Origin of the sequence: Rhizobium sp. AP16 (assembly GCF_000281735.1) — a bacterium.
In the GTDB taxonomy this organism is placed as follows: Bacteria; Pseudomonadota; Alphaproteobacteria; order Rhizobiales; family Rhizobiaceae; genus Rhizobium; species Rhizobium rhizogenes.
This window is the reverse complement of record NZ_AJVM01000084.1, coordinates 1-55,068: the sequence shown is the minus strand read 5'-3', so window position 1 is coordinate 55,068 and position 55,068 is coordinate 1. Positions and strand designations below refer to the sequence as shown.

General features: G+C 60.7%; 51 protein-coding genes. 30 read left to right on the top strand and 21 right to left on the bottom strand.

Features of this window, described 5'->3' with window-relative positions; genetic code table 11:
* From PMI03_RS28880 to PMI03_RS28870, 3 genes are all read left to right on the top strand, one after another.
* Positions 1–543 (top strand): HRDC domain-containing protein (locus tag PMI03_RS28880; RefSeq protein ID WP_007702654.1); only part of this gene is annotated, 543 nt, incomplete at its 5' end.
* A gap of 148 nt (positions 544–691) precedes the next feature.
* The gene (locus PMI03_RS28875) at positions 692–1,744 is read left to right on the top strand and encodes an adenylate/guanylate cyclase domain-containing protein (RefSeq protein ID WP_007702645.1); all 1,053 of its coding nucleotides are present in this window, start codon (positions 692–694) and stop codon (positions 1,742–1,744) included.
* A gap of 142 nt (positions 1,745–1,886) precedes the next feature.
* On the top strand, positions 1,887–3,245 hold the full coding sequence (locus tag PMI03_RS28870) for an esterase-like activity of phytase family protein (protein ID WP_007702637.1): 1,359 nt from the start codon (positions 1,887–1,889) through the stop codon (positions 3,243–3,245).
* Positions 3,246–3,279: 34 nt separating this feature from the next.
* Here the strand turns inward: PMI03_RS28870 and ppx are convergent, their stop codons facing one another.
* The 4 genes from ppx to PMI03_RS28850 all read right to left on the bottom strand — a co-directional run bounded on the left by ppx (position 3,280) and on the right by PMI03_RS28850 (position 8,934).
* On the bottom strand, positions 3,280–4,800 hold the full coding sequence (ppx, locus tag PMI03_RS28865; RefSeq protein WP_007702635.1) for an exopolyphosphatase: 1,521 nt from the start codon (positions 4,798–4,800) through the stop codon (positions 3,280–3,282).
* A 10-nt stretch (positions 4,801–4,810) separates the two neighbouring features.
* The gene (locus PMI03_RS28860; RefSeq protein WP_007702632.1) at positions 4,811–7,012 is read right to left on the bottom strand and encodes an RNA degradosome polyphosphate kinase; all 2,202 of its coding nucleotides are present in this window, start codon (positions 7,010–7,012) and stop codon (positions 4,811–4,813) included.
* A 75-nt stretch (positions 7,013–7,087) separates the two neighbouring features.
* Positions 7,088–7,801: a DnaA regulatory inactivator HdaA gene (gene hdaA / locus PMI03_RS28855; protein WP_007702629.1), complete on the bottom strand. Its 714-nt coding sequence runs from the start codon at positions 7,799–7,801 to the stop codon at positions 7,088–7,090.
* A gap of 2 nt (positions 7,802–7,803) precedes the next feature.
* Positions 7,804–8,934, bottom strand: coding sequence for an AI-2E family transporter (locus PMI03_RS28850; RefSeq protein WP_007702627.1), 1,131 nt, complete (start codon positions 8,932–8,934; stop codon positions 7,804–7,806).
* A 223-nt stretch (positions 8,935–9,157) separates the two neighbouring features.
* Between PMI03_RS28850 and purM the strand changes: the two genes are divergently transcribed.
* Positions 9,158–10,231, top strand: a complete 1,074-nt coding sequence (gene purM, locus PMI03_RS28845; protein WP_007702626.1) for a phosphoribosylformylglycinamidine cyclo-ligase — start codon at positions 9,158–9,160, stop codon at positions 10,229–10,231.
* A complete protein-coding gene (gene purN / locus PMI03_RS28840) occupies positions 10,228–10,905 on the top strand; it encodes a phosphoribosylglycinamide formyltransferase (RefSeq protein ID WP_007702625.1) in 678 nt (225 codons plus the stop codon). The genes purM and purN overlap by 4 nt, the downstream gene beginning before the upstream one ends.
* A gap of 12 nt (positions 10,906–10,917) precedes the next feature.
* On the opposite strand, the gene PMI03_RS28835 is transcribed toward purN, so the two are convergent.
* The 3 genes from PMI03_RS28835 to PMI03_RS28825 all read right to left on the bottom strand — a co-directional run bounded on the left by PMI03_RS28835 (position 10,918) and on the right by PMI03_RS28825 (position 14,951).
* Positions 10,918–12,087 (bottom strand): alpha-D-ribose 1-methylphosphonate 5-triphosphate diphosphatase, encoded by a 1,170-nt coding sequence (locus PMI03_RS28835; RefSeq protein ID WP_007702624.1) that lies wholly within the window; start codon positions 12,085–12,087, stop codon positions 10,918–10,920.
* Between the two features lie 150 nt (positions 12,088–12,237).
* The gene (locus PMI03_RS28830) at positions 12,238–12,831 is read right to left on the bottom strand and encodes an NUDIX domain-containing protein (protein ID WP_007702622.1); all 594 of its coding nucleotides are present in this window, start codon (positions 12,829–12,831) and stop codon (positions 12,238–12,240) included.
* Complete coding sequence (locus PMI03_RS28825; protein ID WP_012651200.1) at positions 12,828–14,951, bottom strand: molybdopterin-dependent oxidoreductase; 2,124 nt, start codon at positions 14,949–14,951, stop codon at positions 12,828–12,830. Before PMI03_RS28825 ends, PMI03_RS28830 begins: the two co-directional genes overlap by 4 nt.
* A gap of 81 nt (positions 14,952–15,032) precedes the next feature.
* Here PMI03_RS28825 and PMI03_RS28820 point away from each other — a divergent pair, with 81 nt between their 5' ends.
* Both PMI03_RS28820 and PMI03_RS28815 read left to right on the top strand, forming a co-directional pair.
* Complete coding sequence (locus PMI03_RS28820) at positions 15,033–15,884, top strand: 23S rRNA (adenine(2030)-N(6))-methyltransferase RlmJ (protein ID WP_007702617.1); 852 nt, start codon at positions 15,033–15,035, stop codon at positions 15,882–15,884.
* Between the two features lie 30 nt (positions 15,885–15,914).
* Positions 15,915–16,511: a glutathione S-transferase gene (locus PMI03_RS28815; RefSeq protein ID WP_007702615.1), complete on the top strand. Its 597-nt coding sequence runs from the start codon at positions 15,915–15,917 to the stop codon at positions 16,509–16,511.
* 109 nt (positions 16,512–16,620) lie between these two features.
* Here the strand turns inward: PMI03_RS28815 and PMI03_RS28810 are convergent, their stop codons facing one another.
* Positions 16,621–17,253 carry an outer membrane protein gene (locus tag PMI03_RS28810; RefSeq protein WP_007702612.1) on the bottom strand — a complete coding sequence of 211 codons (633 nt, stop codon included), beginning with the start codon at positions 17,251–17,253 and terminating at the stop codon, positions 16,621–16,623.
* A gap of 364 nt (positions 17,254–17,617) precedes the next feature.
* Between PMI03_RS28810 and PMI03_RS28805 the strand changes: the two genes are divergently transcribed.
* The 5 genes from PMI03_RS28805 (at position 17,618) to PMI03_RS28785 (ending at position 22,071) form a co-directional block, all read left to right on the top strand.
* Positions 17,618–18,385 (top strand): SDR family oxidoreductase, encoded by a 768-nt coding sequence (locus PMI03_RS28805; RefSeq protein ID WP_012651199.1) that lies wholly within the window; start codon positions 17,618–17,620, stop codon positions 18,383–18,385.
* Positions 18,382–20,424 carry an excinuclease ABC subunit UvrC gene (uvrC, locus tag PMI03_RS28800; RefSeq protein WP_007702602.1) on the top strand — a complete coding sequence of 681 codons (2,043 nt, stop codon included), beginning with the start codon at positions 18,382–18,384 and terminating at the stop codon, positions 20,422–20,424. The genes PMI03_RS28805 and uvrC overlap by 4 nt, the downstream gene beginning before the upstream one ends.
* A 213-nt stretch (positions 20,425–20,637) precedes the next feature.
* Positions 20,638–21,225, top strand: a complete 588-nt coding sequence (gene pgsA / locus PMI03_RS28795; protein ID WP_007702600.1) for a CDP-diacylglycerol--glycerol-3-phosphate 3-phosphatidyltransferase — start codon at positions 20,638–20,640, stop codon at positions 21,223–21,225.
* Complete coding sequence (moaD, locus tag PMI03_RS28790; RefSeq protein ID WP_007702597.1) at positions 21,225–21,479, top strand: molybdopterin converting factor subunit 1; 255 nt, start codon at positions 21,225–21,227, stop codon at positions 21,477–21,479. Before pgsA ends, moaD begins: the two co-directional genes overlap by 1 nt.
* A 124-nt stretch (positions 21,480–21,603) precedes the next feature.
* Positions 21,604–22,071 (top strand): molybdenum cofactor biosynthesis protein MoaE, encoded by a 468-nt coding sequence (locus tag PMI03_RS28785; protein ID WP_007702590.1) that lies wholly within the window; start codon positions 21,604–21,606, stop codon positions 22,069–22,071.
* A 4-nt stretch (positions 22,072–22,075) separates the two neighbouring features.
* On the opposite strand, the gene PMI03_RS28780 is transcribed toward PMI03_RS28785, so the two are convergent.
* On the bottom strand, positions 22,076–22,972 hold the full coding sequence (locus tag PMI03_RS28780) for a branched-chain amino acid ABC transporter permease (RefSeq protein ID WP_007702588.1): 897 nt from the start codon (positions 22,970–22,972) through the stop codon (positions 22,076–22,078).
* A gap of 64 nt (positions 22,973–23,036) precedes the next feature.
* On the opposite strand from PMI03_RS28780, the gene PMI03_RS28775 reads away from it, so the two are divergent.
* Entirely contained in the window at positions 23,037–23,588 is a 552-nt protein-coding gene (locus PMI03_RS28775; protein ID WP_007702585.1) for a CGNR zinc finger domain-containing protein, read from the top strand.
* A complete protein-coding gene (locus PMI03_RS28770; RefSeq protein WP_007702583.1) occupies positions 23,585–24,094 on the top strand; it encodes a hypothetical protein in 510 nt (169 codons plus the stop codon). Before PMI03_RS28775 ends, PMI03_RS28770 begins: the two co-directional genes overlap by 4 nt.
* 74 nt (positions 24,095–24,168) lie before the next feature.
* On the opposite strand, the gene ndk is transcribed toward PMI03_RS28770, so the two are convergent.
* A complete protein-coding gene (gene ndk / locus PMI03_RS28765) occupies positions 24,169–24,591 on the bottom strand; it encodes a nucleoside-diphosphate kinase (protein ID WP_007702574.1) in 423 nt (140 codons plus the stop codon).
* 228 nt (positions 24,592–24,819) lie between these two features.
* Between ndk and PMI03_RS28760 the strand changes: the two genes are divergently transcribed.
* The 6 genes from PMI03_RS28760 (at position 24,820) to PMI03_RS28735 (ending at position 32,365) form a co-directional block, all read left to right on the top strand.
* A complete protein-coding gene (locus PMI03_RS28760; RefSeq protein ID WP_007702571.1) occupies positions 24,820–25,329 on the top strand; it encodes a DinB family protein in 510 nt (169 codons plus the stop codon).
* Positions 25,330–25,492: 163 nt separating this feature from the next.
* Positions 25,493–25,999 carry a hypothetical protein gene (locus PMI03_RS28755; protein ID WP_007702568.1) on the top strand — a complete coding sequence of 169 codons (507 nt, stop codon included), beginning with the start codon at positions 25,493–25,495 and terminating at the stop codon, positions 25,997–25,999.
* Positions 26,000–26,048: 49 nt separating this feature from the next.
* Positions 26,049–27,938 (top strand): ABC-F family ATP-binding cassette domain-containing protein, encoded by a 1,890-nt coding sequence (locus PMI03_RS28750; protein ID WP_007702566.1) that lies wholly within the window; start codon positions 26,049–26,051, stop codon positions 27,936–27,938.
* Positions 27,939–28,041: 103 nt separating this feature from the next.
* Positions 28,042–28,932 carry a polysaccharide deacetylase family protein gene (locus PMI03_RS28745; RefSeq protein WP_007702563.1) on the top strand — a complete coding sequence of 297 codons (891 nt, stop codon included), beginning with the start codon at positions 28,042–28,044 and terminating at the stop codon, positions 28,930–28,932.
* A 121-nt stretch (positions 28,933–29,053) separates the two neighbouring features.
* Positions 29,054–31,114, top strand: a complete 2,061-nt coding sequence (locus PMI03_RS28740; protein WP_007702554.1) for a prolyl oligopeptidase family serine peptidase — start codon at positions 29,054–29,056, stop codon at positions 31,112–31,114.
* A gap of 144 nt (positions 31,115–31,258) precedes the next feature.
* Entirely contained in the window at positions 31,259–32,365 is a 1,107-nt protein-coding gene (locus PMI03_RS28735) for a TRAP transporter substrate-binding protein (protein ID WP_007702551.1), read from the top strand.
* Positions 32,366–32,450: 85 nt separating this feature from the next.
* On the opposite strand, the gene PMI03_RS28730 is transcribed toward PMI03_RS28735, so the two are convergent.
* Complete coding sequence (locus PMI03_RS28730) at positions 32,451–34,217, bottom strand: TRAP transporter large permease subunit (RefSeq protein ID WP_007702548.1); 1,767 nt, start codon at positions 34,215–34,217, stop codon at positions 32,451–32,453.
* On the bottom strand, positions 34,217–34,792 hold the full coding sequence (locus PMI03_RS28725; protein ID WP_007702545.1) for a TRAP transporter small permease subunit: 576 nt from the start codon (positions 34,790–34,792) through the stop codon (positions 34,217–34,219). The genes PMI03_RS28730 and PMI03_RS28725 overlap by 1 nt, the downstream gene beginning before the upstream one ends.
* 230 nt (positions 34,793–35,022) lie before the next feature.
* On the opposite strand from PMI03_RS28725, the gene PMI03_RS28720 reads away from it, so the two are divergent.
* Both PMI03_RS28720 and PMI03_RS28715 read left to right on the top strand, forming a co-directional pair.
* On the top strand, positions 35,023–35,946 hold the full coding sequence (locus PMI03_RS28720) for a Gfo/Idh/MocA family protein (protein WP_007702542.1): 924 nt from the start codon (positions 35,023–35,025) through the stop codon (positions 35,944–35,946).
* A gap of 72 nt (positions 35,947–36,018) precedes the next feature.
* The gene (locus PMI03_RS28715; RefSeq protein ID WP_007702539.1) at positions 36,019–36,567 is read left to right on the top strand and encodes a GrpB family protein; all 549 of its coding nucleotides are present in this window, start codon (positions 36,019–36,021) and stop codon (positions 36,565–36,567) included.
* Between the two features lie 36 nt (positions 36,568–36,603).
* On the opposite strand, the gene PMI03_RS28710 is transcribed toward PMI03_RS28715, so the two are convergent.
* Positions 36,604–37,053, bottom strand: a complete 450-nt coding sequence (locus PMI03_RS28710) for a DNA polymerase III subunit chi (protein ID WP_007702536.1) — start codon at positions 37,051–37,053, stop codon at positions 36,604–36,606.
* A 32-nt stretch (positions 37,054–37,085) separates the two neighbouring features.
* Positions 37,086–38,582 (bottom strand): leucyl aminopeptidase, encoded by a 1,497-nt coding sequence (locus PMI03_RS28705; RefSeq protein WP_007702533.1) that lies wholly within the window; start codon positions 38,580–38,582, stop codon positions 37,086–37,088.
* A gap of 211 nt (positions 38,583–38,793) precedes the next feature.
* Between PMI03_RS28705 and PMI03_RS28700 the strand changes: the two genes are divergently transcribed.
* From PMI03_RS28700 to rsmA, 7 genes are all read left to right on the top strand, one after another.
* Positions 38,794–39,576, top strand: a complete 783-nt coding sequence (locus tag PMI03_RS28700) for a phosphatase PAP2 family protein (RefSeq protein WP_007702530.1) — start codon at positions 38,794–38,796, stop codon at positions 39,574–39,576.
* Positions 39,577–39,679: 103 nt separating this feature from the next.
* The gene (locus PMI03_RS28695) at positions 39,680–40,855 is read left to right on the top strand and encodes an LptF/LptG family permease (protein WP_007702527.1); all 1,176 of its coding nucleotides are present in this window, start codon (positions 39,680–39,682) and stop codon (positions 40,853–40,855) included.
* Positions 40,852–41,937, top strand: a complete 1,086-nt coding sequence (gene lptG, locus PMI03_RS28690; RefSeq protein ID WP_007702524.1) for an LPS export ABC transporter permease LptG — start codon at positions 40,852–40,854, stop codon at positions 41,935–41,937. The genes PMI03_RS28695 and lptG overlap by 4 nt, the downstream gene beginning before the upstream one ends.
* Positions 41,938–42,011: 74 nt before the next feature.
* The gene (locus PMI03_RS28685) at positions 42,012–44,312 is read left to right on the top strand and encodes an LPS-assembly protein LptD (RefSeq protein WP_178128595.1); all 2,301 of its coding nucleotides are present in this window, start codon (positions 42,012–42,014) and stop codon (positions 44,310–44,312) included.
* Positions 44,313–44,521: 209 nt separating this feature from the next.
* Positions 44,522–45,472 (top strand): peptidylprolyl isomerase, encoded by a 951-nt coding sequence (locus PMI03_RS28680; protein WP_007702518.1) that lies wholly within the window; start codon positions 44,522–44,524, stop codon positions 45,470–45,472.
* Positions 45,473–45,480: 8 nt separating this feature from the next.
* Positions 45,481–46,506, top strand: a complete 1,026-nt coding sequence (gene pdxA, locus PMI03_RS28675) for a 4-hydroxythreonine-4-phosphate dehydrogenase PdxA (protein ID WP_007702517.1) — start codon at positions 45,481–45,483, stop codon at positions 46,504–46,506.
* Positions 46,506–47,333 (top strand): 16S rRNA (adenine(1518)-N(6)/adenine(1519)-N(6))-dimethyltransferase RsmA, encoded by an 828-nt coding sequence (gene rsmA / locus PMI03_RS28670; protein WP_007702516.1) that lies wholly within the window; start codon positions 46,506–46,508, stop codon positions 47,331–47,333. The genes pdxA and rsmA overlap by 1 nt, the downstream gene beginning before the upstream one ends.
* A 24-nt stretch (positions 47,334–47,357) precedes the next feature.
* On the opposite strand, the gene gmk is transcribed toward rsmA, so the two are convergent.
* The 7 genes from gmk to fabD form a co-directional block, all read right to left on the bottom strand.
* Complete coding sequence (gene gmk / locus PMI03_RS28665) at positions 47,358–48,020, bottom strand: guanylate kinase (RefSeq protein WP_007702513.1); 663 nt, start codon at positions 48,018–48,020, stop codon at positions 47,358–47,360.
* A 3-nt stretch (positions 48,021–48,023) separates the two neighbouring features.
* A complete protein-coding gene (locus PMI03_RS28660; protein WP_007702508.1) occupies positions 48,024–48,911 on the bottom strand; it encodes a YicC/YloC family endoribonuclease in 888 nt (295 codons plus the stop codon).
* A gap of 111 nt (positions 48,912–49,022) precedes the next feature.
* Complete coding sequence (gene mltG / locus PMI03_RS28655; RefSeq protein WP_012651191.1) at positions 49,023–50,240, bottom strand: endolytic transglycosylase MltG; 1,218 nt, start codon at positions 50,238–50,240, stop codon at positions 49,023–49,025.
* A gap of 220 nt (positions 50,241–50,460) precedes the next feature.
* Positions 50,461–51,723: a beta-ketoacyl-ACP synthase II gene (fabF, locus tag PMI03_RS28650; protein WP_007702501.1), complete on the bottom strand. Its 1,263-nt coding sequence runs from the start codon at positions 51,721–51,723 to the stop codon at positions 50,461–50,463.
* 111 nt (positions 51,724–51,834) lie between these two features.
* Positions 51,835–52,071, bottom strand: coding sequence for an acyl carrier protein (locus tag PMI03_RS28645; RefSeq protein ID WP_003502080.1), 237 nt, complete (start codon positions 52,069–52,071; stop codon positions 51,835–51,837).
* 290 nt (positions 52,072–52,361) lie between these two features.
* Entirely contained in the window at positions 52,362–53,099 is a 738-nt protein-coding gene (fabG, locus tag PMI03_RS28640) for a 3-oxoacyl-[acyl-carrier-protein] reductase (protein ID WP_007702484.1), read from the bottom strand.
* A 26-nt stretch (positions 53,100–53,125) separates the two neighbouring features.
* Entirely contained in the window at positions 53,126–54,067 is a 942-nt protein-coding gene (gene fabD, locus PMI03_RS28635; protein WP_007702482.1) for an ACP S-malonyltransferase, read from the bottom strand.
* 195 nt (positions 54,068–54,262) lie between these two features.
* On the opposite strand from fabD, the gene PMI03_RS28630 reads away from it, so the two are divergent.
* Positions 54,263–55,068: aldo/keto reductase (locus tag PMI03_RS28630; protein ID WP_007702480.1), on the top strand; the 806-nt coding region annotated here is incomplete at its 3' end.

Here is a 55,068-nt window from a genome sequence, read left to right as displayed (position 1 = left end):
ATGCGGCTGCGAAAGCCGCAGGAACTGGCCGTGCTGAAATATGTCGCCGCCTGGCGCGAACGCGAGGCACGCGCCCGCAACGTGCCGCGTGCACGCGTGCTGAAGGATGACGCCATCTACGAAATCGCCCAGCAGCAGCCGAAGGACACGGAAGCGCTCGCCCGCCTGCGCACCATCCCCAAGGGCTGGGAGCGTTCCGCCTCGGGTGCCGCCGTGCTCGAAGCGATCAACCAGGCCCTTGCACTACCGAAAGCCGACATGCCGCATGCACCGCGTCACCAGCAGGCCCCGGAGGGCACTGCCGCCGCTGCCGAACTGCTGAAGGTTCTGCTGAAGCTCACCGCCGAAAAGCATGGTGTCGCCCCAAAGGTCATCGCCAACAGTGAAGACCTCGACAAGATTGCCGCCGAAGGCGAGAAGGCCGAGGTAGCCGCCCTCACCGGCTGGCGGCGCGATCTCTTCGGCGAGACGGCGCTGCAGCTCATCCAAGGCCAAGTCGCATTGCGCTTCGTCGGCAAACGGGTCGAGACGGTCGCCCTCTAGCCGCGCGCTCTTTTCCGGCCGCAACCACGAATGTGCCGTAAATCTCTTGGAATGAACGCTTGGCGTTATCATATGTTTGGTGACGCATAGTCTTTGCCGAAACGCTCCGCTTTTGGCAATATGCGTCATCTCTGGGTGGGCCGACCGAATGGGAACGTTCCCTTCAATACGTAACTGGATCCTAACGCTACTCTTCGTCGCAGGAAGCGGCGTTGCCTATGGTAAGATGTTTTTCCCGGAATCGCCGATGTATATCGGCGCAGTCTTCGCAGTGTTCACCGGCATGCCGCTGTTGGCCTTCGAGCGCCGCATGATCCTGCCACGCCTGAACCACTGGATGCATCGCCTGCCCACGCCAGCCTTCATCGCCTCCGCGCTTATTGTCGATTTCGCCCTGATCGCCACCGGTTTTGCGATCGCCGGTAGCCTGATGAAATCCGCGGGGCTGATAAATGGCTCCTGGGCCGACGTGACGCTGCTGCAGATCAACGTCTATCTCTACGCCGTGGCGGTGACCGCCATCGTCATCTTCATTGGACGCGTCCGGGAGCTGCTTGGCCGCGACGTCTTCCTCAGCCTGTTGACCGGCCGTTATCGCAATCCGGTGCAGGAAGAGCGCGTGTTTCTGTTCATCGACCTTGTCGGCTCCACGGCGTTTGCCGAAGAGCATGGCGACCTCAAGGCGCAGGAATTCCTTGGCTCGCTGTTCAGCGCATTCGCAGAGCCGGTGCGGCGACACAAGGGCGCGATCGACGACTATATCGGCGACGCCGCCATCATCACCTGGCCGCTCGCACGCGGCGTGAAGGATGCCCGCTGCGTGCGCTGCGTTTTCGACATTCTTGCCGACATCGAAGCGAATGCAGAGAAATGGCTGAAATCCTATGGCCGCGTGCCGCGCCTTCGGGCAGCGCTGCATGGCGGCAATATCGTCACCGCCGAAATCGGTGTCGATCATCACAAGATCGCCTATTTCGGCGACACGGTGAACACCACCGCGAGGCTGGAATCCTTCTGCAAGACACTGGAGCGTCAGGTGCTGATCTCGACCGATCTCGCAAGGCAATTGGAGCTTCCCGATGGGATCGTCAAGGAAGATCTCGGCGACCATGCCGTTCGCGGTCGCGACCAGACGCTCGGCGTCATCGCGCTACATATGCAGAGGCGAGTAGTGCCGCAGGCCATCAGCGGCGCGCAGTAGGTAGGTCTTCATCGGGCACCGACGGTGCTACAGCCCATGAGTTGTGCACAGTCATCAAAGCTTCACTCAAGCGTTAATTCGCCGACATAGCTCGCCTGTTAAGCGGGGTTGTCTTGCCAACCCAAGCCAACAAGGTGACATGATGACCCGAATTCTTTTCGCTTTCACGGCACTTTTTGTTCTGATGGCCGCCTCGGTTCAGGCCGATGAGCAGCAGTTTCCCGCCAAGCTCGCCGCGCAGGCCATTCTTCCGGCCAATACCATGGTCGCAGCCCCTGCCGATGCACCCGACTTCCTGAAGACCTCCGGCAAGTTCACCACGCCGGACCGCAAGCGCACCGAAGCGCTCGGCACGGTGCCGGGCAAGGACGGCGCCCGTGTGACCGACCTGAAGCTGCCTTTCGACGGCCAGCCAATCCAGGGCTTCTCCGGCATCAAGGCGATGCCCGACGGCAGCTTCTGGACGCTGTCGGACAACGGCTTCGGCTCCAAGCAGAATTCCAGCGACTCCATGCTGTTCCTCCACCAGCTCAAGTTCGATTGGGACAATGGCAAGGTGGACGTCGTCAAGAACCTGTTCCTCTCCGATCCGAACAAGAAGGCTCCCTTCCCGATCGTTCTTGAAGGCTCGAATACGCGGTATCTGACGGGCGCCGATTTCGACATCGAATCGATCCAGCCCGTCGCCGACGGCTTCTGGATCGGCGATGAATTCGGCCCCTATCTTCTGAAATTCGACACATCGGGCCAGCTGACCGACGTGTTCCCGACCACGCTCGACGGCAAGCCGGTGATGTCTCCCGACAACGCCCTGCTGCAGCTTCCGGGTAACCCGACGCTGAAGATGCCGGCCTTCAACCTGAAGCGCTCCGGCGGCTTCGAAGGTCTCGCTTTGTCCAAGGACGGCTCCAAGCTTTATGGCCTGCTGGAAGGCGCACTCTACAAGGACGACGGTCAGATGGAGAGCGTCGACGGCCACACCGCCATCCACGTCATCGAATTCGACACCGCGTCGAAAAGCTGGACCGGCCGCAGCTGGCTCTATCCGTTCGCTGACAAGGGCGTATCGATCGGCGATTTCAACATGCTGGACGACAAGACCGCCCTGGTGATCGAGCGCGACAACGGCGCCGGCACCAAGGACAAGGCCTGCGCCGACCCCAAGCAGCCGAAGCCGGATTGCTTCGAGGCGCCGGCCGAACTGAAGCGCGTCTACAAGATCGAATTCAGCGACGCCAATGTCGGCAAGGCCGTGCGCAAGATCGGCTATATTGACCTGCTGCATATCGAAGATCCGGACCACAAGCGCCGCCAGGGCGGTGGTGACGGCTTCTACGACATGCCGTTCGTCACTATCGAAAATGTCGACCGTGTCGATGCCACCCACATCATCATCGGCAACGACAACAACCTGCCCTTCTCAGCCGGTCGTGCCGTCAACAAGGCCGACGACAACGAGTTCAGCATTCTCGAAGTCGGTGATTTCCTGAACGCGAAGTAAGAAACCTGCCTTCTCCCCCCGGGGAGAAGGCTTTCTATTCGAACCGGAACGCCAACCGCCGGTTCGTCAGCTTTGCGAGCTGCTGCAAGCGCCCATCCAGTCGCTCGCCGGCGAAATCGTGATATTCGGCCGGGACGACGAATTCGAGGTCCAGATCCGGGCTCGACGAGCGACGGATCGACAGATTGCGCACGATGCCCGGCATCGAGGCCGAAAACAGATAGACGACGCGCAAAAGGCCGCCGAGCAGCTTGGCACGCTCGATGAGCTGAGGCGTGGCGATGGTTGCCAGGGGCTCGGTCGCGCCGTCGTCGTGCAGGCCTTCGAAACGATAGTAATTGGCAAGCGCGATGAAGGCGCGGCCGGCATGGGTGATGCCGACGAAGGACGTGTGAGCGATGATGTTCAGCGCCTGCAGGCCGCGATAATCGGGATGGGCACGCCAGCTGATATCGGCAAGCAGGCACGCGGCCTGGCGATAGCGGCTCTCCTCCTCCGTCTCGGTGATGCCGAAGAAGGGCATCATCCGGCCGGTCCATTCGGCAAGCTCGCGGGCATGCTCCGGCGAGCGGGCACGCAGAATGGCAAGTTCGCCGGCGGCCGTCAGCAGCGGATCGCTGTTGCGCTCGGCTTCGGTCAGCAACGAATAAAGATAGCCTTCGCGCACGCCCTGGGCCGAGAATGTCACGACGGATGGCTTCATGGCCGCCAGCACTTCCCGCATCGCCACCGCACCGAAGGGCAGCAGCGAGCGACGGTGCTTGGAAATCGATAGGAATGCCGGATCCCTAGTTTCCTTGGCTTCGCCGATCTGATCGAGGAAGCGCATCATCTCGTCGAGAGGCACTTCATAACCCTGCATCATGTGCAGCGGATATTTGCGGATTTCCATGTGCAGCTTAGCGATATTTCGCCAGGTGCCGCCGACCGCGTAGAAAGTACGCCCCTCGCCCTGGCCGAGCAGCTTTGCGGTCTTCACATGCTTGCGGGCAAAGCTGCGGGCTTTCTCGATCGAGCCATTGGCATATTCCGACAATCTCAGGCCGCCGAGCGGCAAGGTAATGCCCTTGCCGATCTCCCGGTCCTTGATGTCGATCAACTCCAGCGAACCGCCGCCGAGATCGCCGGCGATACCGTTCGGATGGAAAAAGCCGCTGACGATGCCGAGCGCCGAAAAACGCGCCTCTTCCTCGCCCGACAGCACGCGTACTTTCCGCTGCAGGATCGTCTCGGCCTTGTGGATGAATTCCGGACCGTTGCTCGCCTCGCGAGCAGCGGCCGTCGCCAGGACATAGATGGTCGATGCGCGCGCCTGGTCGGACAGCGCCTTGAACCGGTGCAGGGCGGCGAGAGCGCGTGCTACGCTCTCCTCATCCATCTTTCCGGTCAAGGCTATGCCCTTGCCGAGGCCACACAGCACCTTCTCGTTGAAAAGAATGGTCGGCGACCGCGAATGGCCTTCATAGACGACAAGACGAACGGAGTTCGACCCGATATCGACAACGGAGACCGGGGCTATACCGGGAAGGCGCCCCTGGGCTTCTGATTCAACCATGCAGGTCCAGTTATTTCTTGCGGCCCGACAATAGCCCGGCGATCAGTTTCGGCGCACTGGATTTCAGCGATTCACCACGGCCGGACAGGCTGGGATTGGTCATGAAATACTGCTGCGCGTTGAACGGCTCTTTCCCCGCACGCACCTCCGTGCGCCTCGAAGTACCGTCCGGCAATATCTCGTAGCTCTGCTGATTGTCAATGATGTTGCCCAGCATGATCTGCGAAAGAACCTGCTCGTGCACGGTCTTGTTGGTCAGCGGCACGAGGGTTTCGACACGTCGGTCGAGGTTTCTCGGCATCATGTCGGCCGAGCCGATATAGACCAGCGCCTTGTCCGACGGCAGGCCATGGCCATTGCCGAAACAGAAGATGCGGCTGTGCTCAAGGAAGCGGCCGATGATCGACTTGACGCGGATATTTTCGGACAGACCTTGCACCTGAGGACGCAAGCAGCAGATGCCGCGTATGACGAGATCAATCTCGACGCCGGCATTGCTGGCGCGATAAAGCGCATCGATGATGTCGGGATCAACCAGCGAATTCATCTTCATCCAGATCGCCGCCGGCTTGCCGCTCTTGGCGTGCTCGATTTCCTCCTCGATGTGCTGGAGGATGCGCGGGCGCAGCGTATAGGGCGAAACGGCAATCTTCGTGCTCGGCTCCGGCTCGCCATAGCCGGTGATAAAGTTGAAGATGTTCGCCATGTCGTGGGCGATCTTCGGGTCGCAGGTGAAGTAGGACAGGTCCGTATAGATCTTGGCAGTGATCGGGTGGTAGTTGCCGGTACCGAGATGGCAATAGGTGCGCAGCTTGCCGTCCTCGCGGCGTACGACCATCGACATCTTCGAATGCGTCTTGAGTTCGATAAAGCCGAAGACGACCTGCACACCGGCACGTTCCAGATCTCGCGCCCAGCGGATATTCGCCTCTTCGTCGAAACGAGCCTTGAGCTCGACCAGCGCGGTCACGGACTTGCCGAGATCGGCGGCATCGATCAGCGCACGCACGATCGGGCTGTCATTGGAGGTGCGGTATAGCGTCTGCTTTATCGCCAGAACATCAGGATCGCGCGCAGCCTGAATCAGGAACTGGACCACCACGTCAAAGGATTCGTAAGGATGGTGGACCACCATGTCCTTTTCGCGGATGGCGGCGAAGCAGTCGCCGGCATGTTCGCGGACGCGCTCAGGAAATCGCGCATTGTAGGGCTCGAAGCGCAGATCGTCGCGCGGAGCCTTGCATATCTCGGACAGGGTGTTGAGCGCCAGCAGGCCTGGCAGAACGGCGATGCGGTTTTCCGGTACGTTCAGCGATTCCACCACGAACTGGCGCAGTTCGAGCGGCATCTCCGAGTCGGTCTCGATGCGGATCACCGAACCACGGCGGCGGCGCTTCAGCGCCGTCTCGAAGAAACGCACCAGATCTTCGGCTTCTTCCTCGACTTCGATATCGCTGTCGCGGATGAGGCGGAACGTACCCGAACCCTGTACCTCATAGCCGGGATAGAGCCGCTGAATGAAGATGTTCACGACATCTTCGAGCGTGATGTAGCGGATGACGTTGCTGGCGTCCGGCAGGCGGACGAAACGGTCGAGCGCCGGCGGCAGGCGCAGCAGCGCCGTCATCGGCTCGCGGCCGTTCATGCTGTTCAGCTGCAGCGCAATCGAAAAGCCGAGGTTCGGAATGAACGGGAACGGATGCGCCGGGTCGATGGAGAGCGGCGTCAGGACCGGGAAGATCGCCTGTTCGAATTCATTGGCGAGCCAGACCCGGTCGGCCTCGGACAGAGCCGGCGGGCGGACGATCAGAATGTCTTCCTTGGCGAGATATTGTTGCAGCACGGCAAGCGATGCCTGCTGCTCCATCTGCAGGTTGTCGATCTCGCGCAGGATATCGTCGAGCTGTTCGGCGGGCGTCTTGCCATCCGGCGTACGCACCAGGATCTTTTGGCGAACCTGGCCCTCGAGGCCTGCGACGCGCACCATGAAGAATTCATCGAGGTTGGCGGCAGAAATGGAGAGGAAGCGGATGCGCTCCAGAAGCGGATGCGCCGTGTTCAGCGTTTCCTCGAGGACGCGGCGATTGAACTGCAGCCAGGAAAATTCACGATTGATGAAGCGTTCGGGGCTGCTCAGCAGCTCGTTGATCGGCGGCACGGCCTCCGTGGCCTGCTGGTTGGCGTCCTGCTGTTCCGTTACTGCCGAGTCCATGTTCCACCTACCCTCATCTGAGACCTTGCCACGTATAGCAGTTTGACGACGGAACTGTGACAGTTCACCTGCCGCTCAATCTGCCGGGCCGGAATTGCCCAATTCATTCAAGACTTCAGCGGCCAGTATGCGTGTAATTCTCGTGCCGCGGCCAAGCGCCAGCCGGTCCAGCCGGTCGACGATCAACTGCGCGGCATTCAGGGACCGCTCCATCCGATTGACGATATAAAGGACAAGTTTGTCATCGATATAAAGCTGCCGATCGGCAAAGAGCTTTACGATCACCTGCGACAATAATTCTTCATCCGGCTCGCCGATTTCGACGACGGTCGCCGCCTTCAGCCGCGAGCGCAGGTCGGGCAGCGTGACCGGCCAGGACATCGGCCAAAGCCTGCTCGTCATCAGTAGACCCGTGCCGTTTTCCCGGACGCTGTTGATGACGTGGAAGAGCTCGGTGTCGTCGAAGCCCAGGCGATCGACATCCTCGAAGACGACCGGCCCATTCGCCGCGATGACGGCTGCGTCCGAGCCCGCTTTCGGATGGATCGGGACAGCGCCGCTTCTCTCGCACCAGATGCTGGCGAGATGCGATTTTCCTGAACCGACGGGTCCAGCGAGAATGACCACCGGCGACGGCCATTGCGGCCAGGAATCGACGATCCTCACTGCCGCGCTCAAGGGATCGGCAACCAGCAGGTCGTCGCGGCCGCTTGCGGCATCATGGGTAAAGGCCAAGGGTAGCTGTTCGGCGGGCTTGCGCCTCAAATCAGCGTTCTTCACATCGGTCATGTCTAGTTTTTCTCAGGATTGCCGGCCTTGGCTCTGCGCGCCTTGTCGGCTTCCGAGTGTCCATAATAAAGGTCGCTCTGAAGGTACCGCGAAAGGGCGAAGCGAACAAGCACACCACAGGCGGCCGCGGCCGGAACGGCGACCAGCAGGCCGACGAAACCGAAGAGCGCGCCGAAGGCGAAAAGCGCGAACATCAGCCAGACCGGATGCAGGCCGACGCTTTCGCCGACCAGCTTCGGCTGAAGCACATTGCCTTCCAGGAACTGGCCGGTGAAGAAGACGGCGAGCGTGAGGCCGACCCAGATATAATCCGGCCAGAACTGCACCAGCGCGACACTGACCGCGATGAACAGGCCAACCAGTGAGCCGACATAGGGGATGAAGCTGATCATGCCGGCGAAGAACCCGATCAACAGACCGAAATTCAGGCCGACCAGCGACAGGCCGACGCCATAATAGACGCCGAGGATGATGCAGAGCGAGCCTTGGCCACGGATGAAGCCGGCGATCGACTGATCGATCTCGGTGGCAATCTGGCGGACGGTGGCGACCTGGTCGCGCGGCACCCAGGCATCGACCTTGGCAATCATGCGATCCCAGTCGAGCAGCATATAGAAAGCGACCACGGGAGTGACGACCATCAGCGAGATGATGTTGACCAGCGCCTTGCCGGAACTCCAGATCTGCGCGAACAAACCGCCGACGAAGCTCAGCCCTTCCGACATGATATTGGAGAAATTGTCCTTGATGACGCCGAGCTGGTTGCGGACCCAGTCCGGCAGCACCATCGTCTGCGTCTTGGCGATGAGCTGCTGCAGCTGCTGCACATAGCCCGGTATGTGCTGGACGAAATCATTGAACTGATTGATGATGATCGGAATGACGATCGTCAGCGCCAGCGCGAAGAACAGCACGAAGGCAACGAGGATCACCACCGTCGCCATCAGCCGACTGAGGCCGATCCTTTCCAGCCGGTCGGCAACCGGATCGAGGAAATAAGCAACTGCCATGCCGGCGATGAAGGGCAAGAGGATCGAGCTGAAGAGGTAGAGAAAGACGATAAAGATGGCGAGCACGACCACCCAGAAGGTGACCTGACGCTTGAGGCTCGTCCCGCTGACTTGTTGCTTCATCGTCGTCCCCACTGCTCGCCGCCCTGCTGTCGCTCGCTTAGGACATAGGATGACGCCGCAATTATGGTCAAGCCTGCGGCCGGAAATCGGCCTTCAGGCACTGTGAAGCGGGGAAAATCGAGGGTTTACCTATGTTAGCGCCTTGCATAAAGGCCCACGTCATGCAATGGCGACCCGATCAAGGCCCTGTCGCGATTGAAGGGCGGCCATCGGAGGCGTAAGCATGAGCCAGTCTGGAAAAAACGGTCTGACCTATAGCGACGCGGGCGTCGATATCGATGCCGGCAACCTGCTGGTCGAAAAGATCAAACCCGCCGTGCGTTCGACGCGCCGTCCTGGCGCCGATGGCGAAATCGGCGGCTTCGGCGGCCTCTTCGACCTGAAGGCCGCAGGCTTCACCGATCCGGTGCTGGTTGCCGCCAATGACGGCGTCGGCACCAAGCTGAAGATCGCCATCGACGCCGACTATCACGACACCGTCGGCATCGACCTCGTCGCCATGTGCGTCAACGACCTCGTCGTCCAGGGCGCAGAGCCACTGTTCTTCCTCGATTATTTCGCCACCGGCAAGCTCGACCCCGATCAGGGTGCGGCGATCGTCGGCGGCATTGCTGCCGGCTGCCGCGAGGCGGGCTGCGCATTGATCGGCGGCGAGACGGCGGAAATGCCGGGCATGTATTCCGACGGCGACTATGACCTTGCCGGTTTTGCCGTGGGTGCGGCCGAACGCGGCCAGCTTCTTCCCTCCGGCGATATCGCAGAGGGTGACGTCATTCTCGGCCTCGCCTCCTCCGGCGTTCATTCCAACGGCTTCTCGCTGGTGCGCAAGATCGTCGATCTCTCCGGCCTCGCCTGGGATGCGCCTGCTCCCTTCGCAGAAGGCAAGGCGCTCGGTGAAGCCCTGCTGACGCCGACGCGCATCTATGTGAAGCCGCTTCTGAAGGCGATCCGTGAGACCCATGCCATCAAGGCGCTCGCCCACATCACCGGCGGCGGCTTTCCGGAAAACATTCCGCGCGTATTGCCGAAGCACCTCGCCGCGGAGATTGATCTCACCGCCGTCAAGGTGCCGCCGGTATTCTCGTGGCTCGCCAAGACCGGCGGTGTCGAGGCCAAGGAAATGCTGCGCACCTTCAATTGCGGCATCGGCATGATCGCCGTCGTCGCCGCCGAGAATGTCGATACCGTCAAGGCGGCGCTCGAGGCCGAAGGCGAATCCATCGTCACGCTCGGCCGCATGATCGCCCGCGACGAAGGCGCTGCCGGCACCGTCTACAAGGGTACGCTAGATCTATGAGTTCGGCCCGCAAACGCGTCGTCGTCTTCATTTCGGGCAGCGGCTCCAACATGATGGCGCTGGTCAAGGCGGCTGCGGCTTCAGACTATCCGGCCGAAATCGTCGCCGTCATTTCCGACAAGGCGGATGCGGGCGGGCTGGCGAAGGCCGCCGCCGAGGGCATTGCCACCTACGCCTTCGTGCGCAAGGATTTCGCCAGCAAGGACGCGCATGAGGAGGCCATCCTCGCGCAGCTCTCGGCGCTTTCGCCCGACATCATCTGCCTTGCCGGCTATATGCGCCTGCTCACCGGCCGCTTCATCCAGAGCTACGAAGGCCGGATTATCAACATTCATCCGTCGCTGCTGCCGCTTTTCCCTGGCCTGCACACGCATCAGCGTGCCATCGACGCAGGCCAGCGGATCGCCGGCTGCACCGTGCATTTCGTCACCGAAGGCATGGACGAAGGTCCGGTGATCGGCCAAGCGGCCGTGCCGGTGCTGACCGATGATACCGCCGACGCGCTGGCTGCGCGCGTGCTGACGATCGAGCATCAGCTCTATCCTCAGTCGCTGCGGCTGCTGGCGGAAGGCAAGGTCCGGATGGAAAGCGGCAAGGCCGTTACCACGGCAAAGGCACCGGCTGCCGCTGGCCAGCAGATTCTGTCCCTGCTTGGCGACGTCAGCCGGATCTAGTCGAACGTCCCCTCAGGCAGCCATGGCCATCAGCGGATGCAGCGTGCCGTCGCTATAGACGACGCGGCCGTTGCGGAAGGTCGCGCGGATGCGATGAACCGCACCATGCTCGACAGCCACCAGATCGGCTTTCTGGCCGATGGCGATCTCGCCGCGATCCGTCAGGCCGGCAGAGCGCGCGGCATTTGCTGTTGCCATGGCGACCGCCGCTGGCAGGGCGCCGCTGGCAACTTCGGCAATCTTGAAGATCGCCGGCACGAAGGCGGCAGGATGATAATCGGCGGCGATGATGCCAAGCAGGCCCGCTTTCGCTGCATCAAGGGCGCTCAGATTGCCCGACATGGACTGACCGCGCAGCGCATTCGGCGCACCCATCAGCGTCCAGAGGCCACGACGGCGCGCTTCTTCGGCAGCCGGCAGCGTCACAGGGAATTCGCTGATCGTGACGCCGAGATCATGCATCTCGGCCACCTTCTCGGCGCTGTCGTCGTCATGCGATGCGAGCGACAGCTTGTGCTTCAGGGACAGGCGGACAATGTCGCGTAGCTTGCGTTCGATATCCGGATCCTGCCGCATGGCGATGCGGCGAGCGACCACGTCCTCTGCCGCCTCCCGCGACATGGAGCGGCGCTCGGACATGCTGAGGACATAGGCCTCGATATTGTTGTACTGCCCCTGCCCCGGCGTGTGGTCGGTCAGCGACACCATATCGACGACGCCATCCTCCAGCAGCCGCTCCAGCGTCGGCGCGGCGCCGATATTGGTGATCTCGTAGCGGGCGTGGACGCGATGGTCGATGAGCAGGTGGTCACGCAGGCTGCTGATGCCCTTGATAACAGCCGAAGTGGTCTCTAGCGAACGGACGTGGCCGTAGACGCTTTCCGTGGCGAAGGAGACGGCGGCGTAAGCGGTGGTGACGCCGGCAGCAGCAAGCTTCTTGTCAAGTTCGTGGATGCCGAAATCGATCGGCATGGTGGCATTCGGCCGCGGTGCGATCTCGCGCTCGATCATGTCGCCATGCAGATCGACAAAGCCCGGCATCAGCAACCGTCCACCGCCATCGAAGGTCGCATTCGAAACTTGTTCGGTGCGGATCTCGGCAATCACGCCGTCCTCGATGCGAATGGAACCCTGATCGACCACCTCATTGGGAAGAACGAGCTTGAAATTGCTGAGCCACATCGGCTTTCTCCTGGAATAGCGTCAATTGTTTCAAACATATGACAATGGTCCGGACCTATCCGGCGAATGCCTCCCGATAGGCGCGATTCGTGACGCCGTGATGAAGATCGTAGCACTGATTTTGACAGTGCTCGCACGCTTCCAAACGGCCTATCCCAAGCTCGCCTTGTTCAGTGCCGCCCATTGCAGCAACATGACCGTCTTGGCGTCATAGATCTCGCCCGCTTCGATCATCGCCACCGCGTCGGCCAGCCGGACTTCGAGCACCTCGATGTCCTCATGTTCGTCGGCAAGCCCGCCGCCATCAGCGATACGGTCGGTGGTGTCGACGACAGCGGCGAAGAAATGGATGATTTCGGTGACCGCGCCGGGCGAGGTGAATGTCTTGAAAAGAAACCTGATATCGCGGACCCGGAAACCGGTTTCCTCCATCGCCTCGCGGCGGATCGCCTCTTCCGGATGATCGCCATCGAGCAAGCCGGCCGGCACTTCGATCATCCAGGCGGGAAAGCCGGTGAGATAGGCCGGCAGGCGGAACTGCCGCACGAGGATGACCGTCTCGCGCTTGGGATCGTAGAGCAAGATGCAGGCGGCCGGCGTGCGGTGATAGATCTCGCGCTTCAGCCGGTGCGTCTCGCCGCTGGAATCCGTATAGTCGATGTCGTAGTTGCTGAGCCGTGTCCATTGATCCGAGAGCGTCTTCTCGCTGACGATCTCGACCTTGGCCTTTTCAAACTTATTCATTTCGCATCCTTGCGCAGCCAAACCTTGTTGTCGTGGACAGCCGCGCCGCCATAGGGCGCGACGGGATCGGCGCCGGTGAGCACATTGATCCCCTCGCCATCCACATGCGCCTTGTTCGGCCACAGGCCCTCGGCGATCAACACGCCGGGCTTTACCTCCGTCGTGATGCGCGCATGGAGGCGGATGTCGCCCCTGACATTGCCGATCTGGACGAGATCGCCTTCGATGACCTCAAGCGCTGCGGCGTCCGCGGGATTGATCATCACCTCCGGGCGGCCTTCCTTCTGGCGCGAGGTCTTGGTCTCCGCAAAGCTCGAATTCAGGAAATTGCGTGCCGGCGAGGTGGCAAGCCGGAAGGGATGATCCGGATCGGCGACTTCGATGACATCGACCTGATCGGGAAACTCCGGCAGCTCAATGTGCGGGCCGAGCAAGCCAACGGCTTCCGGCGGGCGGTTCGGAGCGGGCTGGTTGACCCAGTCCGGGCGGAAACGGAACCTGCCGTCGGAATGGGCAAAACCGTTGAGGAAATGCGCTTCCTCGAAAGCCGGCTGACGGTCGAACCATTTATGCTCGAGAAAATAATCGTAATCCGGCAGGCCACTATCCGACAGGATACGGTCCACCATTTCGCGTGCGGAAAAACCGAAGCCGGGACGATCGGCGACGCCAAGGCGCTTGGCCAGTTCCTCGATGACGAAGAGATTGCTGCGCACGGTCGAAGGCGGCTCGACCAGCTTGGGGCCGAGCAGAATGTGGTTCTGGCCGCCGGCACGGTAGATATCGTCATGCTCGACGAACATGGTGGCCGGAATGACGATATCGGCCATTTCGGCGGTATCGGTCATGAATTGTTCGTGCACGGCGACGAAGAGGTCGTTGCGGGCAAAGCCGCGCTTTACCAGCCGCTGTTCCGGCGCGATGTTCACCGGATTGGTGTTCTGGATCAGCATGGCCGTCACCGGCCCGCGATGGCGCAGCGCCACGGCATCGCTGGTGAGCGCCCGGCCGATCTGCGACTGGTCGATCATGCGGACATCCTGATCCAGCATCGAACGACCGGTCAGCTCGCTGCCATCGATGCGGAAGATATCGCTGTTGGAATGGAAGGCACCGCCGCCCTCATATTGCCAGGAGCCGAGCACGGTAGCGATCGAAGCCGCCGCATGCATGGCCACGGCACCGTTGCGCTGGCGGGTGAAGCCGTAGCCGAGGCGGAAATAGGATTTCTTCGTGGTGCCAACGAGCCTGGCAAAGGCTTCGATCTCATCGACCGACAGGCCGGTGATAGCCGCCGCCCATTCCGGCGTCTTCGTCTGCAAATGCGCTTCCAGACCGGCAGGATCGTCGGCAAATTTAGCCATATAGGCACGGTCGGCATAGCCATCACGGAAGGCGACGTGCATGACGGCGCAGGCCAGCGCCGCATCCGTGCCCGGCTTGACGATCAGCGCCAGATCGGCCTGCTTCATCGTCGGATTGTCGTAGATATCGATGACGACGATCTTAGCGCCGCGCTCCTTGCGCGACTTCACCGCGTGGGTCATCACATTGACCTGGGTGGCGACGGCATTGGTGCCCCAGATGACGACGCAGTCGGTACGGCCCATTTCATGGGGATCGGGGCCGCGCAGCGTGCCCGTCGCCATGGTGAAGCCGGTCCAGGCGGGATTGGTGCAGATCGAGGAGAAGAAGCCGGAATAGCGCTTGGCATGGCGCAGGCGATTGATGCTGTCGCGCTGCACCAGGCCCATGGTGCCGGCGTAATAATAGGGCCAGACAGCCTCGCTGCCGTCCCGCGCCTCGGCCTTGACGAAGGCATTGGCGATCTCGTCCAGCGCGTCGTCCCAGGAGAGCTCCTGCCAGCGTCCCTCGCCCTTGGCGCCAGCGCGGCGCAACGGCTTCATCAGCCGGTCGGGATGATAAAGCCGCTCGGCATAGCGGGCGACCTTGGCGCAAATGACGCCCGACGTATAGGAATGGTCCCTTGCGCCGCGCACCCGACCGACCTTGCCATCCTCGGTCAGATCGATCTCCAGCGCGCAGGTGGAGGGACAGTCGTGCGGACAGGCCGTGTGGCCTATCTTGGATTTGGTGGGAATGGGGGTCGCAATGTTCATCGTATTTGTATATTTCAAGCCATGTCCGGCCAAAAGGCATAATCTCGCCCATCGCAACAATTCATACGGACTTCACCGAAAATGAACTATCGGCATATCTACCACGCAGGCAATTTCGCCGATGTGCTCAAGCACGCAGTGCTTGCCCGGCTCGTCCGCTACATGCAGAACAAGGACAAGGCGTTCCGCGTTCTGGATACCCATGCCGGCATCGGGCTCTACGACCTCTCTTCGGAGGAGGCGCAGAAGACCGGCGAATGGCAGGATGGTATCGGCCGGCTTCTCGATGCCGAGCTCGTGCCGCAGCTCGCCGAGCTGCTGGAACCCTATCTGACCGCCGTTCGCGAACTCAACCCCGATGGCGGCCTGCAATTCTATCCCGGTTCTCCGAAGCTCGCCCGCATGCTGTTCCGCTCGCAGGACCGGCTATCGGCGATGGAGCTGCACCCCGAGGACTTCCAGCGGCTGCACCGGCTGTTCGAGGGCGACCACCATGCGCGCATCACCGAGCTCGATGGCTGGCTGGCGCTCGGCGCACATCTGCCGCCGAAGGAGAAGCGCGGCATTGTGCTGGTCGACCCGCCCTTCGAGGAAGAGGACGAATATGAGCGGCTGGCGGATGGCCTTGCCAAAGCCTGGCGCCGTTTTCCCGGCGGCACCTATTGCCTCTGGTATCCGATCAAGAAGGATGCGCCGATCAAGGCCTTCCACGAGACGCTGCAGGCATTGGAGATCCCCAAGGTCCTCTGCGCCGAACTGACGGTCAAGAGCGACCGGGGCTTCACCGGGCTGACAGGCTCCGGTCTCATCATCGTCAATCCGCCCTTCACGCTGAAGGACGAGCTGCACGCGCTGCTGCCGGCGCTGAAAGATATGCTGGCGCAGGATCGTTTTGCCTCGCAACGGGCCTTCTGGCTGCGCGGCGAACACTGAATTTCATTCCGCACATGACAAGGTGAATCCATGAGGCTTCTCTGCTCGTCCACCTCTCCTTTTTCCAGCAAGGTGCGGATGGCCGCCCGGCATCTCGGCATCGAGCTCAACGAAATCCGCGTCGATACCAATGCCGGGCCGAACGTGCTGGTCGACAACAATCCGCTCGGCAAGATCCCGACGCTGCTGACGGATGACGGCGAAGCGATCTTCGACAGCCGCTCCATCATGCATTATTTCCACCGGATGAAGGGCAAGACGCTTTATCCCGCCAAGGATGGCAAGCGCACCGAAGTCGAGGTGCTGGAAGCGCTTTGCGACGGTACCGCCGAATGCCTGCTGTCGATCGTTTACGAACGCCGGCTGCGCGATTCGGACAAGCAGCATCAGCCCTGGATCGACCGCCAGTGGACAAAGGTCGGCCGCGCCCTCACCCATCTCAATGCCGAGCCGCCGAAGATCGGCAAGAAGCTGCATGGCGGACACTTTGCCCTGGCCGCCCTGCTCGGCTACCTGCAGCTGCGGTTCGAAGGAGAATGGGAAGCAGATCATGCCGACCTGATCGCCTGGGCGCGCAAGTTCGAAAAGCATTTTCCCGACTATCAGGCGATGAAGCCGCAGGGCTGATTGCCGTCAAGCTCCCCCGTATGACGAATGCGCGGAGCCGCCAGCATGCTGAAACGAAAAAAGCCGGGGCAAAACCCCGGCTTCTTCGTCAGACATTGCTGTCAGATTATTAGAACTTCACGCCGATACCGACCTTAACGCTCTGCTCGTCGTAACCGCGAGAGAAGTTGCCGGAGTCGAGGTCGAAGTTCTTCTTGCCGTAGTCGGTGTAACGGTACTCGAGACGAGCCGTTACGTTGTTGGTGATGAAGGTTTCAGCACCTGCACCAACCGTGTAGCCAACAGCCGTCTTGCTGTCAGACGAGGTATCGTCGGAAAGCTTGTTCTGGCCGATTGCCAGACCGGCCGTGCCGTACAGCATGAACGGGTTGAAGTCGTAACCGAGACGACCGCGAACCGAGCCGTTGACGCCGTTCTTGGCAGTCAGGCCGTTGCGGGTCGAGTCGATGCCAGCGTAACCAAGGTCGGCTTCAACACCGTATACGATCTGGCCCTGCTGCCAGTTGTAGCCGGTGAAGGCCTCGCCGCCGAAGCCGTAGCCGTTACCGTTGCGGCTGAAGTGACCCTTGTTCCAGTCGCCAGCGCCACCGATGTAGAAACCGGACCAGTTGTTGATGGCCGGAGCCGCTTCCTGAGCGACCGGCGGCTGCGGAATCTGCTCTACGGCGTCAGCTGCATAAGCTGCATTGAAGCCGCCAATAGCAAAGGCGGAGACCATGAGGGTCTTGATAAGAGTACGCATACTTTTCTCCTTTCAGGCTCGTGTTCTTCGTCTACTGTTGTCGACTTCGGAGCACCACGAGCAATTACTAAATGTCCCCTCCCGGATCGACACTGAAATTGGAATGCAAATGAGGAAATCGAAGAGCTAAATTATGATATCATTGTGGCACACACGTGGCTGAATTTCGATGTTGCTTCAGCGCAACAGACGAATTGTTAACCATAACGAATGGTTAAAGCGCGTATACTTATTTTACCTCAAATATATCTAAAGCTTTACACTGGTTATCGTTGCCGCTTGTGTTGCATAAGCACCATTTCATATGGTGTATCGACGCCCTATATGAGTTTCTGTTGGGCAACGGCGAGGAAAAGGCAGCATCTTGAGCCAGGAAAAACTACGCACCGCGCTGATAACAGGTGCATCAAAAAGAATAGGCCGAGCAATGGCCGAGGATTTGTCGGCGAACGGCTTTGCGGTGGCGCTACACGCCAACCGATCGTTCGCCGAGGCGGTCGAGATTGCGGCAACATTGCGGCAACAGGGCAAAAAGGCGATTGCGATCAAGGCCGACCTGCAAAATTCGGCGGAGACGTCGACGCTGATCGAAAGGGTCGTTTCGGAGCTCGGACCGCTGGATCTGCTGGTCAACAACGCCTCTGTTTTCCAGGGTGATTCTGCCGACCGATTCGATGCCGAAGCCTTTGACGCGCATTTCGCCGTGCATGTCCGCGCGCCTTCTATCCTCGCAGCCGATTTCGCGCGCCAACTTCCGGAGGGGATTCCAGGGCTGGTCGTCAACATCGTCGACCAGCGCGTCTGGGCGCTCAATCCGCGCTTCTATTCCTATACGCTGTCAAAGGCGGCGCTTTGGACGGCGACCCAGACGATGGCGCAGAGCTTTGCGCCGCGCATCCGTGTCAACGCCATCGGCCCAGGCCCGACGGTGCGCAGCATCCGGCAGACGGAGGAGGATTTCCAGGCGCAGATCGATGGCCTCATTTTGAAGGCCGCGCCCGGGCTTGAGGAATTCGGCCGCACCGTCCGCTTTCTTTTTGACACGCCCTCGATCACGGGCCAAATGATAGCGCTCGATGGCGGCCAGCACCTTGCCTGGGAAACGCCTGATGTGTCGGAGAGCATGGAATGAACGGACGAAAGCTGCCCGACGGCGGCATTCTCTATGACGAATCAGATGATACTGAAGACGACATCGAGGTAGAGAGCGATGCCGGCGCCTCCCCTGTCGCGCCTGTCGACTGGAACGAAGGCGGGAGGAACGAAACCGGCCTGCGCGGCGCCGAGCTGATCGCCGAATTCGTCAAGCGTCTGCCGAACAATCCCGGCGTCTATCGCATGTTCAACGAAGCCGGCGACGTGCTCTATGTCGGCAAGGCGCGCAGCCTGAAGAAGCGTGTCGCCAACTATGCGATGGGCCGGGTGCATTCCAACCGCATCGCCCGCATGGTGCGCGAAACCGCTAACATGGAGTTTGTCACCACCCGCACAGAGACCGAAGCGCTGCTGCTGGAAGCGAATCTGATCAAGCGCTTGCGGCCGCGCTTCAATGTGTTGCTGCGGGACGACAAGTCCTTTCCCTATATTCTCATCACCGGCAATCATCGGGCACCGGCAATCTTCAAGCATCGCGGCGCGCGGGCGCGCAAGGGCGAGTATTTCGGCCCCTTCGCCTCAGCCGGCGCCGTCGGCCGCACCATCAATTCGCTGCAACGCGCCTTCCTGATCCGTACCTGCGCCGACAGCGTCTTCGAAACCCGCACCCGCCCCTGTCTGCTCTACCAGATCAAGCGCTGTTCCGGGCCCTGCACCCACGAGATCAGCGACGAGGGCTATGCCGAGCTGGTGCAGGAGGCAAAGGATTTCCTGTCCGGCAAGAGCCAGAACGTCAAGGCGCATATGGCCGAGGCGATGAATGCCGCCGCCGAAGACCTCGATTTCGAGCGCGCCGCCGTCTTTCGCGACCGGCTGGCGGCGCTGTCGCATGTGCAGAGCCATCAGGGCATCAACCCCGCTGGCGTCGAAGAGGCCGATGTCTTTGCCATCCATCACGAGGGCGGCATCTCCTGCATTCAGGTGTTTTTCTTCCGCACCGGCCAGAACTGGGGCAACCGCGCCTATTTCCCGAAGGCCGACCCATCGCTTTCCAGCGCCGAGGTGCTGAACTCCTTCCTGGCGCAGTTCTACGACGACAAGCCGGTGCCGAAGCAGATCCTATTGTCGGAAACGGTCGAGGAAATCGAGCTGCTGGCCGCCGCACTCGGCGAAAAGGCTGGCCACAAGGTCTCGATCCTGGTGCCGCAACGCGGCGAGAAGCGCGATCTGGTCGATCACGTCGTTGCTAATGCCCGCGAGGCGCATGGCCGCAAGCTGGCCGAAACGGCCTCGCAATCTCGGCTGCTCGAGGGCTTCAAGGAGACGTTTCAGCTTCCCTATGTGCCGCAGCGCATCGAGATCTACGACAACTCGCACATCATGGGCACGAATGCGGTCGGCGGCATGGTGGTGGCCGGGCCGGAAGGTTTCGTCAAAGGCCAGTACCGCAAGTTCAACATCAAATCGACCGACATCACGCCCGGCGACGACTTCGGCATGATGCGCGAAGTCATGACAAGGCGCTTCTCCCGTCTGTTGAAGGAAGAAGGCATACCGGATCGCAGCGGCGCGGCGGAGGCTGCCGCCGTGGATGCAGCCGATCAATCCTTCCCCGCCTGGCCGGATGTCATCCTCATCGATGGTGGTCAGGGGCAGATGACGGCGGTGCGCGCCATTCTCGAAGAGCTGGGAATCACCGACAGCGTCATCGCCATCGGCGTTGCCAAGGGCGTCGACCGCGATGCCGGCCGCGAACGCTTCTTCGCCCTTTCCCGCGAGAGCTTCACCCTGCCGCCGCGCGATCCCGTGCTCTACTTCATCCAGCGCATGCGCGACGAGGCACACCGTTTCGCCATCGGCTCGCACCGGGCGCGGCGCAAGAAGGAGCTGGTCAAGAACCCGCTGGACGAAATCGGCGGCATCGGCCCCTCGCGCAAGCGGGCGCTGCTGCAACACTTCGGCACCGCCAAGGCCGTGTCACGCGCGGCACTGTCCGATCTGATGGCGGTCGAAGGCATATCGGAAGCCGTGGCGACGCAGGTTTACAACCACTTTCACGAAGACGCCGCGAAATAAGAACAACCCGTCGCAAATTCCACGGAATAACGACGAAAAAACAGAAACAATGTTGACGGTAAGGTTCTCAAACCATCATCTAGGACATGGTCTCAAAAAGTGCTGAGCGGTTTTTGGACAAGATCATGCTAAATCAAATGACTGGAACGAGATGGCGTCCTTAAGGACAAGTCCATTTCGGTCCAGTGAAACAACCGAAACGAAACGAATCCCATGGCTTCGCGCGCATACAGCATTCCCAATCTGCTTACCTATGGCCGCATCCTTTGCGTACCGCTGATCGTCCTATGCTTCTTCGTCGAAGGCAGGTTGGAGGGATCCGATTTTGCGCGATGGGTAGCGCTCTGGATCTTCATCATCGCCTCGCTCACCGATTTCCTCGACGGCTATCTGGCCCGCATCTGGAATCAGACCTCGAATATCGGCCGCATGCTCGACCCGATCGCCGACAAGCTGCTGGTCGCCTCGATCCTGCTGCTGGTGGCTGCCGACGGCACCATCGCCGGCTGGTCGCTCTGGGCGGCAATCATCATTCTGTGCCGTGAGATACTCGTCTCCGGCCTGCGCGAATATCTGGCGGCGCTGAAGGTCAGCGTGCCGGTGACGCGCATCGCCAAATGGAAGACCACCGCGCAGCTCGTCGCCATCGCCTTCCTGCTGGCTGGGCCGGCGGGCGACAAGGTGCTACCCTATACGACGGAACTCGGCATCGTCCTGCTCTGGATCGCGGCGCTGCTGACGATCTATACCGGCTACGACTATTTCCGCGCAGGATTGAAGCATATCGTGGACGAAGAATGATGACGAAGCTCGTTTATTTCGCCTGGGTGCGGGAGCGGATCGGCAAGGGAGAGGAAGAGATTTCGCTTCCCGTCGATGTGATCACCGTTGGCGATCTCCTGAGTCATTTGAAGACCTTGGGCGAGGAATACGAGACGGCGCTTCAATTTCCCGACGCGATCCGCGTCGCCATCAATATGGAGCATGCCGATCACGACGAGCCGATCGCCGGCGCCCGCGAAATCGGCATATTCCCACCGATGACGGGTGGGTGAGGAGCGGTCGGGCAAAGCCCGGGCAATCGATCCAGTGAATCGATTGCAGCGACGAACGCCCTGAGCCAAAGCGAAGGGCCGGGAGTCTCCGTAAACTCTTTGAGAGTGCGACAAGGAAATTGCGATGACTTCACCACTCGTCAAAGTCCAGCGTGAGGACTTCGATCTCCAAACCGAGATCGATCGCCTGACGAACGGGCGGCATGATATCGGCGCGGTCGTCACCTTTTCCGGCCTCTGCCGCGACGAAGGCGGAATACTGGGCGCGCTGGAGCTTGAACACTATCCCGGCATGGCGGAAGCGGAGATCGCCCGCATCGCGACGCTCGCCATCGAGCGATTTAACCTGCGCGGTCTGACAGCCATTCACCGTTACGGCAAGATTTCACCCGGTGAAAACATCGTCCTCGTCATTGCCGCCGCCTCGCATCGGCAAGCCGCTTTCGACGGCGCCAATTTCGTCATGGACTTCCTGAAAACCTCTGCCCCCTTCTGGAAGAAGGAACACGCCAAGGACGGCACGGAAGGCGACTGGGTTTCGGCCAAGGATGCCGACGATGCCGCGCGGGAGAAATGGGCCGGCGACAAATAGGCTCTCAGGGAGCCACGCGCTCGCGCCGGCTCAGCACCAGCAGCAGGACCAGCAGCGAGAAGATCACGAAATCACGCCACAGGAACGGGCCATAGGCGCCCCACAAGGTCTCGAACAGGCCAAGCAGTGCCGCCCCACCCGCCGATTTCAGCGGATCGGAATAGCCGCCGACAGCGGCGATCAGCAGCACCTTCAGCCCGAACATCAGCCCAGCGCCGAAATCCATCGTGCCGTAATAGGACGTCGCGAGCAGGCCGCAGACGGTCGCGACCAGGGCGGAGGCGACATAGGCCAGAAGAAAGACGCGATTGGCGCTTGTGCCGCAAAGCTCGGCGGCCAGCGCATCATCCGTCACCGCCCGCCAGATACGGCCCCATCCGGTATATCTAAGCACATAGGCTCCACCGAGGATCATCAGGACCATCAGCGCCGTGTTGATGAGCTGGATCTTGGTGAGCGTGACGCGGAAATCGCCGCTGTCCCAGAACACGATCATATCGTTCAGGAAAGGCGGCAGCCAGATGCCGCGCGTATTGGAGGCAAGCCGCGCCGTCTCCATCAGGATGATCATCATGCCGAGAGCCGCAACGATCACCGTGTTCGGCGACTTGCGCGACAGCGGCAGCATGATCGCGCGGCCGACGAGAAGGCTTGTTCCCAAGGTATAGAAAGCCGCGATGGCAGCACCGAAAGCAAGAGCCGCCGGCAGGATCAGGATGAGCCTCGTATAGCCGACGTCAGTGAACAGGACCAGCATCTGGCCGGCAAAGGCAAAGAGCGCCCCATAGGTGATATCGGCCCGCTTCATCACCCCAAAAGCAATGGCATAGCCGAAGGCCAGCGCCGCATAGAGCGCGGCGAGCGGAACGGCATTCGCCAGTTGCTGCAGGAGATAGGCCATTGATCCTCCGACCAGTTGGTAAATAGTAACTGGTAAAACCAATTTTACCAGTTATAATTTCGGCATGAGCTTTTCCTGGACTCCACATCGTTTTTCCGGTGGCGCGCTGGCGCTGGATGTCGCCAACAGCGTCATTCTGCGCCATGACGACGAGCGGCGCACCGACCGCTTCGAGGCGCCGGGGCAGATGGAGAGTTTTCCAAAGGCAGCCGCGAATTTCTGCGCCGAGCGAGCGCTGTTCGATGACATCCTACCGGTACGGCTGGAAAACAGACCTGACTTCATCGCACTCCGCGAAACAATAGACCGCTATTTCCGCGCCCGTGTCCTTGATCGCGGTGCCGATGCGCTACTGGCCGATTTGCTGGAAGCGCTATCGAAAGTGCTGAGGCAAGCTGCCTCTCCCGATGGGCTCGATGCCGCGACGGTCTATTCCACCTTGCGGCTGATCGCGATGCCAGACCCCGAGCGCATGAAGATCTGCCGCAACTGCGGCTGGCTGTTCATCGACCGCAGCAAAAACAAGAGCCGGGCCTGGTGCGACATGGCGGTCTGCGGCAACCGCGCCAAGGCGAGCCGGCATTATCGCCGCAAAAAGGAGGAGAGCACGCCATGAGGACCGGAACGATCGTTTTGATGGCGGCAATCGCCGGGCTCACCATTGCCGGCTGTCAGCGAGAGCCGGAAAGCGGCCCGACCGAACTCAGCGGCCGGCTCTTCGTCTTCAACTATCGCGTCGCGACCGCGAGCTACATGATCACCCTGAAGAAGATCGCGCCGATCCCGGAAGGGACGACGGCGGTTGCGGAATTCGAAAATCCGGCGGGTGGCGATCCCCTGGTGGTGCGGCAGAAGATCTTTGCGTTCTGGGACAAGATCACGCTCGAGAGCCCGGATCTGCGCTGTGTGCGCAAGGATCGCCCCTATTCTGTCTCGATCAGGCTGGTCGATGCCAGCGACAAGACGATCCAGACCATCAAGACCGAGGTGAAATCCGACCTCGACCAGACCGTGCTGCCGACGAAGCCGCTTGTCGTCGGCCCGGTCTACACGGAAAATCCGGATGTCTTCAAAAGCGACGGCAGCGTCGACTATGGGCACGATACCGCCTGCCCGGCATGAAAAAGCCGGAGCGCAAGGCCCCGGCTTTTTCTCAATCAATTCAGTCTCTTCAGCGCGCAGGCTGAGTGACTGATTCAGCCGACGATTTCGGTTTCGGAGAACCAGTAGGCGATTTCGACGGCAGCAGTTTCCGGAGCGTCGGAGCCATGAACGGAATTTTCGCCGATCGACAGGGCGTGGATCTTGCGGATCGTGCCTTCAGCGGCGTTGGCCGGGTTGGTAGCACCCATGATTTCGCGGTTCTTCAGGATGGCGCCTTCGCCTTCCAGGACCTGAACGACGGTCGGGCCGGAGGTCATGCCGTCGACGAGTTCGCCGAAGAAAGGACGTTCCTTGTGAACGGCGTAGAAGCCTTCGGCCTCGCGCTTGCTCATCCAGACGCGCTTGGAAGCGATGACGCGCAGGCCATTGTCTTCAAAAATCTTGGTGATGGCGCCAGTCAGGTTACGCTTGGTTGCGTCCGGCTTGATCATCGAAAAAGTGCGTTCAATCGCCATGGGTCAATTCCTTGTATTCAGAGAAAAGTGGGCGGTCTTTACCCGCCCCACAGCCTGAAAACAAGGGGCATGCGCCAATTTCACGCCGCTGTCACAGTCTGGAGAGGCGATTCGGAGGCAGGTTGGCGGAGGAACGACAATCCCATCAGCAAATTTCGTTGATGCCATCAGTCTCATTTGCTCAATTTTATTCTAGGCTTGCCGCAAAGCTCGCGGAGGAGAACCAATATGCTCAGACACTTCGGAATGTTTGCCCACTACAATCGCTGGGCCAATACCCTGCTATATGATGCGGCTGCTCAGCTCAGCGATGCGGAATTTCACGAAAACCGCGGCGCCTTCTTCGGCTCCTTGCGCAACACGCTCAACCATCTGCTGGTCGCAGACCGCATGTGGATGCACCGTTTCACAGGCACCGGCGAGGCCGCGGCGATACTGAACGCCATTCCGCATGACGCTCTCGCCGATCTCCGTGCCGCGCGCGCGGCCGAGGACCAGCGTATCATCGATTGGGTCGAAACACTCGACGATGCCCGGCTTGCAGCAGACATCACCTATTCACCGGTCACCCGGCCGGGCGCCATTACCCATCCGTTGAGAGCCGCGGTCGCACAGTTCTTCAACCATCAGACCCATCACCGCGGCCAATGTCACATGACGCTGACAGCCTTGGGCAAACCGTCGCTGGAACTCGACCTGATCTACTTCCTGCGCGGAGAAGGAAGACGCTGGATGTAAAGTCACACGCGAGCCATCGGCACCCGATTGCAGCCGCGCATTGTCATGCCGTCTAATTTTGATGCAAGATCACGCCGATAAGACGTTTCGTTCATGTTGCCTTAACCTGCGAGCCTGCAAATTGGAGAGATATATCAGCCGGGTGGCAAATTAGAGAGCAGGCATGAAGAGTTCGAAGGCAAATGTTTCGGCATATTCCATCGACGATGACAATGGCGAGGCGGAAACCGAGCTTGAGACAATCGGCCGTCATATGGCCAAGCTGAAGGTCAAAAGCCTGCCGCGCAACTACCAGCTCTTCCATGAGGCGCTTTACGGCCATGATCGCGGGATCGCCAGCGAGATCGCGTCCCTCGGCCCTGCCCCGTCGCAAACCAAACTCGACGATATCGGCTTGAAACATCACCTCGTCAGCCATTGCGGCCTGGTCGCCCGGAAATCCGAGAGTGATGCGGCCGAGATGCTGCGCGAAGTGGCCAATCAACTGGCTGAAGGGCTGAGGAAAAAACAGCGTTTCACCCGCGAGATCGACGCGGCGGCGCCGGCCGACGACGCCATGGACTGTCTTAACGCCTCGCTCAGCAATCTGCTGCTTTACGAGACCGAGCTGACCGAGCGGCTGCGAGACTGCGCCAACCTCCCGGTGCAAGTACGCAACACCCTCGCCTAAGGGCTTTCCAGCTCTTGCCTTCAGCGCGGAGTTCCGCCAAAACCGCGCCATGATTTCGATTTCCGACCTTTCCGCCCGCATTGCCGGCCGTCTTCTCATCGACCATGCCAACGTGACGCTTCCGGCGGGCACAAAAGCTGGGCTTGTCGGCAAGAATGGCGCCGGCAAATCGACACTGTTCCGGGTGATCACCGGCGATTTCGCCGCTGAGAGCGGATCGGTCGCGATCCCGCGTAACGCCCGCATCGGCCAGGTGGCACAGGAAGCGCCGGGTACGGAAGAGCCACTGATCGAGATCGTGCTGAAAGCCGACAAGGAGCGCACTGCCCTGCTGGCAGAGGCCGAGACGGCGACCGATCCGCACCGCATCGCTGACATCCAGACCCGGCTTGCCGATATCGGTGCTCATTCGGCCGAAGCGCGCGCCGCCAGCATTCTGGCCGGTCTCGGCTTCGACCATGAGGCGCAGCACCGCCCCGCCTCTTCCTTTTCCGGCGGCTGGCGCATGCGCGTGGCGCTTGCGGCCGTGCTGTTCTCCGAGCCGGATCTGCTGCTGCTCGACGAACCGACCAACTATCTCGATCTTGAAGGCACGCTCTGGCTCGAAGACTATATCCGCCGCTACCCGCACACGGTCATCATCATCTCGCATGACCGCGATCTGCTGAACACGGCCGTCAACGCCATCGTCCATCTCGACCAGAAGAAGCTCACCTTCTATCGCGGCTCCTACGACCAGTTCGAGCGGCAGAAGGCGGAGGCCGACGAGCTGCAGAACAAGGCCAAGGCCAAAAACGATGCGGCGCGCAAGCACCTGCAGAGCTTCATCGACCGCTTCAAGGCCAAGGCAACGAAGGCGCGGCAGGCGCAGTCGCGCGTCAAGGCGCTGGAGCGCATGGGCACGGTCGCCGCCGTCATCGAAGATCATGTGATGGGCTTCAGCTTTCCCGAGCCGGAAAAGCAGGCGGCATCGCCGATCATCGCCGTCACCGGAGGTGCTGTCGGCTACGAGCCCGGCAAGCCGATCCTCAAGCGCCTCAACCTGCGCATCGACGCCGACGATCGCATCGCACTCCTCGGCTCGAACGGCAACGGCAAATCCACCTTCGCCAAATTCGTCTCCGGCCGTCTCGATGCCGATAGCGGCGACGTGAAGCTCGCGCCGAACCTGAAGATCGGCTTCTTCGCGCAGCATCAGCTCGACGACCTCGTGCCGAACCAGACCGCCGTCGAACATGTGCGCCGCCGCATGCCCGACGCGCCGGAACCGAAGGTGCGCGCCCGCGTCGCGCAGATGGGGCTTGCGACCGAGAAGATGGACACGCCGGTGAAGGATCTTTCCGGTGGTGAGAAGGCTCGGCTGCTGATGGGCCTTGCCGCCTTCGACGCGCCGAACCTGCTGATCCTCGACGAACCGACCAACCATCTCGACATCGACAGCCGCAATGCGCTGATCCAGGCGCTGAACGACTATTCCGGCGCCGTCATCCTGATCTCGCACGACCGCCATCTGATCGAGGCGACTGTCGATCAGCTTTGGCTGGTGCGCGACGGCACGGTTTCCACCTTCGACGGCGACCTTGAAGAATACCGCAGCCTCGTGGTCGCCAGCCCCAAGGCCAGGGACGACAAGGCCAAGGCGAATGGCACCGACGATGCCGTCTCGAAGGCGGATCAGCGCAAGCTCAATGCCGACCGCCGTGCTTCGCTCGCGCCGCTCCGGAAAAAGATCAACGAAATCGAATCCTTGACGGCTAAGCTGGAGAAACTGATTCAGGCGCTTGATGTGGAACTTGCGGATCCCGCGCTCTACGAGAAGGCACCCGCAAAGGCTGCCGAGAAGGCCAAGCAGCGCTCCGACGCAGCGGAGAAGCTTGCCGCCGCCGAGGAGCAGTGGCTCGAGCTTTCCTCGGAATATGAAAGCGCGATGGCCGGTTAGAACGGTTGACTCCGGTGGCGGCCGCACACCGATCCTAACCGATCATTAACCATAGTCGGAGAAAATACGCCCAACATTCAATCACATATGTTGAGCGCTTCCGATGACCTACCGTCTCCTATTGGCCGGCCTTGCCGTGTCCCTGTCCCTTGCCGGTTGCGCCACGAAGCCAGGGGGCGAGGCTTCGCTGAAGACGAGCTTTGCCGCCGAAGAACCGCAACGCAAGGCGTTGAAGGCCAACGACCCCATCGACATGGAGCCGTCCAAATGGGCGAGCACCGATGCTGAGACGCGAGAAACAAGCGACGAAGGCCGCTCTCACACGCTCGCCGGGCGCACGCTGGAAGTCTCCTCGCTGCAAGAGCTGAAACTCGCCGACAGGGAAGTCATCCTGAGCTTCGATGACGGCCCCGCCCCCGGCAAGACGGAGCGCATTCTCGCAACCCTCGACAGGTTCGGCGTCAAGGCGACCTTCATGATGGTCGGCGAGATGGCGCAGGCGCATCCGGAGACAGCACTCAAGGTCGTTGCTGCAGGCGAAACCATCGGCAGCCACACCTTCCGTCATGCCGATCTCGACAAGATGAGCTTCGACATGGCGATGGCCGAGATCATGCGCGGCAAAAACGCCGTTGCAAAGGTCGTCGGCACGGATGTCCCCTTCTTCCGCTTCCCTTATCTTGCTGATTCCAGGCGCCTGCGCGCGGCCGTCACCATGCGTGATCTTGTGATCATGGATGTGGATGTCGACAGCAAGGACTATTTCACCCTGTCGCCCGCCGCCGTCGCAGCGCGCACCATGAACGAGCTGCGCAAGCGCGGGCGCGGCATCGTCCTGATGCACGACATCCACCAACGCACCGCCACCATGCTGCCGGCCCTTCTGACACGCATGGAAAAAGAGGGCTACAAGGTCGTGACGCTGAAGTACAAAGCTGCCCCCAAGCCGACTTCGGATCTGGTCGCCCAGGCCGATATCAAGATGGTGCGCTGAGGCGGATAGACAGCAGAAATCTGTATGATGGGATGCGCTTGGAGAAGCACGGTTGCTTCTCCGGATGCATTTTGATTTGTTTATATGCGATTCACATCATCAATAGCGTATCAGGTATCTTATGCATCTCCATCTCGAGCACGACGACGATCCCCTCACCCTGCAATTCGTCGCCGAGAGGAATGCGCAGTCGGAGCGGGCTCTCGTCACGCCCGAATTCGAGGCAGACAGCGCGGCGATCAAGGCGATGATCGAGCGCGAGGACCGGCTGATCCAGCCGGTTCGCCGCGGCAAGTGGCTGTTCGATTTTCACCGCAGCGCGGATCATCCGCTTGGCGTGTGGCGGCGACTTCCGGCCGACCTGGACCCGGTGCCGAGCGCTCCCTGGGAGCCGATCTTCGATCTCGACGCCTTCTGCGGGGCGGAGAACAAACTCTGGATCTGGCGCGGCGCGATCACCTGCCCCTGGGAACAAACGAGGGTGCTGATCTGCCTCTCCGACGGCGGCTCCGATCTCGGGCGGTTGCTGGAGTTCGATTGCGAGGCCAAGAGCATCGTCGAAGGCGGCTTCGATACGCCGCCGGCACGTTGCCATGCAACCTGGCTCAGCCGCGATGAGATCGCCTATTTCGGCTCGATCGACCGTCTCTCCGCGACGCGCTCCGGCTGGCCCCGCGTCGGCCGGCGCTTGAAGCGCGGTCAGGCGCCGGCGAACGCGCCGCTGCTCTACGCCACCGCCGATACGGATGTCTACGGATCCTGCGTGGTCATCGATCCGGTGCTCTCCGGCATCGCGAAGAAGGGGACCGCCAGGCCGATCCGCCTGTTCATCACTGGCCACGAGATCGGCAGTTGCAGCGTCTTCGTCAAGGATCCGGATTTTTCCCTGCGGCGGATCGATCTGCCGAGGGAAATCGACGTCCAGTTCAACTATTCCTATTGCCTCTGGCTCGCCAAGACCGATGAGCGCATCGCCGCCGGCGCTCTGGCGCTGCAGCCCTTGCCGCGCCAGGCTGGCGATATCAGCGCCGAGGCGACGCGCGTGCTGATATCGCCCAGTGAGCGGCAGTCCGTATCGCAATTCCTTCTCATGCGCGAATGGTGCGTCTTCGTCGTCTCCGACAATCTGCAGCCCCGTCTTTTCGTCCTGGATCTGACCAAGCCGGATGCGGAGATCCAGGAGATCCCACTGCCGGCGGATGTCGAGACGATTGCGCTTCAGCCGCTTTATTCCGAACTGCATCTCGGCGACGACACGCTACAGGTCTATGGCGAAGGCTTCCTGCGGCCGCCAACCTGCTATCGTCTGGAACTTTCCAACCGCAAGAAGCCGCTCGAACTCATTCAGGGTGCCAGCTCGCCCGCCTATTTCGACAGCGACGACATGACCTCCGAATTGCTCGAGGCCACATCCGAGGACGGCACGAAGGTGCCGTATCGGCTGGTCTTGCCGAAGACCTGGACAGAAGGCGAACTGCCGGTGCTGCTCTACGGCTATGGCGGCTTCGATGTCTCGCTCAGCCCCAACTATTCCGGCGTCATCGGCCGCTGGCTGGAACAGGGGGGTGCCTATGTGCAGGCCTATATTCGCGGCGGCGGTGAGCTCGGGCCGAACTGGCATCGCTCCGCCAAGGGCCATGGCCGCCATAGGGCATTTGCCGACTTTGCCGCCATCGCCCGCGATCTCGTTGCTCGCGGCTATACCAAGCCGTCGCGCATCGCCGCCAATGGCGGCAGCAATGGCGGGCTTTTGACCGGCGCGATGCTGACCCGCTATCCTAGGGATTTCGGCGCGATCTGGTGCCAGGTACCGGTGCTGGACATGACCCGCTTCCACACCTTCCCCGCAGGCCAGGCCTGGATCGACGAATATGGTAATCCCGACGACCTGGCGGATCGCGACTACCTGCTCTCCTACTCGCCGCTGCACAATCTTAAGCCCGCCTCGGACCTCACCTATCCGCCGATCTATGTCGAAAGCTCCAGCAATGACGACCGGGTTCATCCTTCGCATGCGCGGCGGTTCGCGGCGCGGATGGAAGAGCTCGGCCACCATCCGCTGTTCCACGAATTCGGTTCCGGCGGCCACGGCGGCGATGGCGCGTCGAGCGACCTCGCGGCGCGTATCGCCCTGGGTTACAGCTTCCTCCGGGAGACGATCATGAAGCCGGACGGCGCCTGAATTTGGCCTTCCCGATATCCTTGGAAAATCAGCGGTTGCAGATCGTTCGGTGCGCTTGAAACGCATCGAACGACATGATTAGTTGCAGCGTGATCACGAAGAGCGGGCCAACCCGCCCGCTCGTATCCTGGGGGGAGTACATAGATGGATCGTCGTTCATTTCTGAGGAAAGCCGGCGTTGCCGGTGCGGGCTCGGTTGCCGCCGCGGCCCTTGCGGCTCCGGCCATTGCTCAGAGCAATCCGAAAATCAACTGGCGCCTGGCGTCATCATTCCCGAAGTCGCTCGATACGATCTATGGCGGCGCGGAAGTGCTGTCGAAATATGTGTCGGAAGCGACAGACGGCAATTTCACCATCCAGGTCTTTGCTGCCGGTGAAATCGTGCCCGGCCTACAGGCTGCCGATGCGGCGTCGGCGGCCACGGTCGAAGCCTGCCACACGGTCTCCTATTATTATTGGGGCAAGGATCCGGTCTGGGCACTGGGAGCCGCCGTTCCCTTCGCGCTCAACGCCCGCGGGATGAACGCCTGGCAGTATCACGGCGGCGGCATCGATCTCTTCAACGAATTCCTGGCAACGCAAGGGCTGGTCGGTTTTCCCGGCGGCAATACCGGCGTGCAGATGGGCGGCTGGTTCCGCAAGGAAATCAACACCGTCGCCGATCTCAAGGGCCTGAAGATGCGTATCGGCGGCTTTGCCGGCAAGGTGGTGGAGCGCCTTGGCGTCGTGCCGCAGCAGATCGCCGGCGGCGACATCTATCCGGCCCTGGAAAAGGGCACGATCGATGCGGCTGAATGGGTCGGCCCCTATGACGACGAAAAGCTCGGCTTCTATAAAGTCGCCCCCTATTACTACTATCCCGGCTGGTGGGAAGGCGGCCCGACCGTGCATTTCATGTTCAACAAAGCGGCCTATGAGGGCCTGCCGAAGGCCTATCAGTCGCTGCTGCGCACCGCAGCCCAGGCGACCGACGCCAACATGCTGCAGAAATACGACTACCTGAACCCGGCCGCCATCAAGCGCGTCGTTGCCGAGGGCGCCAAGCTACGTCCGTTCAGCACGGAAATCCTGAACGCCTGCTTCGAAAAGTCGAACGAGGTCTATGCCGAAATGGAAGCCTCGAACCCGACCTTCAAGAAGATCTGGGAATCGATCAAGGCCTTCCGCGGCCAGCATTACCTCTACGCCCAGGTCGCGGAATACAGCTACGACGTCTACATGATGACACAGCAACGCGCGGGAAAGATCTGATCCTCGCACGCTATCAACTGAAAAACCCCGGAGTGTTGCTCCGGGGTTTTTCTTTTTGAATGCATGAAGCGCGGCAGCCCTGCCCTCATTTAAACGATGGCGGCTGGCTGAGATCGTTGGCCGGCGGATTGGCCTGCCCGCCATTCTGATCGGCCGGCTTGTCCTGCAGCGGATTGCCGCCCGGCAGCTGCAGGCCTGGCAGACCGAGACCGCCGCCATTGTCCTGGCCAGGAGTGCCGAAGCCCGGCACGTCGATCTTGATCGTATTCGGATCGATGCCCGTGCCCGCGCCTTTGTAGTGCATGACCATTTGCGGGAACATGATGGTCAGCGCCACCATCAGGATCTGGATACCGACGAAGGGCACGGCACCCCAATAGATCTGCCCTGTCGTCACCGGCGCGGTGTTTTTGCCCGTCACCTTGTCGAGATAGGGCACCTTTGCCGCGACCGAGCGCAGATAGAATAGCGCGAAGCCGAAGGGCGGATGCATGAAGCTCGTCTGCATGTTGACACCGAGCAAGACGCCGAACCAGATCAGGTCGATACCGAGCTTTTCGGCGGCGGGCGCCAGCAGCGGCACGATGATGAAGGCCAGCTCGAAGAAATCGAGGAAGAAGGCCAGCACGAAGACCAGCAGGTTGACGGCAATCAGGAAGCCGACTTCGCCGCCCGGCAGCGATACCAGCAGATGCTCCACCCAGACATGGCCGTTGACGCCGTAGAACGTCAGCGAGAACACGCGCGAGCCGATCAAGATGAACAGCACGAAGGACGAAAGCCGCGTCGTCGACGCGAGCGCCGAGCGGACCACGTCCATGCTCAAGCGACCCTTGGCCAACGCCATGATCAGAGCACCCACCGCCCCCATCGCGCCGCCTTCCGTCGGCGTCGCGATGCCGAGGAAGATGGTGCCGAGCACGAGGAAGATCAGCGCCAGCGGCGGGATCAGCACGATGATCACCTGCTGCGCCAACCGCGACATCAGGTTGAACTTCATCGTCTTGTCGACGACGGCAATGGCATAGATGAACGTCACGCCGACGGTTGCGCCGAGAATATCGGCGTTTTCCCCGTAGATCGGCGTCAGATAGACATGGGCGGCATAGGCGACACCGGCGCAGACCAGCAACGCGACGAAGAGCGAGGTCACGCCCGAACCAAGCGACCGCGCCTCCTTCGGCAGCGCCGGCATGGAGTCCGGCCGGACGATCGACATGATCAACACATAGAGCATGTAGAGGCCGGTCAGCACCAGGCCGGGGATCAGAGCACCGGCATACATGTCACCAACCGAGCGGCCGAGCTGGTCCGCCAGCACGATCAGCACCAGCGACGGTGGAATGATCTGCGCCAGCGTACCTGATGCAGCGATGACGCCGGAGGCAACCCGCCGGTCGTAGCCGTAGCGCAGCATGATCGGCAGCGAGATCAGGCCCATGGCGATGACCGATGCGGCGACAACGCCGGTGGTGGCGGCCAGCAGCGCGCCGACGAAGATCACGGCATAGGCAAGGCCGCCACGGATCGGGCCGAAGAGCTGGCCGACCGTATCAAGCAGGTCCTCGGCCATGCCGGAGCGCTCCAGCACGATACCCATGAAGGTAAAGAAGGGGATCGCCAGCAGCGTGTCGTTCGACATCACACCCCAGAACCGATCCGGCAGCGCGTTGAGCAACGGCCAGGACAGGTTGATCGATCCGCCGGAATAGGGCGCCAGCTCAACACCGATCCAGAAGAACAACAGGCCGTTGGCGGCGAGCGCGAAGGCGACGGGATAGCCGATCAGCAGGAAGATGATCAGCGAAGCGAACATGATCGGGGCCATGTTCACGGCAATGAATTCCAACATCAACGCACCTCCCCTGCATGCGTCTCGATATCGAGAGGCGCATGGGTCGGCACATAGGGTGTCGGATCATCCATATCGCCGCGCATGATGGCGATCTTCTTGATGATCTCGGAGACACCCTGCAGCGCCAGCAGAAAGAAGCCCGCCAACAGCAAAGCCTTGCCCGGCCAGATGATCAGGCCGCCGGCGCTGGAGGAAACCTCGCCGGACATGAAGGACATCCGGACATAGGGGATGAGATCATAGATCATCAACAGCACGAAGGGCATGAGAAACAGGCAATGGCCGAGAAGGTCGATCCAGTGCTGCACACGCCGCGACAGGGAACCGTAGAGGATATCGATGCGGATATGTTCGTTCTGCCTGAGCGTATAGGCGGCGGCGAGCATGAAGGCGGCGCCGAACAGATACCATTGCGCCTCCAGCCAGGCATTCGACGAGACGTTGAACACTTTGCGGACGATGGCGTTTCCGGAACTGACCAAAACGGCAACCAGGATGAGCCAGGAGACCGATTTGCCGATGATCTCCGTGACATGATCTATGAGCCGGCTGAAGCCGAGCAATGCTTTCATGATTTTTCCCCCCGCGGCAGTTTCTTCCCAGGATCCTTTCGCCGCGCACAGGCAGAGTGCCGATTTCACGCTGTCAATCAAGAGCCTAAGCTGGTTTTCCAAGTGTGATGATGGCAGGGTGAGCGTGGCCTTGCGGGAGCAGCGCCGCATTTGCGCTTTGCCACCCTTGCCCACCTCTGATGTTCTGATAAAAGACCATACCAATAATCATACTAATCGAGAGACACCCCATGTCCCCCATCAACCTCGCTATCGTCGGCGTCGGCAAGATCGTCCGCGACCAGCATCTTCCGTCCATCGCGAACAATGCGGATTTCAAACTGGTCGCCACGGCAAGCCGCCATGGCACGGTTGAAGGCATTCCGGCTTTCACCACCATCGAGGCCATGCTGGACGCGGTTCCCGAGATCGATGCAGTCTCGCTCTGCATGCCGCCGCAATATCGCTATGAAGCCGCCTACAAGGCGCTTCAGGCCGGCAAGCATGTCTTTCTGGAAAAGCCGCCGGGCGCGACGCTGAGCGAAGTCGCCGATCTTGAGGCCCTCGCCAAGGCAAAGGGTGTTTCGCTGTTTGCCAGCTGGCATTCGCGCTACGCGCCAGCCGTCGAAGCCGCCAAGGCCTTCCTCGACGGGACGACGATCAAGAGCGTGCATGTGATCTGGAAGGAAGATGTGCGCCATTGGCATCCGAACCAGGAATGGATCTGGCAGGCCGGCGGCCTCGGCGTCTTCGATCCGGGCATCAACGCGCTGTCGATCGTCACCCATATCCTGCCGCCGCTCTTCCTGACCGGCGCCGTGCTGGAATTCCCAGAAAACCGCGATTCGCCGATCGCCGCCGACCTGCACTTCAAGAGCGGCCAGGGGCTTCCGGTTCGTGCCGAATTCGACTGGCGCCAGACCGGCAAGCAGAGCTGGGATATCGTCGCCGAAACCGAGGCGGGCCAGATGGTGCTCGCCGAAGGCGGCTCGAAGCTCTCCGTTAACGGCGAACTGACCTTCACCGCGCCGGAGGCCGAATATCCATCGCTCTATCGCCGCTTCGCCGAGATCGTCAAAGCCGGCACGTCCGATGTCGACCTCGCGCCGCTTCGCCATGTCGCCGATGCATTCATGCTCGGCAAGCGCAAATTCGTCGAGGCTTTCCACGACTAAACTCGATTGACCGGTGAGATGCGTCACGCGCCATGCTAGAGTGGCGCATCTTCACTTGCTACGGAGATCGTAATGTCCTCGGAGAGCGGGCGAAATTTCGGGCTGGGCGTCGGCAACAAGTGCGTGACGCTTGCTGTACCGAATGCCCGATGGCAGGAAGCCTACGCGCTCGAAGCGGCAGCCATTCGCAAGGCGCTCGGCGATATCGCCCTCGACATCCAGCATATAGGCAGCACGTCGATCCCTTCGATCAAGGCAAAGCCGATCATCGACATCGCCGTCGCAGTCAGGCGCTTCGATGATGGCTTGGCATGCATCCGGCCGATGGAGGAGATCGGCTACTGCTATGTCGGCACCGAGCTCGTTCCCGACGATCATATTTTCGGTCGTGATATCGAAGGCGAGACGCGCACGCATCTCGTTCATATCGTTGAATATAACAGCACCAACTGGAATCGGTGGCTTCTATTTCGCGACAGGCTCCGTGCACATCCAGATCTGGCACTGGCCTATGAAATGCTGAAGATCGACCTGGCCGGGAAATATGCCGACAACCGCGCCGCCTATACGGCATCAAAGAAAGACTTCATCGAAAAGGTTCTGGCTGCGTCAGGCAAGTGAGCCATTACCCACTCCCCAAGAGGGAAGGAGAAAGCACTACGCTTTCTTTTCCCAACGCCCTTCCTGGGTCTGCTGCCAATAGGTGAGGTTATGCCCCTCGCCCTTCAACTTCTTCCATTGCGCGCGGGCGCCTTCCAATTGTTCCTGATCGTAACCGTCGAAGATGAAGACGACGCGCTGATAGGTGTCGATATCGGAGGCTTCGGCGCCGTCGATGAAGAAGCGGACGCTGGCATTGTTCAGATTATCCGGTGAGACGGTCAGGAGAACCGGCTGCCTGTCCGCCATCTCGCTTTCGTCGGTGCCATGCGGCAGGAAGCTGTCCTCGCGATAGGTCCAGAGATGCGTGTCGAGCGCATCGCGCCGGGCCTGCTCGCGTGTCTGGATGGCGACCTGCCAGCCGCGCTCGACACTCTTGTCGATCAGCGGCGGCAGGGCATCTTCGAGCTTCGATTCGGTCAGGTGATAGAAGAGAACGTCGGTCATGCCGCCTCTCCTATCTCAAACATGTCCGAAGGTCACGATTCGTAGTTCTCACGGACCAGTTCGTCGAGCAGGCGCACGCCGAAGCCCGAACCCCAGGACTGGTTGATCTCGTCCAGGGTCGAGCCCATCGCCGTGCCGGCGATATCGAGATGCGCCCAGGGCGTTTCCTGCACGAATCGCTTGAGGAACTGCGCGGCGGTGATCGAGCCGGCATAGCGGCCGCCGGTGTTCTTCATGTCGGCGAACTTGCTGTCGATCATCTTGTCGTAGTCCTTGCCGAGCGGCATGCGCCACAGGCGTTCGTTGGTGACAAGGCCGGCGGCGGTGAGCTGGTTTGCGAGCTGGTCGTCATTGCTGAACAGGCCAGCCTGCAGGTTGCCGAGCGCCACCAGGATAGCGCCAGTCAAGGTCGCCAGATTGATCATGAATTGCGGCTTGAAGCGGTCATTGGTGTACCAAAGCGCGTCGCAGAGCACGAGCCTGCCTTCTGCATCGGTGTTGATGATCTCGATCGTCTGGCCGGACATGGAGGTGACGATATCGCCCGGACGCTGGGCATTACCATCGGGCATGTTTTCGACCAGGCCGATGACGCCGATAGCGTTGACCTTCGCACCGCGGGCCGCGAGCGTGTGCATCAGGCCGGTCACGGCCGCCGCCCCACCCATGTCGCCCTTCATGTCTTCCATGCCGGCGGCGGGCTTGATGGAAATACCGCCGGTGTCAAAGACGACACCCTTGCCGATGAAGGCGACCGGCTTTTCCTTCGCCTTGCCGCCCTTCCATTGCATGATCACCAGACGCGGCGGACGCACGGAACCCTGCGCCACGCCAAGCAGCGCACCCATGCCGAGCCGGCGCATCTCGCGCTCGGTCAAGATTTCCACCTCGACGCCGAGTTTCTCCAGCGCCTTGGCCTTGGCGGCGAACTCGACCGGGCCAAGCACATTCGGCGGCTCGTTGACCAGATCGCGCGCCAGGATAACGCCGTCGGCAATCGCTTCCGATGCGGCGAAAAGCTTCTTTGCGGCTGCAACATCCGGGGTAACGATGGTCACCTTCACGGGTTTCTGAGCACCGTTCTTGTCGTCGTCATCGCCCTTCTTCGTCTTGTACGTGTCGAAACTATAGGCGCGCAGCAGCATGCCGAGAGCAAAATCGGCAGCCGCCTTGCCACCGGCTTGGACGCCGGGCAGGTCGATGAAGATCGCGGCCTTTTCGACATTGCGGATCCGCGCGGCCGCAGCCCCGCCGAGCTTCAGCCAATCATGCGCGTTCAGTTCCTTTGCCCTGCCGGTGCCGATCACGATAATCCGGTCAACCGGCGACCCCTCGGGCGCAACGATATCGAGGCTCGACAAACCCTTGGCGGTGAAACGGGCGATGCGCGCGGCCTTGGCGAAAACATTGGCCGGATCGGCGCCTGCGGCCCCCGCCGGCGATTCGCTGTCTGCGTCTTTCAGCAGGATGGCCAGACCGCCATTCAGTCGAACCGTTTTGGCAAAGGAAATCTCGAATTTCACAGACATTTCTGCTCCGATATATATGCGTATCGCAAAATAGAATTATAGACTTTGATCATTCAAGCTTTCCCCCTCAAATACAAGCTTTTGGCGAGACATTCGGCAAAGAAGCGTCCACTGCCACCTTCAAATCCCTGTCATCTATTGTCGCTAGCCTATTGGCGCATGCGTTGCGTGCCGCCGCCTGCCCAGCGTTGTCACTGACAGGAACGCCACCTTGATCATCGATTTCAGCGCCTTCGATCGCCAGGACCGTTTTCCCGAGATCCTGCGACCACGCACGGCCGGCGACGCGTTCGTCGCTCTGTTTTGTCTGTGGTGGATACTGCTCGGGCTATTTTCGATTTTTCCACAGATCGATCTCGCCGTCGCCAATATGTTCTTCCTGCCGGAACAGTGCATCGTCCCCGTCAAAGCCAGCCAGGTCTGCGGCATTTTCCCCTATGGTGACGATCCGCATATGCGTCTGCTCAGGGAGATCTTCTTCCAGCTTCCCTACGTCGCCGCCGCCGTCCTCTGTTGGATGCTGATCCAGTGCTGGCAGCATCACGGCGCAACGTTCAAGACGTTGCGAGCCTGCAATCTGAAGGTTGCGCTCGGTTCGCTGCTTCTCGGCCCCGTGCTGATCGTCAATCTCTGGCTCAAGGCGTTCTCAGGCCGCCCGCGGCCGCGGCAGACCGACTTCTTCGGCGGCACACTCGATTTCGTTCATGCAGGCTCCTTCGCCGGAAAATGCGTTAGCAACTGTTCCTTCATCTCCGGCGAGGCCGCCGCTGCCGGTTGGTTGTTCTGCCTGATTTTCATTATTCCACAGCCGGCCCGCACCGCACTCGCGCCGCCGATCGCGGTCGTTTCGATTCTCATTCCAGCCCTCAGAGTGGCTTTCGGAAGCCACTATCTGTCGGATGCCGTGCTTGGCTGGCTCTCGTCCCTTGTCATATTCACGGCGCTCATGGCCCTCTCCCAAACAACACACAGCAGAAGAATCTCAGAAAATTAACGAATTTTTTGCGACTGGGTTGTCGCCAAAAAAACGCAAACAGCGTAGAGGAGGATGAATCTCTGCCGGCTCGCCCGATAGAGCGTTGCGTTTAAGGGCCGGCATGAAGTTATTCGAAACATATATCGTACGGCGTGTCGGCATGATGTTCCTGGTAGCCCTGCTGCCGGTGCTCGCTATTATCTGGACGACTCAGGTATTGCAGCGCATCAACCTTGTGACCGATAGCGGCCAGTCGATCGGTTCGTTCGCGAAGCTTGCGACCCTTATCCTGCCGACCATCATTCCCGTCGTCCTGCCGTTTGCATTGGTCATCGGCATCACCCAGACGCTCACCGCGATGAACAGCGATTCGGAGCTGACCGTCATGGAAGCGGCGGGCGCCAGACGCAGCATCATCATCCGTCCGATCATGATTCTCGCCATAGCAATCAGCGTCTTCTCCTTTTTCGTTGACAACATGGTCGAGCCGAAGGCCCGCGTCGCGGCCCGGCAGATGGTTGCGGAAGCCTATGCCGACCTGCTGTCGACCGTGATCGAGGAAAAGAATTTCCGACGCATCGAAGACGGGCTTTACGTGCAGATCACCCAGCGCATGTCGGGGCGAATCCTGAAGGGCCTGTTCGTGGTGGATTCGCGCGATCCGGCTTTCGATCTCATCTATTATGCCAAGGAAGGCGCCGTTGATGCGAGCGGCTCGTCGCTGCTGATGAGGGACGGCGAAGTCCACCGCAAGACGTCTGATGGCGACGTCTCCGTCATCAAATTCGATTCCTACTCCTTCGACCTCTCCGACATGACACAAAGCCGCGGCCAGGCAACCCTGCGCGCCGGCGACCGCAGCCTTGGCTTCCTGCTCAACCCGGATCCTAACGATGCGGATTATAAGGCCAAACCGAGCGGATACCGTTCCGAATTGCATCGGCGCCTGACCGACTGGGCGCTGCCAGCCATTTTTGCCCTGATATCCCTGGTGATCGCCGGCGACGCGCGATCCCATCGCGAGGCGCGGCTGCATCCGATGGTATCGGCGCTCACGATTGCTTTTGCACTGCGATGGGCGGATTTTTACGCGGCCAACCAGATCGAGACGGCGCCCTATTTCGTCGGCATCCTCTATGGGATCAACATCGCCGCAACGCTGATTGCGATCTTTCTCCTGTTCAGGAACCGTAGAATGTCCATGCCGGTGTCGATCCGCAACCGTTTCGGTAGCTGGCGGCAGAAGCTCCAGGAACGCATCCCGACGCCCGGCAGCTCGAATGGGAGCGGCGCATGATCTTCAGCACGCTCGGCCGCTACTTCTTCACGCGCTACATCATCACGACGCTCTGGTTTTTCCTCGGTGTCACCTCGCTGGTGTATCTGATCGACTTCAGCGAGACCGCTGGCCGGCTCGCTGGCCTTCCGGGATACACGGTCAAAATCGGTCTGCTGATGACGGCCGTCAGATTGCCGTTCATCATGCAGCAGACGGTGCCGTTCATCGCCCTGTTCGTCGGCATGACCGTGTTGATCGCGCTCAATCGCCGCCGCGAGCTGGTGATCGCGCGTGCCGCCGGCATCTCCGTCTGGCAATTCATGACGCCTTTCGTGGTTGGCGCCTTCTGTGTCGGCTTGCTGACCATGCTCGCTCTCAATCCGGTTGCCGCATGGGGTCAGCGGCAGGCGGAAACGATGGAAGCCGATTTGCGCGGCGATCCGTCCTATCGCAATACACTTTCCATTCCGTGGCTGCGTCAGTCGGATGGCAAAAGCGACATCATCATCGGTGCCAAGGCTGTTCTCGACAACGGCACGACCTTGATGAACGTCGTCTTTATCCACTTCGATTCACAGGGAAATATCATTCTGCGGCAGGATGCCCAGTCGGCTAAGTTGGAAAATGGTTACTGGCTTCTTAACAGTGTCGTCGAGCGTGCACCGGGCGAAATTCCCGCGCACAAGAGCACGACACAGGTTCGTACGAATCTGAAACAGGATTTCGTCTCGGAGCGTTTGGCGCAGCCGGAAACCATTGCTTTTTATGATCTTTCTAATCGAATAGCGATTGCAAAGTCCTTTGGCATCTCAACCAAGGCGCTTGAAACGCAATTTCACTCGCTGCTGTCACAGCCATTCCTTTTGGTGGCAATGACGCTGATCGCAGCAACCGTGTCCCTAAAATTCAGTAGATTCAACCAATCGCGCTCCGTGATTCTGGGTGGAATCCTCTCAGGCTTCGTGCTTTATGTTGTCACCGTGCTTGTAAAAGCATTTGGGAGCAGCGGAGTGGTTCCTCCCTTCGTGGCGACATGGATACCCGTGATCGTCGCTTTGGCATTCGGAGCAACGATCCTGCTTCATCAGGAGGACGGCTAGTGGCGGGCAACCGCAAGAGTATCAGGAAGTTTGTGGCTGCCCTTATTACGGGCACGGCTACATGCGCGTATATCATGAGCCCGGTCGTAGCTTACGCCCAGGCTACCAACAACAATGGCGGCGCCGGTGCTGCGACCGCTCCCGTAAAGGTCAACGTACCCGACGGCTCCAAGCTGATCCTTTCGTCCAACGAATTGGTCTACAACAAGGACAACCAGATCGTCACCGCCACCGGTGCCGTGCAGATCAACTATGGCGGCTACAAAATGGTCGCCCAGAAGGTTGAGTATAATCAGAAGTCCGGTCGGATGACGGCAATCGGCAATGTCGAGCTGATCAGCCCCGACGGCAATCGCATGTACGGTGACAAAATGGATGTCACCGACAGCTTCTCCGACGGCTTCGTCAATGCCCTGCGCATCGAAATGCCGGACAATACCCGCATGGCCGCCGAAAAGGGCGAACGTGTCGGCGGTACGCAGATGATTCTGACGAAGGGCGTCTATACGGCCTGTCAGTCCTGCTCCGAACAAGGCCGTGCACCGCTGTGGCAGGTCAAGGCGCAGCGCGTGGTGCAGAACGGCGTGACGCATACCGTCCGCCTCGAGCATGCCCGCTTTGAACTGTTCGGCCATCCGATCGCCTACATTCCGTGGATCGAAGTTCCCGACAACACGGTAAAGCGCAAGTCCGGCTTCCTGTTCCCGTCGATGAGTGTTTCCCAGCACCTCGGCTTCGGTCTCAAGGTTCCGTACTATTACGTCATCTCGCCGAGCATGGACGCCACGATCAGCGCCACCGGCTACACGAACCAGGGTCTGCTGCTGGAGGGTGAATTCCGGCAACGCCTTGAAAACGGCACGCATACTCTGCGCGTCGCCGGCATCAACCAGATGGATCCCAGTGCTTTCACGTCCGGAACCACCGATGCCGAGCACAAGACTCGCGGCATGATCTCGTCCAAGGCGGATTTCAGGATCAATCCTCGCTGGACCTTCGGCTGGGATGTCATGGCGCAGAGCGACAACAACTTCTCGCGCACCTATGGGCTGGATGGTCTCAACCAGAGCACCCATACCAACCAGGCCTACCTGACCGGTCTCGGCAAGCGCAATTATTTCGATATGCGCGCCTTCTACTACCAGGTCCAGGACTCCGACAATAACGACACCGCTACGAAGCAACAGGCGGTCGTCTACCCGAGCATCGACTATCACTATGTCGATCCGAAGTCGGTCTATGGCGGCGAATTGTCGGCGACCATGAACTTCACGCGCCTGTCGCGTGATACGACATCGGTGCTCGACGCCACCAATACTCTCGGCGACTCCAGCCTGAACGACCGCTATCTCGGTCTTTCCGGAGATTATACGCGTCTCAGCACCGAGGTGCAGTGGCAACGTACCTTCACCACGGATCAAGGTCTGGTGTTGACGCCATTGGCGGCGCTTCGCGGCGACGTCTATGGCCTGGACATGGATGCGCCGGGAGCCGGTACTTATTCCGGCAATTACGACACGAGCGACTATGCCACGCGTGGCATGGCGACGGCCGGTCTTGAAGCGAAGTACCCCTTCCTCATCACCACCAGCAACAGCACGCATGTGTTCGAGCCGATCGCACAGCTCTATGTGCGTCCGGACGAGCAGCTTGCCGGGCAATTGCCGAATGAGGATGCCCAGAGCTTTGTCTTCGATGCGACCAATCTGTTCGATCGCGACAAGTTCTCCGGTTTCGACCGCGTCGAAGGTGGCACACGCGCCAACGTCGGTTGGCGCTACACCGGCAGCTTCGACAGTGGCTACAAGTTGCAGCATATCTTCGGCCAGTCCTTCCAGCTTGCCGGCCGCAACTCCTTCGCAGAGACTGATCTTGCCGGCGTCGGCACGGATTCGGGGCTTGAAACCGCCCGTTCCGACTATGTGACCATGTTCGGCCTCACCACGCCGCAGGGCTTCTCGCTTTCGCAGTCCTATCGTTTCGACGAAAAGGATTTCGCGTTCCGTCGCGGCGATACTACGGTCGGCTTCGCCAACGATGTCTTCCAGACCACGGCGACCTACACCCACATTGCCGCGCAGCCGCAATATGGCTTCACCTCGGATCAGGATGAAATCCAGACGCGCGCTCAGATCAAGTTCAAGGAATATTGGTCGGTGTTCGGTACGGTGAACTATGACATCAACGATAGCGAGATCACTCGCCAGGGTGTTGGCCTCTCCTATGAGGACGAATGCACGATCTTCAGCGTTTCCTTCCTGAACAAGAAGGATTCGACGAGCGCCTCGGCAAGCGACTGGTCGATCGGGGCCCGAATCACGTTCCGCACGCTCGGCGACGTCAATCTCGGCAACACCCAGGACGCCACGTTCTGATCTATCAAACTTCAAAAAAGGGCCGGCTCCACAAGCCGGCCCTTTTTGTTTGAAACCGGCTTCCACTCCCCTCCGCGTCATTGTTTCGCCGCAAGGATTTTGCAATTCGTCGTGCTTGTTGTAGACATGTGGCGCAAAATTGCCGTATTGCGCGAACGGCGTCCCGATGTGACGCAGTGCGGATAAGGACCTTTGGGAAGGGGTAATTGATGTTCTCTGAAAAGACACCGATGCGCGCTGTGCTATTCGGAGCCGCGGCGCTGATCATGGCCACGTTCGCCATGCCGAGCAGCGATGTTGCCTTCGCAGCAAGCGAGGTGAAGGTCGTTGTCAACAATTCGGTGATCACCTCGGGCGATATCGCCAAACGTATCAACTTCCTCAAATTGCAGCACCAGAAGGGCGACCTCAACAAGCTGGCCCAGGAACAGCTTGTCGACGAGACGCTGAAGCGCGCTGAAATCTCCCGCGTACGCATGTCGGTATCGACGTCAGACGTCGACAGCGCCTTCGGCCGCTTCGCCGCGAGCAACAAGATGTCGCCGCAGCAGCTTGGTCAGATCCTCGACAAGATGGGCGTCGGCGTCGATCACTTCAAATCCTATATCGCCGTCTCCATGAGCTGGCCGCGCGTCGTCAATGCCCGCTTCGGCTCGAGCGGTGGCAACAAGCTGTCGAATGATGACCTCGTGACCCGTATGACGGAAAACAAGACGAAACCGGTCACCACGGAATACTTCCTGAAGCAGATCGTCTTCGTCGTTCCGCAAGCGAAGCGGAATGCCATCCTCAACCAGCGCAAGTCCGAGGCGGAAGCCTCGCGGGCCAAGTTCCCAGGTTGCGATCAGGCGAAGGTCTTTGCCGCGACCATGCGTGATGTCTCCGTCCAGGATCTCGGCCGCGTGCTGGCCCCCGATCTGCCTGAAATCTGGAAGCCGCTGCTCGAACAGGCAAAAGGCAATACGACCACCCCAGTCGTAACCGATCGCGGCGTCGAGTATGTCGCCATTTGCTCACAGCGCCAGGTCAATGACGACGTTGCCGCAGCAGCCGTCTTCCGCGCGGAAGACATCGGCAAGGCGGGTGCACAGGGCATCAGCGCCAACGACAAGAAGTATATGGACGAACTGCGCTCCAAGGCGCAGATCCTGTATCGCTGATCGCCGCGATGCCGCAGCACTCTTCCCGCCCCCTCGCGCTGACGCAAGGGGACCCGGCAGGTATCGGACCTGACATTACGCTCGCCGCCTGGCTCCGTCGCGGCGAGCTTTCTCTGCCGCCCTTCCTCTTTCTCGGCGATCCGAACGTCCTTGCCGCGCGCGCCCTGCAATTGAACCTCGACGTGCCCCTGCGGGAAGCGGACGCCTCGATAGCCTGCGGCGTCTTCACCGCAGCCCTGCCGGTGCTGCCGATCGCCGCCGGCGCGACGGTGATCGCGGGCGAACCGCATGTCGCGACAGCCAAGGGCACCATCGCCGCCATAGAAACGGCGGTCTCGCTCACCATGAACGGTGACACCTCCGCCGTCGTCACCAATCCGATCGCCAAATCGGTTCTCTACGATGCCGGCTTCGGCTTTCCCGGCCATACCGAATTCCTCGCCGATCTGGCAACTCGCGCAACAGGCAAGCCGGTGATGCCGGTGATGCTGCTGGCCGGGCCGAAACTGCGGGCCATACCCGTCACCATTCATATCCCGCTGAAGGACGTGCCAGCGGCGTTGACGGCCGATCTCATCATCGAGACCTGCCGGATCACCGATCACGATCTTAGAACCCGCTTCGGCATCACCAAGCCGCGACTGGCGGTCGCCGGTCTCAATCCGCATGCCGGCGAGAACGGCGCGATCGGCAAGGAGGATGAGGAGATCATCCGCCCGGCGATCGAGGTGCTGCGTAAGGAAGGCATAGATGCCTTCGGCCCCCTTCCCGCCGACACGATGTTCCATGACGACGCACGCCGTCGCTATGACGTCGCTATCTGCATGTATCACGATCAGGCCCTGATCCCGGCCAAGGCGCTCGGGTTTGACGATTCCGTCAATGTCACGCTCGGCCTTCCCTTCGTCCGCACCTCGCCGGACCATGGCACGGCCTTCGGCATCGCCGGCAAGGGCGTCGCCAAGGAGGACAGCCTCGTGGCCGCCCTCAGGCTGGCAAGCGAGATCAGCCGCGCAACGGGAAGCATTCGCTGATGGCTGCACTCGACGGTCTGCCCCCGCTTCGCGATGTGATCCAGCGCCATGGCCTCGACGCACGCAAGGCACTCGGCCAGAATTTCCTGCTCGATCTCAACCTGACCCAGAAGGTCGCCCGTACCGCCGGATCGCTCGAAGGCGTCACCGTCTTCGAAGTCGGACCGGGACCAGGCGGGCTGACACGCGCCATCCTGGCGCTCGGAGCCGCCAAGGTCATTGCTATTGAGCGCGACGCGCGCTGCCTGCCGGCGCTTGCCGAAATCGCCGATCACTATCCCGGCCGGCTGGAGGTCATCGAAGGCGATGCGCTGAAGACGGATTTCGCGGGCATGGCGTCGGAAGGTCCGGTGAAGATCATCGCCAACCTGCCCTACAATGTCGGCACGCAATTGCTGGTGAACTGGCTGCTGCCGGGCCATTGGCCGCCCTTCTGGCAATCGCTGACGCTGATGTTCCAGAAAGAGGTCGGCCAGCGGATCGTTGCCGACGAGGATGACGATCACTATGGCCGTCTCGGTGTTCTCTGCGGCTGGCGTACGCAGGCACACATGGCCTTCGATATCTCGCCCCAAGCCTTCTCGCCACCGCCGAAGGTAACCTCGACGGTGGTGCATCTGACGCCCAGGGAGAACCCGATCCCTTGCTCCGTCGACAAGCTGGAAAAGGTGACGCAAGCAGCCTTCGGCCAGCGTCGCAAGATGCTGCGCCAAAGCCTGAAGCCGCTCGGCGGCGAAACCCTGCTGCAGAAGGCCGATATCGACCCGCAACGGCGCGCTGAAACGCTCTCCGTCGAGGAGTTCTGCAGGCTGGCGAATTGCCTCTGATTGGATCAGAGCTTCTGATCGGGATCAGAGCTTCGGCGTTTCTTCCAGGAGACCACGTACGAAATCGAACATGCCGTGACGGCGGTCGCGGCGCAGGCGTTCGGCCTTGACGATTGACTGAACCGCATCGAAGGCGGCATTCAGGTCGTCGTTGATGATAACGTAGTCATACTCACGCCAATGGGCGATCTCCGATCGCGAATTGGCAAGCCGCGTGGCAATCACCTCTTCGGAATCCTCGGCGCGACGGTGCAGGCGCGATTGCAGCTCCGTCATGGTCGGCGGCAGCACGAAGATGGAGACGACATCGGCGGGCATCTTCTCCTGAAGCTGCTGCGCGCCCTGCCAGTCGATATCGAAGAGCATGTCGCGGCCCTCGGCCATCGCCGTTTCCACTGGCTCGCGCGGCGTGCCGTAGAAATTGCCATGCACCTCGGCCCATTCGAGCAGCGAATCGGAATCACGAAGCCGCTCGAACTCCCGCTGCGAGACGAAATGATAATGCACGCCGGCGATCTCGCTCGGCCGACGCTGCCGTGTCGTGACGCTGACGGAAAGGCCGACATGCTTGTCGGTGTCGAGCAGAGTGCGGGCGATGGTCGACTTTCCCGCGCCCGACGGCGAGGAAATAGCCAACATCAGCCCCCGACGGGCAATTGGAATGGATGTGGATATCACCGGCTTCATGGCCTACTCCAAATTCTGGACTTGTTCGCGGAACTGGTCGATGACCACTTTCAATTCGATACCGGCGGCGGTGACCGCCGCGGAATTCGACTTCGAACAGATAGTATTCGATTCCCGGTTAAATTCCTGTGCAAGGAAATCAAGCTTGCGTCCGACCGGACCACCCTTGGCGATGAGGTCGCGAGCGGCCACGACATGCGCCTTCAGCCGGTCGATCTCCTCGCGCAGATCGGCCCTGGTGGCGATCAGCGCAGCCTCGGCATGCAGCCGGTCGCGATCGAGGCTGGCGGCACCGTCGAGGAGCATGGAGACCTGTGCGGTAAGCTTCGCGGCAATCTCCTGCGGCGAACGCGAAGGGTCGAGCTCCACCGTTGCCGTCAGCGTCTCGATCGTGGCGACGTGACCGAGCAGGATCTGGCCGAGTGCCCGGCCTTCCTGGCTGCGCATCTCGCTGAGATCGCCAAGTGCCGCCTCAAGACCCGCCATGATGTCGGCGTCGCGCGCTGCGAGCGCTTCTTCGCTCTCCTCGGCTTCCTTGAACTCCACGATCCCTCGGATGCCGAGCAGCGTGTCCAGCCGCAGCGGCGCAGGATCAATGACGCCTGTAAGCTGATCACGCAGCGCCAGCACGGTCGCCAGCGCACCCTGATTGACGACGGCTTCGACCCGGCTTTCATCGACGGACACGGAAAGGCCAACCTGGAGATTGCCACGCGAAAACCGGTCGGTGATCAGCTTGCGCACATCGGTTTCCAGGCGCTCCAGCCCAGGCGGCAGGCGCAGGCGGACGTCGAGGCCCTTGCCGTTGACCGACCGCAGCTCCCATGCCCAGCGAGAGCGCCCGCTCGTTCCTTCACGCCGGGCAAAACCGGTCATGGACTGCAGCACCATGCAAGCCTCCGATGATTCTAGTCCGTCATCCGCCGAAAATCAGCGCATTGCGGATGATTGTAAAGTGAGTCCGCCCGTGCGTCCCATAGAAAGCACGGTGCAGGTCGAGGATCAGTTCGTCTTCTTTTTCTGCTGTGTGCCGGAACCTGTGGTGGTGGCGGCGCCATCGTCAGGCTGACCGTCGACCGCGATCGCGCTCGGGTCCTCGCCCTTCTCCGCCACGAGCTTGCGCCAGCGTTTGACGTTGGCATTGTGCTCTTCCAGCGTCGCGGCAAAGACATGCCCGCCGGTGCCATCGGCGACGAAATAAAGGTCCTGCGTCTTCCAGGGGTTAGCAACGGCTTCCAGCGCATCCCTGCCCGGATTGGCGATCGGCGTCGGCGGCAAACCCTTGATGATATAGGTGTTGTAGGCTGTCTCTTTCTTCAGATCCGACTGGAAGATCGGGCGGTCGCTCGGCTTTCCATCACCGCCGAAGAGACCGTAGATGATCGTCGGGTCGGATTGCAGACGCATGCCCTTGCCAATCCGGTTCAGGAAGACGGAGGCGACATGGGCGCGCTCATCCGCCAGACCTGTTTCCTTCTCGACGATCGAAGCCAGCGTCACGAATTCCTGCTTGTTGGCAAGCGTCAGGTTCGGATCACGTTTCTGCCAGATCTGGTCGACCAGCTTTTCCTGCGCGCCAGCCATTTGCTGAACGATCTCCGTCCGCTTGGTGCCGCGCGTGAATTTATAGGTGTCGGGCCGCAGGCTGCCTTCGGCCGGCAGCGCCGACGGCAATTCGCCTTCCAGCACCGGGTCGGCCTGCAGCTTGTTGAATATCTGGCGCACCGTCAGCCCTTCCGGCAGGGTGACCGAATAAAGGATCGACTTGCCGGATTTCAGCAGCTCCATGATGTCCTTCATGGAAGCGCCGGCCTTGATCTCATATTCGCCGGACCGCAGGGTCTCTCCGTCATGCAGATTGGTAGCCGTCATATAGCGAAAGATGCGGGCGTCGGAGATGAGGTTGTTGGCTTCGAGCCGATTGGAGATTTCGGCAAGGCCAGCGCCACTGCGCACGATGAAGTTGCTGTTGGTCGCCAGCGGGCCAGGGCTCTGATAGGCGGAGATGGCATAATAGGCACCAATGATCGCGAGAACGATGACGAAAACCACCAGCGTCATCAAAAAATTCAGGAAGATCACCATCTGGCTGCGGGCTTTGCGGGAGCGCTTCGGCGGATCCGGAACACGCTCCGGACGCAGCGCCTCGTTGGCCGATTTCGGGATAATCGGCCCCTTCTGCCCGTTCGGAGTTCCGTTGCTCTGATTCGTATCGCTCACCGGCAATCCCTTCATTTTGTCGTCGCCTGCTGTTTGGCCAAGCAATGCGGCAAAAAGCAGGTTCTGGAAACAAAGCGGAGCCCGGTGGAGCTCCGCTTTCGACCGATCAGACATTACCGCGAACGCATCCGGGATGCGCGAAAGACGCGGTAACATTCAAGGGCGGCGCATAATCTTGCCGAAAAGCACCTCCGCCTTTCGGACTTATATGCGCAATTTCTTATGCCTGATAGCGCCGCAGGACAAGTGACGCATTCGTACCGCCGAACCCGAAGGAGTTCGACAATGCGACATTGATCTCCCGCTTGCGAGCCTTGTGCGGGACGAGATCGATCGCGGTTTCGCGCTCCGGATTGTCCAGGTTCAGCGTCGGCGGCGCAATATTGTCGCGAATGGCAAGCGCGGAGAAGATTGCCTCGATCGCGCCGGCAGCGCCCAGAAGATGGCCGGTCGCCGACTTGGTCGAGGACATCGAGATCCTGGGCGCGGCGTCGCCGACCAGCCGCTCGACGGAACCGAGCTCGATCGTGTCGGCCATGGTCGAGGTGCCATGCGCGTTGATATAGTCGACGTCAGCCGGCGTCAGGCCAGCGCGCTTCAGGGCCGATGTCATGCAGCGGAACGCACCCTCGCCGTCAGCGGACGGCGCGGTGATGTGATAGGCGTCGCCGGAAAGGCCGTAGCCGACCACTTCGGCGTAGATCTTGGCGCCGCGCGCCTTGGCATGTTCCAGCTCTTCCAGAACGACGATACCGGCACCCTCGCCCATGACAAAACCGTCGCGGTCGCGATCGTAGGGGCGGGACGCCTTCTGCGGATTGTCATTATATTCCGTCGACAGCGCCTTGCAGGCGGCAAAGCCGGCAAGCGAGATACGGCAAACCGGAGCTTCGGCGCCGCCGGCAACCATGACGTCGGCATCGCCGAGCATGATCAGGCGGGCCGCATCGCCGATAGCGTGCGCGCCGGTGGAACAGGCCGTGACGACCGCGTGGTTCGGACCGCGCAGCTTGTGGCGGATCGAGACCTGGCCGGAAACGAGATTGATGAGGCGCCCTGGAATGAAGAAGGGCGAAATGCGCCGCGGCCCCTTGTCGCGCAGCGTATAGCCGGCCTCGACAATGCCTTCCAGGCCACCGATGCCCGAGCCGATCATGACACCCGTGGCGATCTGGCCTTCATCCGACGTCGGATGCCAGCCGGCGTCAGCCAGCGCCATGTCGGCCGCTGCCATGCCGTAAATGATGAAAGGATCGACCTTGCGCTGTTCCTTGGGCTCCATCCAGTCGTCGGCATTGAAGGTGCCGTCGCTGCCATCACCAACAGGAACGCGGCAAGCAATCTTTGCGGGGAGGTCTTCGACCTCGAATTCCGTTACCAGACGCGCGCCGTTGTGTCCGGCGATCAAGCGCGACCAGGACACCTCCGTGCCACAGCCCAAAGGTGATACCATGCCGGTACCCGTGATAACGACACGTCTCATCGCCTGCAGACCCCCGTCCTCTTATGCCATGCGTATGAATAGAAAGCGCCCGGCATCTCCGGACGAAATAGGGCGGACTCAGAGAGCCCGCCCATCAGAAAGTGCAAATGATTAGGCCTGGGCCTTTTCAATGAACTTTACCGCGTCGCCGACCGTCAGGATCGAGTCAGCTGCGTCATCGGGAATTTCAACGCCGAATTCTTCTTCGAAGGCCATGACCAGTTCGACGGTGTCGAGCGAGTCAGCGCCGAGGTCGTCGATGAAGCTAGCGCCTTCAACAACCTTGTCGGCGTCAACGCCAAGATGATCAATAACAATTTTCTTTACGCGTTCTGCGATATCGCTCATGTCGGTTTCCTCGACCTTATATCCTGATCAGAATGTCGTCTGACATCCCTACCCTGTTCAAAGCCTGCAACGCCCCTATTGGCGCCGCTGGCAAATCTGTTCAACCCCGCCCTGAGATCCGGCCCGGCCACCTTATACGCGGCACAGTCCTTCTGCATTTTCGGGGCGACTGTTCACAGTCATGGCCCGCTTAACACGGTTTAAGTCCGTCGCAAAGCCAGAAAATCGCCGGTTCTGCGTTGCTCAACATGCTATTGGAGGGAAAATTCCCGCCAACGGACTTTTCCATTTCAGATCATCGCCATGCCGCCATTGACGTGAATCGTCTGGCCGGTGACGTAGCTTGCCTCGGAAGACGCAAGATAAGCGACGGCCGATGCGACTTCGGCGCCGTTACCCATGCGCTTCATGGGAATGGCACCCATGATCGCTTCCTTCTGCTTGTCGTTGAGCTTGCCGGTCATGGCGCTCTCGATGAAGCCGGGAGCGACGCAATTGACCGTCACGTTGCGGGTCGCGATTTCCTGCGCCAGCGACTTGGTGAAGCCGACCATGCCGGCCTTGGCCGCACAGTAGTTGGCCTGGCCGGGATTGCCGACGACGCCGACGACGGAGGTGATGTTGATGATGCGGCCATAGCGGCGGCGCATCATCGGGTGGGTCAGCTCCCGCGTCAGCAAGAAGACGGAGGTGAGATCGACTTCCAGCACGCTATCCCAGTCCTCGTCGCTCATGCGTACGAAAAGACCGTCCTTGGTGATGCCGGCATTGTTGACGAGGATGTCGACGCCGCCGAGCTCTTCTTCCGCCTTGACGCCAAGCGCCTTGACCTCTTCGCGATTGGACAGGTTGGCCGGAAAGATCTTGACGCGGTCGCCAAGGTCGGCAGCCAGCGCCTCAAGCTTCTCGACGCGGGTACCGTGCAGGCCGACGATGGCGCCCTGCTTGTGCAGCAGCCTTGCGATCTCTTCGCCGATACCACCCGAAGCACCGGTTACCAGGGCCTTGCGGCCGGTCAAATCAAGCATGTGGTGTTCCTCGTTCCGTAATGTTCTTAAAGCAGGCTTGCGAGCGCGGTATCGATATCGGCGGCCGAATTCACCGCGATGCCGTTCACCGATTTATCGATGCGCCGTGCAAGTCCCGTCAGCACCTTGCCGGCGCCGATCTCATACAATGTTGTCACGTTATGGGCGGCGAACCATTCCACCGTCTCGCGCCAGCGTACCTGGCCGGTGACCTGCTCCACGAGCAGATTGGCGATCTCGCCGGCGTCCGTAACCGGAGCAGCGCGCACATTGGCGATGAGCGGCACGATCGGATTGGATTTCGCGACGTCGGCGAGTGCCACGCGCATCGCCTCGGCGGCGGGCGCCATCAACGAGGAATGGAAGGGTGCGGAGACCGGCAGCAGGATAGCGCGCTTGGCACCCTTGGCGGTTGCCAGTTCAGCAGCCTTCTCGACCGGGGCCTTCTCGCCGGAAATGACGATCTGGCCGCCGCCATTGTCGTTGGCGATCTGGCAGGCGCCAAGGACCGACGCCTCCGTGCAGACAGCGACGACATCGGCATGTTCGAGGCCGATGATTGCCGCCATGGCGCCGACGCCGACCGGAACCGCCGCCTGCATGGCATTGCCGCGAATACGCAGCAGCCGCGCCGTATCGGCAAGCGAGAACGTGCCGGCGGCACACAGCGCCGAATATTCGCCGAGCGAATGGCCCGCGACGTAGGCGACCTTGCTCTTCAGATCGAGGCCGCGTGCCTGCAGAACGCGGATGACGGCGATCGACACGGCCATCAGCGCCGGCTGGGCGTTGGCCGTCAGCGTCAGCTTGTCCTCGGGACCATTGAAGATGACGTCGGAGAGCTTTTCACCAAGCGCTTCATCAACTTCCTCGAAGACGGCGCGCGCTTCGGCGAAATTGTCTGCAAGGTCCTTGCCCATGCCGACAGTTTGGCTGCCCTGGCCGGGAAATGTGAAGGCTACAGTCATTATATTAGGCTTCCTATGGCGTCGTTTCGTTCCCAAATGACATTGTTTGCGGTGGAGTCAATAGCGCAAGCCCCGCAGCCAACGGCTTTTGCGTTTGCGAAATGCACCAATTTTCTTCTTGCGCTTGCTCAATTCGAGCCTAAATTCGCTCGACCTTCCCCTTAGAGACGTTCCCGTTATCCGCAAGGTTTTCCCATGAAGTATAAGAATTTAGGCCGCACCGACATTTCCGTTTCGCAGATCTGCCTGGGCACGATGACCTGGGGCACGCAGAACAGCGAAGCCGAGGCGCATGAACAGATGGATTATGCCCTGCAAAAGGGCGTCAATTTCTTCGATACCGCCGAAATGTACCCGACGACGCCGGTCGGCGCGGAGACTCAAGGACGCACCGAAGAATACATCGGCACCTGGTTCGAAAAGACCGGCAGGCGCAAGGATGTCGTTCTCGCCACCAAGGTCGCCGGCCCCGGGCGCGACTATCTGCGTAACGGCCAGGGCGCCGATGCCGCCAATATCCGCGCCGCGATCGACAGCAGCCTGAAGCGGCTGAAGACCGACTATATCGACCTCTACCAGGTGCACTGGCCGAACCGCGGCCACTTCCACTTCCGCCAGAACTGGCGTTACAACCCCTTCACCCAGGACCGCGAGAAGGTGGTCGCCAACATCACCGACATCCTGGAGACGATGGGCGAGCTGGTGAAAGCCGGCAAGATTCGTGCGCTTGGCCTTTCCAACGAGACGACCTGGGGCATCCAGAAGTATCTGACGCTCGCCGAGCAGAAGAGCCTGCCGCGCGTGGTCTCGACGCAGAACGAATACAACCTGCTCTACCGGCACTTCGATCTCGATCTCGCCGAGCTGTCGCATCATGAAGATGTCGGCCTTCTCGCCTATTCGCCGCTCGCCGGCGGCATCCTCAGCGGCAAATATGTCGGCGGCGCGCGCCCGGCCGGTTCGCGCGGCTCCATCAACCATGACATCGGCGGCCGCCTGCA

Bases quoted from the DNA above. Each gene is read 5' to 3' on its own strand.
- PMI03_RS28860 (WP_007702632.1), bottom strand. From the start codon at position 7,012: ATGGACTCGGCAGTAACGGAACAGCAGGACGCCAACCAGCAGGCCACG.
- pdxA (WP_007702517.1), top strand. From the start codon at position 45,481: ATGCCGCAGCACTCTTCCCGCCCCCTCGCGCTGACGCAAGGGGACCCG.
- PMI03_RS28725 (WP_007702545.1), bottom strand. From the start codon at position 34,792: ATGAAAGCATTGCTCGGCTTCAGCCGGCTCATAGATCATGTCACGGAG.
- gmk (WP_007702513.1), bottom strand. From the start codon at position 48,020: ATGAAGCCGGTGATATCCACATCCATTCCAATTGCCCGTCGGGGGCTG.
- PMI03_RS28685 (WP_178128595.1), top strand. From the start codon at position 42,012: ATGAGCCCGGTCGTAGCTTACGCCCAGGCTACCAACAACAATGGCGGC.
- PMI03_RS28680 (WP_007702518.1), top strand. From the start codon at position 44,522: ATGTTCTCTGAAAAGACACCGATGCGCGCTGTGCTATTCGGAGCCGCG.
- PMI03_RS28785 (WP_007702590.1), top strand. From the start codon at position 21,604: ATGACTTCACCACTCGTCAAAGTCCAGCGTGAGGACTTCGATCTCCAA.
- PMI03_RS28820 (WP_007702617.1), top strand. From the start codon at position 15,033: ATGAACTATCGGCATATCTACCACGCAGGCAATTTCGCCGATGTGCTC.
- hdaA (WP_007702629.1), bottom strand. From the start codon at position 7,801: ATGACCGATGTGAAGAACGCTGATTTGAGGCGCAAGCCCGCCGAACAG.
- PMI03_RS28730 (WP_007702548.1), bottom strand. From the start codon at position 34,217: ATGTTGGAATTCATTGCCGTGAACATGGCCCCGATCATGTTCGCTTCG.
- PMI03_RS28705 (WP_007702533.1), bottom strand. From the start codon at position 38,582: ATGTCTGTGAAATTCGAGATTTCCTTTGCCAAAACGGTTCGACTGAAT.
- PMI03_RS28835 (WP_007702624.1), bottom strand. From the start codon at position 12,087: ATGTGGCTCAGCAATTTCAAGCTCGTTCTTCCCAATGAGGTGGTCGAT.
- ndk (WP_007702574.1), bottom strand. From the start codon at position 24,591: ATGGCGATTGAACGCACTTTTTCGATGATCAAGCCGGACGCAACCAAG.
- PMI03_RS28815 (WP_007702615.1), top strand. From the start codon at position 15,915: ATGAGGCTTCTCTGCTCGTCCACCTCTCCTTTTTCCAGCAAGGTGCGG.
- PMI03_RS28870 (WP_007702637.1), top strand. From the start codon at position 1,887: ATGACCCGAATTCTTTTCGCTTTCACGGCACTTTTTGTTCTGATGGCC.
- PMI03_RS28715 (WP_007702539.1), top strand. From the start codon at position 36,019: ATGTCCTCGGAGAGCGGGCGAAATTTCGGGCTGGGCGTCGGCAACAAG.
- PMI03_RS28645 (WP_003502080.1), bottom strand. From the start codon at position 52,071: ATGAGCGATATCGCAGAACGCGTAAAGAAAATTGTTATTGATCATCTT.
- fabD (WP_007702482.1), bottom strand. From the start codon at position 54,067: ATGACTGTAGCCTTCACATTTCCCGGCCAGGGCAGCCAAACTGTCGGC.
- PMI03_RS28825 (WP_012651200.1), bottom strand. From the start codon at position 14,951: ATGAACATTGCGACCCCCATTCCCACCAAATCCAAGATAGGCCACACG.
- PMI03_RS28735 (WP_007702551.1), top strand. From the start codon at position 31,259: ATGGATCGTCGTTCATTTCTGAGGAAAGCCGGCGTTGCCGGTGCGGGC.
- PMI03_RS28710 (WP_007702536.1), bottom strand. From the start codon at position 37,053: ATGACCGACGTTCTCTTCTATCACCTGACCGAATCGAAGCTCGAAGAT.
- PMI03_RS28740 (WP_007702554.1), top strand. From the start codon at position 29,054: ATGCATCTCCATCTCGAGCACGACGACGATCCCCTCACCCTGCAATTC.
- fabF (WP_007702501.1), bottom strand. From the start codon at position 51,723: ATGAGACGTGTCGTTATCACGGGTACCGGCATGGTATCACCTTTGGGC.
- PMI03_RS28775 (WP_007702585.1), top strand. From the start codon at position 23,037: ATGAGCTTTTCCTGGACTCCACATCGTTTTTCCGGTGGCGCGCTGGCG.
- uvrC (WP_007702602.1), top strand. From the start codon at position 18,382: ATGAACGGACGAAAGCTGCCCGACGGCGGCATTCTCTATGACGAATCA.
- PMI03_RS28745 (WP_007702563.1), top strand. From the start codon at position 28,042: ATGACCTACCGTCTCCTATTGGCCGGCCTTGCCGTGTCCCTGTCCCTT.
- PMI03_RS28770 (WP_007702583.1), top strand. From the start codon at position 23,585: ATGAGGACCGGAACGATCGTTTTGATGGCGGCAATCGCCGGGCTCACC.
- PMI03_RS28750 (WP_007702566.1), top strand. From the start codon at position 26,049: ATGATTTCGATTTCCGACCTTTCCGCCCGCATTGCCGGCCGTCTTCTC.
- PMI03_RS28755 (WP_007702568.1), top strand. From the start codon at position 25,493: ATGAAGAGTTCGAAGGCAAATGTTTCGGCATATTCCATCGACGATGAC.
- purN (WP_007702625.1), top strand. From the start codon at position 10,228: ATGAGTTCGGCCCGCAAACGCGTCGTCGTCTTCATTTCGGGCAGCGGC.
- PMI03_RS28760 (WP_007702571.1), top strand. From the start codon at position 24,820: ATGCTCAGACACTTCGGAATGTTTGCCCACTACAATCGCTGGGCCAAT.
- PMI03_RS28720 (WP_007702542.1), top strand. From the start codon at position 35,023: ATGTCCCCCATCAACCTCGCTATCGTCGGCGTCGGCAAGATCGTCCGC.
- PMI03_RS28695 (WP_007702527.1), top strand. From the start codon at position 39,680: ATGAAGTTATTCGAAACATATATCGTACGGCGTGTCGGCATGATGTTC.
- pgsA (WP_007702600.1), top strand. From the start codon at position 20,638: ATGGCTTCGCGCGCATACAGCATTCCCAATCTGCTTACCTATGGCCGC.
- PMI03_RS28875 (WP_007702645.1), top strand. From the start codon at position 692: ATGGGAACGTTCCCTTCAATACGTAACTGGATCCTAACGCTACTCTTC.
- fabG (WP_007702484.1), bottom strand. From the start codon at position 53,099: ATGCTTGATTTGACCGGCCGCAAGGCCCTGGTAACCGGTGCTTCGGGT.
- lptG (WP_007702524.1), top strand. From the start codon at position 40,852: ATGATCTTCAGCACGCTCGGCCGCTACTTCTTCACGCGCTACATCATC.
- purM (WP_007702626.1), top strand. From the start codon at position 9,158: ATGAGCCAGTCTGGAAAAAACGGTCTGACCTATAGCGACGCGGGCGTC.
- PMI03_RS28850 (WP_007702627.1), bottom strand. From the start codon at position 8,934: ATGAAGCAACAAGTCAGCGGGACGAGCCTCAAGCGTCAGGTCACCTTC.
- PMI03_RS28830 (WP_007702622.1), bottom strand. From the start codon at position 12,831: ATGAATAAGTTTGAAAAGGCCAAGGTCGAGATCGTCAGCGAGAAGACG.
- PMI03_RS28810 (WP_007702612.1), bottom strand. From the start codon at position 17,253: ATGCGTACTCTTATCAAGACCCTCATGGTCTCCGCCTTTGCTATTGGC.
- PMI03_RS28780 (WP_007702588.1), bottom strand. From the start codon at position 22,972: ATGGCCTATCTCCTGCAGCAACTGGCGAATGCCGTTCCGCTCGCCGCG.
- ppx (WP_007702635.1), bottom strand. From the start codon at position 4,800: ATGGTTGAATCAGAAGCCCAGGGGCGCCTTCCCGGTATAGCCCCGGTC.
- PMI03_RS28660 (WP_007702508.1), bottom strand. From the start codon at position 48,911: ATGGTGCTGCAGTCCATGACCGGTTTTGCCCGGCGTGAAGGAACGAGC.
- moaD (WP_007702597.1), top strand. From the start codon at position 21,225: ATGACGAAGCTCGTTTATTTCGCCTGGGTGCGGGAGCGGATCGGCAAG.
- rsmA (WP_007702516.1), top strand. From the start codon at position 46,506: ATGGCTGCACTCGACGGTCTGCCCCCGCTTCGCGATGTGATCCAGCGC.